The sequence below is a fragment of the Streptomyces sp. NPDC051018 genome, from assembly GCF_044456085.1.
GTDB lineage: Bacteria > Actinomycetota > Actinomycetes > Streptomycetales > Streptomycetaceae > Streptomyces.
The window spans coordinates 1-57,671 of record NZ_JBITFN010000022.1 but is presented as its reverse complement, the minus strand read 5'-3'; the positions used below and the strand labels follow the sequence as shown (position 1 = coordinate 57,671).

Genomic DNA, 57,671 nt, shown 5'->3' with positions numbered 1-57,671 from the left:
TCGCGATGGGCTTCGGGTTCTCCACCCAGACCACCGAGGTCGCGGGCGTCCAGCAGTGCGTCATCGCCCAGAGCGCCGACCGCGACACCTGCGCCAAGGGCGACCCGGTCTCGCCCGCCCAGGCCGCGGGGCTGAAGACCGGCGACCGGATCGTCGCCTTCAACGGCAAGCCCGTGGACGACTGGGGCACCCTGTCGGACCGCATCCGCGAGACGATCGGCCCGGCGACCATCACGGTCGAGCGCGGCGGTGGCGAGCATGTCCTCCATGCCACGCTCCGCGAGAACATGGTGGCCAAGAAGGACGCGGACGGCGAGGTCGTCCCCGGCGAGTTCGTCCCGGCCGGCTACCTCGGCTTCGCCGCCCAGTCCGAGATCCTGCCGCTCTCCTTCTCCGACTCCGTGGTCCGTATGGGCGACATGATCGAGAACGGCGTCCAGTCGATCATCGCGCTGCCCTCCAAGGTCCCGGATCTGTGGAGCGCGGCCTTCGGCGAGGCCGAGCGCAAGGACGACTCCCCGGTCGGCGTCGTCGGCGCCGCCCGGATCAGCGGTGAGGTGATGACCCTCGACGCACCGGCGCAGAATCTGTTCGCCATGTTCCTGATGCTGCTCGCCGGGTTCAACCTCTCGCTGTTCCTGTTCAACATGCTGCCGCTGCTGCCCCTGGACGGCGGCCATATCGCCGGGGCCCTGTGGGAGTCCGTAAGGCGCAATGTGGCCCGGCTCTTCCGGCGGCCCGACCCCGGCCCGTTCGACGTGGCCAAGCTGATGCCGGTCGCGTACGTCGTGGCGGGCGTCTTCATCTGCTTCACCCTGCTCGTCCTCGTCGCGGACATCGTGAACCCCGTCAAGATCACCTGAACGTCTCCCGTGCGGGCGGCCGGTGCACCCTGTGCCCGGCCGCTCACCTTTGGGAAGGGTTTGGCGCGCGGGATGTGCCCGTCCTGACCCCTGTGCCGTAATCTCGAAGGCTGGAGCCCGCCGATGTCGGGACCTCGATCCACACCATGGGGTTGCACAGCAGATGACCGCGATTTCTCTCGGTATCCCGTCCGTTCCGACCAAGCTCGCAGACCGGCGCGTGAGCCGGAAGATCCAGGTGGGCACCGTGGCCGTGGGTGGCGACGCCCCGGTGTCGGTGCAGTCGATGACGACGACGCGTACGTCGGATGTCGGTGCGACGCTGCAGCAGATCGCGGAGTTGACGGCATCGGGTTGTCAGATCGTGCGGGTGGCGTGTCCGACGCAGGACGACGCCGACGCGCTCGCGGTGATCGCGCGGAAGTCGCAGATCCCGGTGATCGCGGATATCCATTTCCAGCCGAAGTACGTGTTCGCGGCGATCGACGCCGGGTGCGCCGCGGTGCGGGTGAATCCGGGGAACATCAAGCAGTTCGACGACAAGGTGCGGGAGATCGCGGCGGCCGCGGGAGCGGCGGGGACGCCGATCCGTATCGGCGTGAACGCGGGGTCGCTGGACGCGCGGCTGCTGAAGAAGTACGGGAAGGCGACGCCGGAGGCCCTGGTGGAGTCGGCGCTGTGGGAGGCGTCGCTGTTCGAGGAGCACGGGTTCCGGGACATCAAGATCTCGGTGAAGCACAACGACCCGGTGGTGATGGTGAACGCCTACCGTCAGCTCGCCGCGCAGTGCGACTACCCCCTGCATCTCGGGGTGACCGAGGCGGGACCGGCGTTCCAGGGGACGATCAAGTCGGCGGTGGCCTTCGGCGCCCTGCTCGCGGAGGGGATCGGGGACACGATCCGGGTGTCGCTGTCGGCTCCTCCGGCGGAGGAGGTGAAGGTCGGGATCCAGATCCTGGAGTCGCTGAATCTGCGGCAGCGGCGGCTGGAGATCGTGTCGTGCCCGTCGTGCGGTCGTGCGCAGGTCGATGTGTACAAGCTCGCGGACGAGGTCACGGCGGGTCTGGAGGGCATGGAGGTTCCACTGCGGGTCGCGGTGATGGGCTGTGTGGTGAACGGTCCGGGTGAGGCGCGTGAGGCGGATCTCGGTGTGGCCTCCGGCAACGGCAAGGGGCAGATCTTTGTGAAGGGCGAGGTGATCAAGACGGTGCCCGAGTCGAAGATCGTCGAGACCCTCATCGACGAGGCCATGAAGATCGCCGAACAGATGGAGCGGGACGGCATCCCCTCCGGCGAGCCCGAGGTCTCCGTCGGCTGAGCCTCCGCGACGGCCGCCCGTGCCGGCCCCCGCCCGCCCGGCGTGCGGGGGCCCCTGTTCCTCACTCGGCACCCGGCACACCCGCCAGGTACAGTGCGGAGATCAGCAGACCGTACGGTGAGGCCCCCTCGTGTTGACGCAGACCACCACCCGGGTCCTCGAACCCGGTGACCTCGGCGCCGCGCTCGCCGTCCTGGAGAGCGAGCCCGTGGAGAATGCTTTTGTCACGGCCCGGGTCCAGGTCGCGGGTCTCGATCCCTGGCGGCTCGGCGGCGAGATGTGGGGCTGGTACACGGAAGGGCGGCTGCGCTCGCTCTGCTACTCGGGCGCCAATCTCGTCCCCATCTGCGCCACCCCCGACGCCGTCCGCGCCTTCGCCGACCGCGCCCGCAGAACCGGCCGCAGATGCTCCTCGATCGTCGGCCCCGCCGTGCCCACCGCCCAGCTCTGGCGGCTTCTCGAACCGAGCTGGGGCCCCGCCAGGGACGTACGCCACCGGCAGCCGCTCATGGTGACCGAGAGCGTCCCCGACGGCATCGAGCCCGACCCCCTCGTCCGCCGGGTCCGCAAGGACGAGATGGAGGTGATCATGCCCGCGTGCGTGGCCATGTTCACCGAGGAGGTCGGCGTCTCGCCCATGGCGGGGGACGGCGGACTGCTCTACCAGGCCCGGGTCGCCGAACTCGTCGGCTCGGGCCGCTCGTTCGCCCGCGTCGACGACGGCCGGGTCGTCTTCAAGGCCGAGATCGGCGCGGCCACCACCCAGGCGTGCCAGATCCAGGGAGTCTGGGTGGACCCGGAGTTCCGCGGCCGGGGACTGTCCGAGACCGGGATGGCGGCCGTACTGCGGTACGCGCTCGCGGATGTCGCCCCCGTCGTCAGCCTCTATGTCAACGACTACAACACCGCCGCCAGGGCCGCGTACCGGCGCGTCGGCTTCCGTGAGGTCGGCGCCTTTATGAGCGTCCTCTTCTGACGTGCTCTTCCGATGTGCTCCTCCGGGCATCCCGCCCCCGGCGGGCGCGCCGTCGGCGGCCCCGGCCACGGCCAGTAGGGTTCGCGCATGGCAGTGCATCCCGGTGGCGGTCCCCGGATCCCCGATGTCCAGGTCCAGCCGGTCGATCTCTCCACCCGGATCGACGAAGCCCTCCGGGTCCAGGCGGTCGCCTTCGGACTCGGCAGGGACGAGATCGAGGTACGGCGCCATATCGTCCACCGCCATCTCCTCCAGCCCGGCGCCCGCGCACTCGGCGCACTGACCGGCGACGGAGATCTCGTCGGCTTCGTCTACGGGATGCCCAACGACCGCCGCCACTGGTGGTCCACCGTCGTCGAACCGTATCTGCGCCGCACCGGCAGCGACGGCTGGCTCGACGACTCCTTCGTCATCACCGAACTCCATGTCCACCCCGTGTACCAGGGCCGGGGCATCGGCCGCTCGCTGATCACCACCATCACCGACACCGCGGACCAGCCGCGCTCGATCCTCTCCGCGATCGACATCGAATCCCCGGCCCGCGCCCTGTACCGGCGGCTCGGCTACCGGGACCTCGCCCTCCAGGTCCACTTCCCCAGCGCGCCCAGCCCCTACGCCGTGATGGGAGCACCGCTGCCGCTGCTCCGCGGCAATTGATTTCCGCCCGTCCGCACCCCCCGGCTAACCTCCTGCACATCACTCTTTCGTCCCGCAGGAGACTTCCCATGGCAGCCCAGGTCCAGCGCATGTCCCGTCTGATGGTCAAGACACTGCGCGACGACCCGGCGGACGCGGAGACGCTCAGCCACAAGCTGCTCGTCCGCGCCGGGTACGTACGCCGCAACGCGGCCGGCATCTGGTCCTGGCTGCCGCTGGGCAAGAGGGTCCTGGAGAACGTCGCCCGCGTGGTGCGCGAGGAGATGGACGCGATCGGCGGGCAGGAGGTCCTGCTGCCCGCCGTACTGCCCAAGGAGCCGTACGAGGCGACCGGGCGCTGGGAGGAGTACGGCGCGGAGCTGTTCCGTCTCAAGGACCGCAAGGGCGCGGACTACCTCCTCGGCCCCACGCACGAGGAGATCTTCACCCTGCTCGTCAAGGACCAGTGCACGTCCTACAAGGACCTGCCGGTGATCCTCTACCAGATCCAGTCCAAGTACCGCGACGAGGCCCGCCCCCGCTCGGGCATCCTGCGCAGCCGGGAGTTCCTGATGAAGGACTCCTACTCCTTCGACACCTCCGACGAGGGCCTGGCCCAGGCGTACGCGCTGCACCGCGAGGCCTACATCAGGATCTTCCGGCGGCTCGGCCTGGAACACCACATCGTGTCGGCGGTCTCGGGCGCGATGGGCGGCTCCGCCTCCGAGGAGTTCCTGGCCCCGGCCGCCGCGGGCGAGGACACCTTCGTCCACTGCCCCTCCTGCGGATACGCGGCGAACACCGAGGCCGTGACCTTCACCGCCGGGGCCGCCCCCGCCGGGGAGCACCCCCCGCTGGAGACGCTGGACACCCCCGACACCCCCACGATCGAGACGCTCGCCCAGTTCCTGGACGTAGCCGCGTCCGCGACCCTGAAGAACCTCCTCGTCAAGGTCGACGGCGAGATCATCGCGGTCGGCGTGCCCGGGGACCGCGAGGTCGATCTCGGCAAGCTCGCCAACCACCTCGCCCCCTCCGAGGTCGAACTCGTCACCGCCGAGGACTTCACCGGCCGCCCCGACCTGGTCCGCGGCTATGTCGGCCCCCAGGGACTGGAGAAGGTCCGGTATCTCGCCGACCCCCGGATCACGGCCGGCACCGCCTGGATCACCGGCGCCAACCGGGAGGGCGTGCACGCGAGGAACGTCGTCGCGGGCCGTGACTTCGAGGTCGACGAGTACGTGGACGTCGTCGTGGTCGAGGACGGCGACCCCTGCCCCACCTGCGGGACTGCGCTCCAGCTCGGCCGCGCCATCGAGATCGGCCATATCTTCCAGCTGGGCCGCAAGTACGCGGACGCCTTCCAGCTCGACGTCCTCGGGAGCAACGGCAAGCCCGAGCGCGTCACCATGGGCTCCTACGGCATCGGTGTCTCCCGCGCGGTGGCCGCCCTCGCCGAGCAGACCGCGGACGACAGCGGACTGTGCTGGCCGCGTGAGATCGCCCCCGCCGACGTCCATGTGGTCGCCGCGGGCAAGGCCCTCCAGACCGAGCTGGCCCTCCAGGCCGCGGACCAGCTCGCTGCGGCGGGCCTGCGGGTCCTCGTCGACGAGCGCGCCGGTGTCTCCCCGGGCGTCAAGTTCACGGACGCCGAACTCATCGGCGTTCCGAAGATCCTCGTCGCGGGCCGCCGTGCCGCCGAGGGCGTGGTCGAACTGAAGGACCGCCGCACCGGTGAGCGCGAGGAACTCCCGCTCTCCGAGGCGGTCACCCGCCTCGCGGCCGGCTGACCCCGGGGCCCGGCGGCCCTGGACCCGTCTGTCCGCGGGCCGGAGCCCCCGGTTCCCGCCGCCCACCCCGGCAAGGCACCGGGGGAGTCCGGTCCGGGGGCGCCGCGCCCGCTCGGGCGGGTCCCGCCGACCGGTCGTGCTGTGCGGTGCGCTGTTCCGGCCGTACGAACGGGGTCGGCCACTCCCGCCCAGGAGGGCGTACCGCCAGCGCGGGGCGCCGGAGGGCCGGATCCCGGGTTCCGGTCCGGAGCACCGGCCGGCGTGGGGCCGACCCACGAGGGGGCGGTCCGTTCGGGCGAAGGTGAGCGGTTCGGTCCCTCGGGGCTTGCGTCGACGAAGTCGGCGAGCGCAGTGCCGTGCGCCGTAGCCCGGTCCGGAGCACCGGCCAGGGCCCGGGCCGTCGACAAGCCCGGCCACCAGGGCGCCGGTCCGTTCGGAGCCGGTACGCGACGGGTGCAGTGCCGACCCGTCCGGAGCCGGTGCGCCGGCAGGGCGGGCAGATCGGAGCGTGGGCCGGGCACGGCCCCGCGCCCCTCCCGAGCCCGTACCCCACCGCGCCCGCCCGTCAGAGCCAGGACGCGAACTCCAGGGCCACTTCCGCCTCCCGTACCCGGCCCGCACGCAGGCCCCGCGTCGCCGATTCCACCGCGCGGAAGAGGGTCCAGGCCCGCAGCCGGTCCGGGTCGAGTTCGAGGGAGTCGGCGAGCCGGTTCACCCGGCGGCGGGTTGCGGAGGCACCCGAGGGGGACGCGATCAGGTCCTCCACCCGGTCCCGGACCAGCCGCGCCAGATCGTAGGCGCGCTCGCCGACGACCGGCTCGGGCCCCACCGCGAGCCAGGGCACCCGGTCCGCCCCGAGCACCTTGCCCTGGCGGAAGCTGCCGTGGAGCAGGAGCGCCTCGGCGGGGGCCGCGAGAAGCTCCTCACGGGCGGCCAGCGCGCTGGACACCAGCGGCTCGGCGGTCCCCTGCATCGCCTCGGCCTGCCGTGCCGTCCGCCCGGCCACCGTCTCGAATCCGTGCCCCGGCGGCGGCTCGACCCACAGCCGCCGTACGATCCCTGCCGCCTCCAGCAGCGCCCTGGACTCCGGGAGGGACCTCAGGGACACCTCCGGGTGGAGCCGTTCCAGCACCAGCGCGTCCCCGGGCGAGGACAGCAGCCGGACCGCGCCCCGGCCGTCCCAGTGCTCCAGGGCCGTGCGCTCCGCCTCCGGCCGCGCCGCCGCGGGCGCGAGCTTCAGCGCCGCGGGGGTGCCGTCCTCCAGCCGTACGAGAAGGACCAGGCTGCTCCGGCCGCCGGGCGCCACCACCCGTTCGACGTCGAGACTCTGCCGGGACACGGTCTCCTCGACGATCCCGGGCAGCCGGTCGAGCCAGCCGTCGCCCCCGCTCTCGCCCAGCGCCCGCGCCAGCCGCTGGGGCGCTTCGACGTCCACGGGTGCGCGACGCCCCTTCACCGGCCGTTCACTGCGTTCCGGGCCCGCTCGGTGAGCCCGGGGAAGGCCACGCCGCTGCCGCGCCACCGGGCGCCCCGGACGGCCGCCTCCCGCAGCGCCACCGCCGCCTCCCGCCGCAGCGAGCCTCCGGCGGCCCGTACGAGATCGGAGTAGACGCCCGCGACCCGGTCCTCCAGGAACGCCGCGAGCCGCACGGCCGCGGCCTCGTCGCCCACGGGGAACGGCAGCGCGTACCCGGGCGCCGCGGCCACCGGGCGGCCGCCCAGATCACGGACCGAGCGCGCGAGCGCGTCCCGGCGGGCCCGGTGCGCTCCGTGCGCGGCCGCCGCCTCGGCCTCCCGCGCTCCGCCGACCCGGGCGCCGGCGACCCCGTACCCGTACACCGCCGCGTGCTCCGCGGCGAGCGCGGCCTGGACGGCGTCGAGGACCCGGTCCGCGCTCATCGCGCACCCCCGTTCGCGGGCCCGGCGCCCGGCTCGGCCAGCAGATAGGCGTGTACGGCGCCGGCCGCCGCGACCGACGCGAGCAGCCGCGCCAGTTCCGGCTCGGCGTCGGCGAGGGCGGTGGTGTGGGCGTCGGACACCCGGCGCTCGGCCGCCGCCAGCGCCCTGAGCGCGGCGGCGGGCTCGGCCGGGACCCGGCCCGTGCCACCGGGGCCGGCGGTCCGCGCCGTCCCGCCGAGCGCGGTGACATGGGCCGCCACCGAGCTCCGCAGCGGGGTGAGCCGTCCGGCCAGCGCCGGATGCGCCGCGATGACGGCGTCGTACTGGTCCCGCAGCGCGCCGCTCGCCCCGGCCAGCGCCCGGCGCGCGGCCGCGGTGGTGGTGCCGGAGGCGCCGCCCGTACGCGGTCCGTCCCCGTCCCGGCCACCCGACGGCCCGTCCGCGCAGCCGGTCAGGGCTCCCGCGGCGAGCGCGCCCGTCACCACGAGAGCATGTCTTCGCGTCGTCCCGGTGTGCCCCACGCGTGTCTCCCTCGGCCTCTCGGTGATCATCGCCGCAGGCGAGCGTACCTGCGGGTGCCCGGGTGGTGGACGGCAACACCCTTCGGGACCGGATACCCTTTGATCTGACACGCGACGATCCCACAACAGCACACGCGGCCGAGGAGTCACCCGGATGAGCACCACCCAGAGCGAGAGGCTGCGCGGGCTGCTGGAACCGCTCGTCAGCGCCGCGGGCCTGGATCTGGAGGAGATCGAGGTCTCCCGCACCGGGCGCCGCCGCCAGCTGAGGATCGTGGTGGACTCCGACGAGGGCGCCACCCTGGACGCCTGTGCCGAGCTGAGCCGTGCGATCTCCGGCAGGCTCGACGAGACCGATGTGATGGGAGAGGGCGAGTACGTCCTCGAAGTCGGCTCGCCCGGAGCCGACCGCCCCCTGACCGAGCACCGCCACTACGCACGGGCGGCCGGCAGGCTGGTGAAGTTCCGGCTCCGGGAGGGCGGGGACCTCGTGGCCCGCGTGCTGACCGTCGACGACGAGGGGCTCGGCCTCGAAGTGCCCGGTGTGAAGGGCCGCCGGCCCACCGCCCGCCGTATCGCCTTCGACGAGATCGCCGGGGCCCGCGTGGAGATCGAGTTCAACCGCAAGGACACACCACTCCAGCAGAAGGAAGAGGAGGCGTAGCCGTGGACATCGACGTAAAACTCCTGAGGGGCTTGGCACAGGAGAAGGAGATCCCCTTCGACCTGCTGGTCGAGGCGATCGAGTCGGCCCTCCTCATCGCGTACCACCGCACCGAGGGAAGCCGCCGCCACGCCCGGGTGGTGCTCAGCCGTGACACCGGCCATGTGACCGTCTGGGCCAAGGAGGACCCCTCCGACGTGGAGGAGGGCCAGGAGCCCAAGGAGTTCGACGACACGCCGACCGACTTCGGCCGTATCGCCGCCACCACCGCACGCCAGGTCATCCAGCAGCGGCTGCGGGACGCGGAGAACGACGTCACCTTCGGCGAGTACGCGCGCCGGGAGGGCGATGTCGTCGCCGGCCAGGTGCAGCAGGGCAAGGACCCCAAGAACGTCCTGGTCAGGCTGGACGACAAGCTGGAGGCCATCCTGCCGGTGCAGGAGCAGGTCCCCGGCGAGGAGTACACCCACGGCCTGCGGCTGCGCACCTATGTCGTCCGGGTGGCCAAGGGGGTGCGCGGCCCGTCCGTGACCCTCTCGCGCACCCACCCCAATCTGGTGAAGAAGCTCTTCGCGCTGGAGGTCCCGGAGATCGCGGACGGCAGCGTCGAGATCGCGGCCATCGCCCGGGAGGCCGGGCACCGCACCAAGATCGCGGTCCGGTCCACCCGCTCGGGACTCAACGCCAAGGGCGCCTGCATCGGCCCGATGGGCGGCCGGGTCCGCAATGTGATGGCCGAGCTGCACGGTGAGAAGATCGACATCGTGGACTGGTCGGACGACCCGGCCGACATGGTGGCGAACGCGCTCTCCCCGGCCCGGGTGAGCAAGGTCGAGATCGTCGACCTGGGGGCGCGCTCCGCCCGGGTGACCGTACCCGACTACCAGCTGTCGCTGGCGATCGGCAAGGAGGGCCAGAACGCCCGTCTGGCCGCCCGGCTGACCGGCTGGCGCATCGACATCCGCCCGGACACCGAGCAGAGCGCGGACCAGGGCCCGGAGCAGGGCACGGAGCAGGGCCCCGAGAGGCGCTGACGGCCCCGGTCCGGAGCCCCGCCGGTTTCCGGCCGTGATCCGGCCGGAAACCGGACCGTGATGAGGACACAGGAGACAACCAGGGGGCAACAGGTGTTCGATTTCTGCCCCCAACGGGTGAGGTCGCTACGGGGAGGTAGACTTAACCATGTCTGGCCGGACGCGCCTCGGCGCATGCCCTGAACGCATGTGTGTGGGCTGCCGGGAGCGAGCGGCCAAGAGCGATCTGCTGCGCATCGTGATGATCGGGGACGAGTGTGTCCCCGATGATCGCGGTACGCTGCCCGGCCGGGGTGCGTATATACACCCCGCCGTGGTCTGTCTCGATCTGGCTGTACGACGCCGGGCGTTTCCCCGGGCCTTCCGGGCCCAGGGACCGCTCGACACGGCCGGAGTGCTGCACCACGTGCGGCGGACGGCGCAGACGGCACCGTAAGAAGAAGTACGGCACGGATTCCCGTGCGGTCAGGTACCTCGCGAGTTGGAAGTAGGTCGAGATTGCGATGAGCACTCGATGAGTACGCGATGAGTACGCCCATGAAGTAGCGACGGTCCGGCGGTAACCGGACCTAAAAGGAGCGAAGTGGCTAAGGTCCGGGTATACGAACTCGCCAAGGAGTTCGGCGTCGAGAGCAAGGTCGTCATGGCCAAGCTCCAAGAACTCGGTGAATTCGTCCGTTCGGCGTCCTCGACGATCGAGGCGCCGGTTGTGCGCAAGTTGACTGACGCTTTGCAGGGTTCCGGCTCAGGTGCCGGCAAGTCCGCTGCCAAGCCCGGCGCGCCCCGCAAGGCGGCGCCGTCCCCCGCCGCCCCCCGTGCGGGCGGCCCCACCCCCGGCGCGCCGACTCCGGCCGCGCCCCGTCCGGCTGCCCCCAAGCCCGGCGCCCCGGCCCCCAGGCCGGCTGCCGCCGAGGCCCCCGGCAGCGCCCCCTCCGGCGCACCGGCTCCGGGCCCCCGTCCGGGTCCCAAGCCGGCTCCCGCGCGGCCCGCGCCCGCGAACCCGGTCCCCGCGGCGGAGTTCTCCGCCCCGGCTCCGGCACAGCCCGCGGCTCCGCAGTCCCCGCGTCCCGGCGCGCCCGGTCCGCGTCCCGCCCGTCCGGCCCCGTCCGGCGGCCAGCGTGACGGCGGCCGCGGCGGCGACCGCCAGGGCCGTCCCGCACCCGGCCAGGGCGGTCCCCGCCCCGGCGGCAACCGTCCGGCCGGTCCCCGTCCGGGCAACAACCCCTTCACCTCCGGCGGCTCCACCGGAATGGCGCGCCCGCAGGCGCCCCGTCCCGGCGGCGCTCCCCGTCCCGGTGGACACGGCGGCGCCCCCGGCGCCCCCCGTCCGCAGGGCGGTCCCGGCGGAGCTCCCCGGCCCCAGGGCCAGGGCGGCGCCCGTCCGACCCCCGGTGGTATGCCCCGGCCGCAGGCGCCCCGCGCCGCCGGTCCGGGTGGCGGCGGCCCCGCGGGCAACCGCCCCAACCCGGGCATGATGCCGCAGCGTCCGGCCGCCGGTCCCCGTCCCGGGGGCGGCCCCGGCGGCGGTGGCGGCCGCGGTCCCGGCGGCGGCGGTCGTCCCGGCGGTGCCGGTGCGGGCCGTCCCGGTGGCGGCGGCGGCTTCGCCGGCCGTCCGGGTGGCGGCGGTGGCGGTCGTCCCGGTGGCGGCGGCGGCTTCGCCGGCCGTCCCGGCGGCGGTGGCCCCGGCGGTGGTGGCGGCTTCGGCGGCGGCCGTCCCGGCTTCGGCGGTCGTCCCGGCGGCCCCGGTGGCCGTGGTGGCACACAGGGCGCGTTCGGCCGTCCCGGCGGGCCGGCCCGTCGTGGCCGTAAGTCGAAGCGGCAGAGGCGCCAGGAGTACGAGGCCATGCAGGCCCCGTCGGTCGGCGGTGTGATGCTGCCCCGTGGCAACGGCGAGACCATTCGTCTGTCGCGCGGCGCGTCCCTCACCGACTTCGCGGAGAAGATCAACGCCAACCCGGCGTCGCTCGTCGCGGTCATGATGAACCTCGGCGAGATGGTCACCGCGACCCAGTCCGTCACCGACGACACGCTGGTCGTGCTCGCCCAGGAGATGAACTACAAGGTCCAGATCGTCAGCCCGGAGGAGGAGGACCGCGAGCTTCTCGAGTCCTTCGACATCGAGTTCGGCGAGGACGAGGGCGGCGACGAGGCCCTGGTCTCCCGTCCGCCGGTCGTGACCGTCATGGGTCACGTCGACCACGGAAAGACCCGTCTCCTCGACGCCATCCGCAAGACGAACGTCGTCGCGGGCGAGGCCGGTGGCATCACCCAGCACATCGGTGCCTACCAGGTCGCGACCGAGGTCAACGACGAAGAGCGCCGCATCACCTTCATCGACACCCCGGGCCACGAGGCGTTCACCGCCATGCGTGCCCGTGGTGCGAAGTCGACCGACATCGCGATCCTCGTGGTGGCGGCCAACGACGGTGTGATGCCCCAGACGATCGAGGCCCTGAACCACGCCAAGGCGGCCGATGTGCCGATCGTGGTCGCGGTCAACAAGATCGACGTCGAGGGCGCCGACCCGACGAAGGTGCGCGGACAGCTCACCGAGTTCGGTCTGGTGGCCGAGGAGTACGGCGGCGACACCATGTTCGTCGACATCTCCGCCAAGCAGGGTCTGAACATCGACTCCCTGCTGGAGGCCGTCGTCCTCACCGCCGACGCCTCGCTCGACCTGCGGGCCAACCCGGAGCAGGACGCGCAGGGCATCGCGATCGAGGCCCATCTCGACCGCGGCCGCGGCGCCGTCGCGACCGTCCTGGTCCAGCGCGGCACGCTGCGCGTCGGTGACACGATGGTCGCCGGTGACGCGTACGGCCGGGTCCGGGCCATGCTCGACGACAAGGGCGAGAACGTGGAGGAGGCGGGTCCCTCGACCCCGGTCCTCGTCCTCGGTCTCACCAACGTCCCGGGCGCGGGCGACAACTTCCTGGTGGTCGACGAGGACCGTACGGCCCGTCAGATCGCCGAGAAGCGCGCGGCCCGCGAGCGCAACGCCGCGTTCGCCAAGCGGGTGCGCAGGGTGTCGCTGGAGGACCTGGACAAGGTGCTCAAGGCCGGCGAGATCCAGCAGCTCAACCTCATCATCAAGGGCGACGCGTCCGGTTCGGTCGAGGCGCTCGAATCGTCGCTGCTCCAGCTCGATGTCGGCGAAGAGGTCGACATCCGTGTGCTGCACCGCGGTGTGGGTGCGGTCACCGAGTCGGACATCGACCTGGCCATGGGCTCCGACGCCATCGTCATCGGCTTCAATGTCCGCGCGGCCGGCCGTGCCTCGCAGATGGCGGAGCGCGAGGGCGTCGACGTCCGGTACTACTCGGTGATCTACCAGGCCATCGAGGAGATCGAGGCGGCCCTCAAGGGCATGCTCAAGCCGGAGTACGAAGAGGTCGAGCTGGGCACGGCGGAGATCCGCGAGGTCTTCCGCTCGTCCAAGCTGGGCAATATCGCCGGTGTGCTCATCCGCTCCGGCGAGGTCAAGCGGAACACGAAGGCCCGCCTCCTGCGCGACGGCAAGGTCATCGCGGAGAACCTCAACATCGAGGGTCTGCGCCGCTTCAAGGACGACGTCACCGAGATCCGCGAAGGCTTCGAGGGCGGTATCAACCTCGGAAACTTCAACGACATCAAGATCGACGACGTCATCGCCACCTACGAGATGCGCGAGAAGCCTCGCGGCTGACCGGGCACGGGCCGGGGCCGGTCGGCGGAGATATATCCGTCGATCGGCCCCGGCCGCTGCGTGTACGGTTCTCGGTGTCCCTGCCAATCACCGGCAGGTGCTCCTGAACCCGAACCGGCGGGACATCCGGATACATCCATGTATGTGGGGACTCTGTCCTTCGATCTGCTTCTCGGCGACGTACGGTCGCTGAAGGAGAAGCGTTCCGTGGTCCGCCCGATCATCGCCGAACTCCAGCGGAAATTCATGGTGAGCGTGGCGGAGACCGGGGCGCAGGACCTCTATCGCAGGACCGAGATCGGGCTCGCGGTGGTGTCCGGGGACACCGGACATCTCACCGAAGTACTGGACCGGTGCGAGCGCTTTGTCGCCGGCCGGCCGGAAGTGGAACTGCTGTCCGTTCGACGCAGGCTCCACAGCGACGAAGACTGATGGCAAGGCAAGCAGGTAAGAAGGAGAAGGACCAGTGGCCGACAACGCGCGGGCGAAGAAACTGGCGGACCTCATCCGGGAAGTGGTCGCCGAGAAGCTACAGCGCGGTATCAAGGACCCGCGGCTCGGCACACATGTCACCATCACCGACACCCGGGTCACCGGCGATCTGCGGGAGGCCACGGTCTTCTACACGGTCTACGGCGACGACGAGGACCGGGCGAGCGCCGCTGCCGGGCTCCAGAGCGCCAAGGGCGTACTGCGCAGCGCGGTCGGTGCCGCGGCGGGTACCAAGTTCACCCCCACCCTGACATTCGTGGCGGACGCCCTCCCGGAGAACGCCAAGACGATCGAATCGCTGCTGGACCGGGCACGGGCCTCGGACGCCAAGGTGCGCGAGGCGTCCTCGGGCGCGGCCTACGCCGGCGAGGCGGACCCGTACCGCAAGCCGGAGGACGAGGACGACACCTCCGCATGACAACACCAGCAGTCACGCCGGACGGCCTTGTCATCGTCGACAAGCCGTCCGGCTTCACTTCGCACGACGTCGTCGCCAAGATGCGCGGTATCGCGAGGACCCGCCGGGTCGGTCACGCGGGCACACTCGACCCCATGGCCACGGGTGTCCTGGTCCTCGGCGTCGAGCGGGCCACCAAACTCCTCGGCCATCTCGCGCTGACGGAGAAGGAGTACCTCGGCACGATCCGGCTCGGGCAGACGACCGTCACCGACGACGCCGAGGGCGAGATCACGGCCGGCGTCGATGCCTCCGGGGTCACCCGTGAAGCCATCGACGCGGGTGTGGCCGCCCTGACCGGCGACATCATGCAGGTGCCGTCCAAGGTCAGCGCCATCAAGATCGACGGCAAGCGCTCCTACGCACGGGTGCGCGGCGGCGAGGACTTCGAGATCCCGGCCCGGCCGGTGACCGTCTCCTCGTTCCGGGTCTACGACGTCGGGCAGGCCGTCGCCGAGGACGGGACGGCCGTGGTGGACCTGGTCGTCTCGGTGGTCTGCTCCTCCGGTACGTATATCCGCGCCCTGGCCCGTGATCTGGGTGCCGGGCTCGGTGTCGGGGGGCATCTCACCGCGCTGCGGCGGACCAGGGTGGGCCCCTACGGGCTGGACGCGGCACGGACGCTCGACCAGCACCAGGAGGAGCTGACCGTCATGCCCATCGCGCAGGCCGCCGCCGCGGCGTTCCCGCGCTGGGATGTGGACGAGCGGCGGGCCCGGCTGCTGGCGAACGGCGTACGCCTGGACATGCCGCCGTACGACCGCTCACCGGTCGCGGTCTTCGGTCCCGGCGGACGCTTTCTGGCGCTGGTGGAGGAGCAGAAGGGCAGGGCGAAGAGCCTCGCCGTCTTCGTCTGAGGGTCCGGCGGGCGGTCCGGGGGCCCTGTAGGCGGTCCGGGGCCGGTGCGCGGGTCTGAGGGCGCGTGCGCTCCGGTGGTGCCGGGGTCCGAGCCGGGAGCCCGGTCCGCGCCACAGGGGCTTCGCAGGGCGATCTCTATCGTGGAACGGGCAGGTGAACTGCCCGTTCCACGATCCCCCTCCGGGGGAGACCTATCCATCCCGCCCCGGTGATTCACCCCCATGGGTGGGCGCGCGGAGTGAACAGGGGGAGCACAAGGGGGCGCGTCCGATAAACGGACGCGCTGAGGCCGATGCGAACCCACCGTCCCGGGCATGGCACTCTTAGAGCTGCAAAAAGAGCAGTCTTTTCCGGGTAGCCGAGGTTCGGGCGAGGAGCGGTCACAGTGCAACGCTGGCGTGGCTTGGAGGACATCCCTGAGGGCTGGGGACGCAGCGTCGTCACCATCGGCTCCTACGACGGGGTCCACCGCGGGCACCAGCTGATCATCGGGCGCGCGGTGGAGCGCGCCCGGGAACTGTCCGTGCCCTCCGTGGTCGTCACCTTCGACCCCCACCCGAGCGAGGTCGTCCGCCCCGGCAGCCACCCGCCCCTGCTGGCCCCGCACCACCGGCGCGCCGAGCTGATGGCCGAGCTGGGCGTGGACGCGCTGCTCATCCTTCCCTTCACCGCGGAGTTCTCGCAGCTCTCACCCGCCGATTTCATCGTCAAGGTGCTGGTCGACAAGCTGCACGCCGCCCTGGTCGTGGAGGGCCCGAACTTCCGCTTCGGCCACCGGGCCGCCGGTGATGTCGCCTTCCTGGCGGAGCTGGGCGCGACCTACGACTACCGGGTCGAGGTCATCGAGCTGTACGTCACCGGAGAGGCGGGCGGCGGTGAACCGTTCTCCTCCACCCTCACCCGCCGGCTGATCGCCTCCGGTGACGTCGGGGGCGCCCTGGAGATCCTCGGCCGCCCCCACCGGGTCGAGGGCGTTGTTGTGCGCGGTGCCCAGCGGGGCCGTGAGCTGGGCTTTCCCACGGCGAACGTCGAGACCCTGCCCCATACCGCCGTGCCCGCGGACGGTGTCTACGCGGGCTGGCTCGTCGCCGACGGGGAACGTATGCCCGCGGCCATCTCCGTCGGTACGAACGTCCAGTTCAACGCCACGGACCGCACGGTCGAGGCCTATGCGATCGACCGTGTGGACCTCGATCTGTACGGGCTGCACGTGGCGGTGGACTTCCTGGCGTATCTGCGCGGTATGCAGAAGTTCGACACGGTGGACGACCTGCTGGCGCAGATGGCCGAGGACGTCAAGAAGTGCCGGGAGCTGACGGCGGCCGGGTAGACGTCACCGTACCGTCCCGGCCGGCGGGCGCCCGCTGAGGAGCGGCCCGCTCATGGTCCCGGTGACGGCCAGGTCCGGTGCCGTGCCCCCTGCTCCCTGTGGTTCAGCGAGCCCTTCCCGCCGCCTGCCACGCTGCTTCCCGCCCTCCGCCGTGCTCCTCACTCGCCCGCTCCCCGCAGTGCCGAGCGCCCGGAGCGGGCTTGTGCGGGCCGCCCGCCGTGCGTACTGCCGACGCATCCGGCCCGCTGTCTCCTGGGTGCCGGCGAGGTGCGCCGACCTGATCGTGGCCGCGGCCGGCCGACCCGCCCGGAGGTAGCCTCCGGTACCCTCACCCGCAGTATCTCTTACAGCTTGTCAAAATTATCGGAACGTGCATATCTTACATCGTGTAAGAGATCGCAGGGGGGGGACCTCGGCACACTCCCCGCCGCGCCGTGCGCGTCCCCCTGCCGCACCCGCCCGAAGCCCGGCAGGAGCCGTATGAGCATCCTCAGCGTCAACGATCCGAAGCAGTTCATCGCCGACTTCTTCACCGGATTCACCGCGGACCTCCTGCGTGACGAAGAGGACCCGGCGGTGATCGTCGACCGCTACCACACCCCGGACATCATCCAGGTCGCCGACGGTCATGCGATGGACCGGGGGAAGCTGATCGCCCACACCCGTCCGGTGCGCAAGAACCGGCCCGACAGCAGGGTGGAGGTGCACGAGGCGCATCTGACGGGTGACCGGCTCGCCGCCCGGTACACCCTGCATGTGCGCAACCGCGGGACGGACCTCACCATCGAGGTCTGCTTCTTCGGGCAGTTCGCCTCCGACGGGCGGATGCGCAGCTCGCACATGCTCACCCGTACCGTGTCCGCCCCCAACCCGCAGGAGGCCGCGCCGGGAGCGCCCGCCCTCCAGGAGGAGCCGTCGTGACCGAGGGCCCCGGCACCGTGAACAGCTACCGGGTGGAGGGCATGGCCTGTGGGCACTGCGCGAACTTCGTCACCGCGGAAGTGGAACGCATCCCCGGGGTCACCGCCGTGTCCGTGGACGTCGACGCCGGCACCGTCACGGTGACGGGTGAGGGCTCCTTCGGCCTCGCGGAGGTACGCGCGGCGGTGGAGGAGGCGGGTTACGAACTCACCGCCGCGCTCCCCGGGCCGCCCGGCACCGGCACGTCAGCATCGTAGGGGCGGGCCGCGACGTTCCGGCCCGCCACCCGTACCTCCGAACCGGAGGGCGTCGGTCGCGTTCCGGCCCGGCACCGGTCCTCGTACCTCCGGACCTTGGGCTCCGGCCCGGCGGGGTCCCGTCCCGCCTCCCTCGTGGCCCCCGGGCCCGGGGGAGTACACCCGGCGGCGTACAGGGGCAGGACCCAAGGGCGCCGGATTCAGCCGCCCCCGGGGGCGACGGCCAGATGGCACGCCACCCCCGCTCCCGTCAGCACCTCCATCGCCCGGGTACGGCAGCTCTCCGCGACGCCCGCCCGGTCCGCCTCGCCCGAGGCGAGCGCCTGGCACCGCTCGTGGAAGCGGCAGCCCCCGGGAATGCGGGTGGGGTCCGGGGGCTCGCCCGAGAGGACGACCGGCGGGGTCCCTGACTCCGGGAGCACGGACAGCAGGGCCTGGGTGTACGGGTGACGGGGCGCCGTCAGCACCGACTCCACCGGGCCCGACTCCACGATCCGCCCCAGATACATGACCGCGACCCGGTCCGCGATGTTCCAGGCGAGCCCCAGATCGTGCGTCACCACCAGCGCGGACAGCCCCAGCTCATCACGCAGCCGCAGCACCAGCGCGAGGATCTCCCCGCGTACGGACGCGTCCAGCGAGGCCACCGGCTCGTCCGCGACGATGAGTTCGGGCTCCAGGGCGAGCGCCCCCGCGATGACGACACGCTGGCGCTGACCGCCCGACAGCTCATGCGGATAGCGGAGGAAGAAGCGCTCCGGGGGACGCAGCCCCGCCCGCGCGAGAGCCCGGGAGACCAGCTCGCGCTCATCACCGGGCAGCCCGTGGATCCGGGGGCCCTCCGCCACCGCGTCGTACACCGTGTGCCGGGGATTGAGCGAACCGCTCGGGTCCTGAAGCACCAGCTGGACCCGTCTGCGGTACGCGGTCAGGGCGCGGGAGGTGTACTCCAGCGGCCGGCCCCCGAAGACGACCCGCCCCGACTCCGGCGGCACCAGCCCGAGCAGGGCCCGCGCCAGTGTCGTCTTGCCGCAGCCCGACTCACCGACCAGGGCCACGATCTCCCCGCCGCCGATCTCCAGGTCCACCCCGTCCACGGCGCGCACGGGCCGCGCCGATGACCCGCGCCGCCGCCCGGGGAAGGTGACCCGCAGACCGGTGGCCGACAACAGAGCCGTCATCAGGGCTGCCTCCCGATACTCGCGGACACGGAACCGTCCGCGTGGACACACGCGGCCCGGTGCGCACCGGCCGCTCCCGCCAGTTCCTGTGGCTCCTCGGCGCACGCGTCGAGTGCCACGGGGCAGCGCGGATGGAACGTACAGCCGGACGGCAGGGCCGAGGGATCGGGCGGATCGCCCGGCAGACCCCGGGGCGCGCGGCGGGAGGACACATCGCCGACCCGGGGGAAGGCGGCGGACAGCGCCTGCCCGTAGGGGTGGCGCGCGGCCGTGTACACCTCGCGCGCCGGGCCCTCCTCGACCACCCGGCCCGCGTACATCACCGCCAGCCGGTCGCAGGTGTCCGCGAGGACCGCCAGATCGTGGCTGATCATCAGCAGGCTGATCTCCTGCTCCGCGACCAGCTGTTCGATCAGCCGCAGGATCTGCGCCTGGATCATCACATCGAGCGCGGTGGTCGGCTCGTCGGCGATGATCAGCCGGGGGTCGCAGGCCAGTGCCATCGCGATCATCACCCGCTGGCGCTGGCCGCCCGACAGCTCATGGGGGTACGCGTCCGCGCGAGCGGCCGGCAGCCCCACCTGCCGCAGCAGAGAGGCGACGCGCCTGCCCGCCTCGGCGGGGGTGGCCCCCTGGTGCAGTACGACGGGTTCGGCGATCTGGTCGCCGATCCTCCGTACCGCGTTGAGCGAGTGCATCGCGCCCTGGAAGACAATGGATGCGCCCGCCCAGCGCACCGCCCGCAGCCGGCCCCACCGCATGGTGAGAACGTCCTCGCCGTCGATGAGGATCTCCCCGCTCAGCGAGGCGGAAGCGGGCAGCAGACGCAGCAGCGCCAGCGCGAGGGTCGACTTACCGCAGCCCGACTCCCCGGCGATGCCCACCTTCTGCCCGGCGGCCACCGTCAGATCGACGCCCCGGACGGCGGGGACCGCCCGCGTACCGGAGCCGTAGGTCACCCGCAGATCCCGTACGTCCAGCATCACGCGCGGACCCCCAGCTTCGGATTGAGCACCGTCTCGATCGCCCGCCCGCACAGGGTGAACGCGAGCGCCACCAGCGCGATCGCGAGACCGGGCGGCGCGAGATACCACCAGTGGCCCGAGGACACCGCCCCCGCCTGCCGGGCGTCCTGGAGCATCCCGCCCCAGGACACCACCGACGGATCGCCCAGCCCCAGAAAGGCGAGCGTCGCCTCGGTGAGGATCGCCGTGGAGATCCCGAGCGTGGTCTGCGCGAGCACCAGCGGCATCACATTCGGCAGCACATGGCGGTTCATGATGTGCCGGTGGCCGCCCCCGAGCGCCTTCGCGCGCTCGATGTAAGGCCGGGACTCGATCGCGATCGTCTGCGCCCGCACCAGCCGGGCCGTCGTCGGCCAGCTGGTCACCCCGATCGCGATGACCACCGTCCACACGCTCCGGGACATCACCGTCGCCAGCACGATCGCCAGCACCAGCGCCGGCATCACCAGGAACCAGTCGGTGATCCGCATCAGCACGGTCGAGAACCAGCCCCCGTAGTGCCCGGCGACGATCCCCACGAGCGTACCGATGGCCACCGACAGCGCCGCCGCCAGCAGACCCACGGTCAGCGAGATCCGCGCGCCCCACACCAGCAGCCCCAGCAGGGAACGCCCGAACTGGTCCGTGCCCAGGGGGAACTCTCCGCTCGGCGACTCCAGCGGCCCGCCCGGCGCCTCGGTCACGCTCTGGACGTCCTCCCCGGTCAGCAGCGGCGCCGCCAGCGCCACCAGGGCGATCAGGGCGAGGGCACCGAGACCGAAGAGCCCCGCCCGGTGCGTACGGTACGAACGCCAGAACCGGGCCGCCGACTCACGGCGGCGGGCCCGGGCGAGAGAGGTCGTCATCGGCCCACCCGGGGATCGAGGATCGGATAGAGCAGATCGGCCAGCAGATTCATCAGGATCATCGCCCCGGCGAAGACCACGAACAGCCCCTGTACCAGCGGCAGATCGGGCACGCTCAGCGCCTGGTAGAACAGCCCGCCGAGCCCCGGCCAGGAGAACACCGTCTCCACCAGGATCGAACCGGCTGCCACATGGCCCAGATTGATGAACACCATCGTCACGGTCGGCAGCAGCGCGTTGGGCACGGCATGGCGGCGCCGTACGGCATCGTCCCGCAGCCCCTTCGCCCGCGCGGTCGTCAGATAGTCCCCGCCCATCTCGTCGAGCAGCGACGACCGCATCACCAGCAGCGTCTGCGCGTATCCGACCGCGACCAGGGTGAGGACCGGCAGCACCATATGGTGCGCCACATCGGCGATATGGGCGAGGCCGGTCTCGTCGCCGGACTCCATGCCGCCCGTGGGGAAGAGCCCGGGGACGGGTCCGGCGCCCACCGCGAAGGTGATGATCAGCAGCAGGCCGAGCCAGAACGACGGGACCGACCACAGGGTGAGGGCGACGCCCGTGTTGAGCCGGTCGCCGAGGCCGCCGTGCCGCCAGGCGGAGCGGGTGCCCAGCCAGAGGCCGAGCGCCGAGTAGATCACCACGGCGACACCGGTCAGCAGCAGGGTCGCGGGCACCTTCTGGGCGATCAGCTCACCGACCGGCGCATGGAACTGGTACGACATGCCCAGATCGCCGGTCAGTGCCTTGGCACAGTAATCCGTGAACTGCTGCCACAGTGGCTGGTCGAGACCGAACTGCCGGCGCAGGGCCGCCAGCTGCTCGGCGGACGTCGGCATCCCGTGCGTCATCGCCTTGACCGGATCGCCGGGGATGATCCGGAACAGGAAGAAGCTGGTGACGAGCACGGCGAGCAGGGAGATCGCCGCCCCGCCCAGCTTGCCCGCCGTGTACACCAGATAGGCGCGGGCGCCGGTGCCGCGGCTCGGTTCCTCCTCCGCCGCCGCCACGGCGCTCGTGTCGGTGTCCGTGGTCGTGGTCATCGACGTCATCGGCTACTCACGGTCTTCCACGGTCGAACGGCGGCGCACCACGACGAAGACCCCGAGCGCGGCGGCGAGCACCCCGGCCGCGACCGCCCCGATCACCACCCCGGTGGCGGAGCCGCCGCCGGAGCCGCCGTCACCCGCGGCGGGCACGGCCGACCACCAGCTCCAGTACCCGTCCTGGCCCCAGATGTTGCCAGCGGCCTCGGGCATCGTCGTGATCGACTTGATCTGGTCCGTACGGTACGCCTCGACCGCGTTCGGATACACGAGGACATTCATGAAGCCCGTGTCGTACAGCCGGGACTGCATCTGTTTCACCAGTTCGGCCCGCTTCGCCGGGTCGTACTCGCCGGACTGGCGCGCGTACAGCTCGTCGAACCGCCTGTCGCAGATGAAGTTGTCCGTCGAGCCGGTGTCCCTGGGGGTCGCGGGCAGGGCGGCACAGGTGTGGATGGAGAGGACGAAGTCCGGGTCGGGATTGACGGACCAGCCGTCGAAGGCGAGGTCGTAGTCGCCCTTGAGCCAGGGGTCGGAGACATTGTCGAGGCAGTCGATCGTCAGCCCGATGCCGAGCTCGCCCCACCACTCCTGGAGGTACTTGCCCACCGCCTTGTCGTTCGGATCGGTGGCATGGCACAGGATCCGGAAGTCCAGCGGCCTGCCGTCCTTGCCGACCCGCTTGCCGGAACCGTTCTTCCGGTATCCGGCCCGGTCCAGCAGCGCCGCAGCCTGTGCGGGGTCGTAGTCGATCACCTGATTGGCACCGGGCTTGAAGAAGTACGAGGAGAAGCGCGGCGGGATATACCCCTCGCCCTCGGCGGCATGGCCCCGGAAGACCTTCTCGACGATGGTCCTCCGGTCGGTGGCGTGGAAGAGCGCCTTGCGTACGGCGGGGTCGAGCAGGGCCTTGTGACCGCTGCCGAAGGTCTTGCCGTCCTTTGACCTCGCGCCCGGATTGACCGCGAGGGCGAAGAAACGACGGCCGGGAGCGTCGTTCACCTTGATGTTCTCGGCGCTCTTCAGGGAGGACGCCTGAGCCGGGGTCAGCCCCTGGACGAAGGAGACCTCGCCCTTGCGCAGTGCGGCGACGGCCGCGTCACCGTCCTTGTAGTACTTGAGCACCAGCTCGTCGAACTTGGGCGCACCGCGCCAGAAGTTCTTGTTCGGCCGGAGTCTGACGTACTGGTCGACCTTGAAGTCGGTGACGACGTACGGGCCGTTGCCGACGACGGGGAACCGCTTGTCGTTGTTGAAGGTGGAGAAGTCCCCGACCTTCTCCCACAGATGCCGGGGCACTATCGGCACATCGAGCGCGGTCATCGTGGCCTGGGGCTTCTTCAGCTCGATGACCAGGGTCCGGGGATCGGGCGCGGTGACCCTTCTGAAGTTGGCGGTGAAGCTGCCGTTGGCGGTCGCGGCCTTCTCGTCCGTCATCATCTTGTTGAACGTCCAGGAGGCGTCGGCCGCCGTCACCGGCCGTCCGTCGGACCAGGTCGAGTTCTCGCGAATGGTGTACGTCCAGGTCAGCTTGTCCGGCGACGACTTCCAGGCGGTGGCGAGCCCGGGGATCGCGCGACCGTCCCTGACGTCGTAGTTCGTCAGATACTCGTAGGTCAGACGGTGCACGGTGGTGGAGACCAGACGCTGTGCCAGGAACGGACTCAGCGAGTCCACGCTCTGCGACACCGCGACCGTGAGGACCTTCCGGCCCTCGCCGCCGCCCTCCTTCGCCAGGGCGGTCCCCTGCGCCGGTACGGCGAGCAGGGAGGCCGTGGCGCAGAGCGTCAGCAGGAGCCGGGCCCGACGCCGGGCCGGGGGCCGGGGCCGGTGGTGGACCGGGGACGGGGTCGCTGTGACTGAGGAGGTGTGTGGGGTGGGTGGGATCTCTGTGACCATAGGACGGTGACCTCGCGTCAGCGCTGGGGGGAAGCGGACGGGCTGATGGGTGGTGACCTACTGGTGATGCGGGTTGTATCAGCGGTGGTCCAGTGCCGTCAACGGTGTGTGAAACCCCTTCTGGTCTGCGGGAATGCGACAAGGGCCCGCATCGTGGAGTCGATGCGGGCCCTCATTGGTACAGACCTCTGCTGCCTTACTGTTGAGAGGCTGGCGGTGCCTGGGGAGGCTCCTGTCGGGGCGGTCCGGCGGGCGGCACCGGCCCCTGTGTTCCGGGTTGCCCGTTATCACCCGACTGGGCGTGATGGCCGGGTCCCGGAGTCCCCGGCTGCTGTGGTGCCCCGGCCGGATGCGGTGGCTGCTGGGCCTGCCCATGAGGCCCCTGGGGCCAGGCGCCCGGCTGGGCCGGGGGCTGCCCCTGGGGCGGGTAGGGCGCCTGGGGTTGGGGAGCGTGGGGTTGGGGAGAGTGGGGAGCACCGGGAGCATGGGGCCCGGCGGCACCCGGGAAGGGCTGAGGGTTTCCGGGGGCCTGCCCGTGTGCGGGTGCTCCGGCCGGGCCGGGCTGTCCCGGGTATCCGGGCGCGGGCTGTGCGTGGTGGCCGGGAACGGGCGCGGGCTGTCCCGGGTGCCCGGGTCCGGGCTGTCCGGGGATCTGCTGGGCGGGTGCCTGCGGTGCCTGCGCCCCGGGCGCGGGGTAGTCGGTGGGGGCGGGTCCGCCGGGGCCGGGCTGTCCCGGGATATGCGGTCCCGGCGCCTGCTGTCCCTGGCCGTGGCCGTGCTGTCCCGGCTGTCCGGGTTGGCCGTAAAGCCCCTGGCCGCCGTGCGGATCCGGCTGTCCGGGCTGGCCGTGCCGACCGGGCTGCCCCGGGACCGGCTGTCCGCCGCCGGGTGTCTGCTGTCCCGGCATCGGCGGGGCCATGGTCGGCGGAGGGTTGCCGTCCGCGATCCACAGCCCCTGCTGCTGCTGGGCGCGTACGAAGTCCTCGGCGATCATCGCGGACAGATTGAAGTACGCCTCACGGGTCTTCGGCCGCATCATGTCCAGATCGACCTCGGCGCCGGCCGCCAGATGCTCGTCGAACGGCACCACGACGACACCGCGGCAACGCGTCTGGAAATGCGCCACGATGTCGTCCACCTTGATCATCTTTCCGGTCTCGCGCACCCCGGAGATGACCGTGACCGAACGCTGCACCAGCTCCGCGTACCCGTGCGCGGAGAGCCAGTCGAGTGTGGTCGACGCGCTGCTCGCGCCGTCCACCGACGGCGTCGAGATGATGATCAGCTGATCGGCCAGATCCAGCACCCCGCGCATCGCGCTGTACAGGAGCCCGGTGCCGGAGTCGGTGAGGATGATCGGGTACTGCCTGCCCAGGACGTCGATCGCCCGGCGATAGTCCTCGTCGTTGAACGTCGTCGAGACGGCCGGGTCCACATCGTTGGCGATGATCTCCAGACCGGAGGGCGCCTGCGAGGTGAACCGGCGGATGTCCATATACGAGTTGAGATACGGGATGGCCTGCACCAGATCCCGGATGGTGGCCCCGGTCTCGCGCCGCACCCGGCGGCCGAGCGTGCCGGCGTCCGGGTTGGCGTCGATCGCCAGGATCTTGTCCTGGCGCTCGGTCGCCAGGGTCGAGCCCAGCGCGGTGGTCGTGGTCGTCTTGCCGACACCGCCCTTGAGGCTGATGACCGCGATCCGGTAGCAGGACAGCACCGGTGTACGGATCAGCTCCAGCTTGCGCAGCCGCTCGGCCTCCTCCTTCTTTCCGCCGAGCTTGAAGCGGGAGGCGCCGGAGGGGTTACGGCTGGACTTGGGCTTCTGCTTGTTGTTGCGCAGCAGCCGGTCGGAGGACAGTTCCACCGCGGCGGTGTACCCGAGCGGGGCGCCCGGTACGGAGCGCTCACGCTGATCGTGCGTCACCGGCGTCGGCCAGGCGTTGCCCGCCCGGGGGTCGGGCGGCGACGCGGGCGCGGGCGGCTGCTGGTCGGTCGACTGCGGCACGGGCGGGTGGGCGCCGTGCTGCTGGTGCTGCGGGTGGGGCTGATGCGGCTGGGGTCCTGCCTGTGGCTGGGTCCCCGGCTGGGGAAACCCGTAACCGGGCTGGGGTGGCTGGGCCGGAGCGGGCTGCCCGTGCTGACCGGCCGGCCCGGGCTGGGGGCCCGGGAACCCGTAGCCGGGCTGAGCAGCCCCCGGACCCGTGGCGGCGGGCGCCGACGGGATCTGCCCTTGCGGTACCTGAGGTGCGCCGGGGGCCTGAGGGTCCTGAGGGGGCTGAGGTGCTTGTGGGGGCAGGGGTGCCGCAGGGGCCGCGCCCTGCTGGGGCTGGGGCGGTGGAACCGGCTGCCCCTGCTGCGGGAATCCGTAACCCCCCTGGGGCGCGGCCTGCCCGTGCGCGGACTGCGGCTGCGGGAATCCGTAACCCGGCTGGGGCGCTCCGTCAGGAGCCTGAGTCTGCCCCTGCGGTCCGGGCACGGCCTGGTGGGGGAACCCGTACCCCGGCTGCGCGGCGGCGGGCGCCGGCTGCGGTGCGTCCGGTACGGGCGCCGTCGGCGGCGGGGCCGACTGCTCGGCCGTCTGCGGCGACACCGGCCACTGCGGCGCCGACGCGGGCGCGGCGGGCTGGAAGGCGGGGGGCAGGGGCGGGAGCCCGGCATCGGGCGCGGGCGGCGCGGGGGACCAGGTCCCCGCGGGGGCCGGGACCGCGTCCTGGGGCTCAGTGGGGGAGGGGGCGGTTCCCTGCGGCACCGAGTCCTCGGGCGTTCCGGCCGGAGCCGGAGGTTCACCGGCTCCCGAGGCGTCCGGCTGCTCCGGCGTACCGGCTGTCACTGCGTCCGCCGGGCCGTTCCCTTCCTCGGAGGAAGGGCCGGCTGCGGTGGCCCCCGCATCCCCGGATCCCTCGGCGATCTGTTCTCCCTCGGCGTCATCGGCGTACCGGGGCGGTTCGGCCGCCCGGGCCTCCGGTTCCGCGCCGGGGGCCGGGGCCGCGGACTCGGCGGACGGGTCCCCGGCGTCCGCCGGAGGCTCGCCCCCGCCGTCGGCGCCGGTCGCGGCCGGGTCCCCGGCCTCCTCCGACTTCGCGGCCTCCTCCGCGGCGCGGGCGGCCGCCGCGTCCCGCTCCTCGATCTCACGCCTCAGGGCCACGGGGGAGAAGCGCATGGTCGCGCCGCTCTCCAGCCGACCGCCGCCGAAGGGCTCCGACGAGGGCTCGGCGGGAGGCGCAGCCTCGGGTCCGGGCCCCGGGACGGCCGGTGCCGGATCGGCGGGCGCTACGGGCGCGGGCACCTGCGGCTCCGAAACCTGGGCTTCCGGACTCCGGCCCTCCGAGACCTGGGCCTCCGGAACTCGGCCCTCCGAAACCTGGCCCTCCGGAACCCGGGTGGCCTCCGCATCCCGGCCGCCGTCCGGCCCTCGGGCGGCCTCCGGACCCTGGGCCGCCTCCGGCCCCTCGGGCGCGGTCGTCCCCGGCTTCTCACCACCAGCCACCCGCGCGCCGGACCCGCCCTGCGCATCAGGCCCGCCCTGCACGCCGGGCCCACCCTGCACGTCCGGCCCCTGGGTCCAGTTCGGCTGGAAACCGCTCCCCGTCGGCAGCCCGGGCACCGCCACGGGCGCTCCGTTCGGCGGCGGGGGCGGCGGTGCCCCTCCTGCATTCCCGCCGGAGGAGTCCCCGGACGCGTTCTGCGTGTACCAGGCAGGCGGGGTGTAGTCGATGGTGAACTCACCCGTCATCTCTGCGGGCTCCGCGTCGGACTCGTCGGCGGGAAGGTCCCAACCCCCGCGGATCTCGTCCCGATCGCTGTTCACTGTGCCTCCTGGTGTGGTCGAGCACCCTTGTGCCGTCGTGGGTGGGGGCGACCGCTGACGTCCGATCGGCCCGGCTCTCCCCCTGGGGACGCGGCGGGCATCCCCGCAGGTTCCTGTGCCGTTGTCCGTCCCAGCCTAATCGTCAACCGGGGCGGCCCGTCAGGGCCGACGGGCCCCGGCTACCGTCCCGTACGTCCTGTGCGATCCCCAAGTGAACCCGGGGTGAAGCAAGAAAGGACAACCGATGGGGCAAACCGGTACAACTGACCGGCGAACGTGGGGGAATGGTGCCGGACTGCCCCTATGGGGTCCGCGGCCCAACAATCCGGTCTCGGTCGTCCACGGCCGGCGGCACCCGGCGGCCGGGCGGCCCCGGGGCCGCCCGGCCGGACCACCGCGCCCCGCGCGGGCACCGGCGGCACGCCCGCGCGGCAAAGACCGTACCGACGTTCGTCACCGGCGTCCGTCACGGGGTCCCGCCGGACCGCGCCCTGGCGGACGTACAGGACCGCACGTCCGCCAGGAGGACGTACAGGACCGCACGTACGGGACCGGTCCTGTGGCGGAACGTCCCTGTCAGCGCAGGTCGAACTCCCCGTCCCGCGCGCCGAGGACGAACGCCCGCCACTCGGCCTCCGTGTACCGCAGTACCGTGTCGGGATCCAGGGACGACCGCATCGCGACACCGCCACCGGGCAGATGCGCGATCTCGACCCGCTCCTCGTCCTCGCTCGTGCCGGGCGCGCTGAGCCACTCGACGCCAGAGATGTCGAGGGCGTACAGCTCGTCCTTCTCCTGTGCGCTCCCCATCAGTCAAGCTCCCCTTCGGTCGAACGGCCGGGTCGGCGGACACACACCCCTTGTGAGCGGGTCCACGCCACTGAGGAGTTTAGGCCGAACGGGGGCCGGCACCGGTCGGAGATCCGCCGAAGATCCCAGCGTACGAACGGGTTTGGACACCCTCGAACGGAGCCGGTCAGTCCATGCGGCGGGCCGTGCCCAGCAGACCCGTCTCCGCGTCCGTACCGCTGGTCATCACCCAGTGGCGCTCCCGCCCGGCACACCACAGCGTGACCCCGTCCGCCAGCGTCGGCAGCGCGCCGCTCTCCGCCGCGGACAGACCCAGGATCCGCCCGATCTGCTCCGCCTCCTGCGGGGACACCCGCTGGACACCGACCAGGGTGGCGTCCCGCAGCAGCCGGGGCGCCACCGGGCTCAGATACGGCAGCAGGGTCAGCACCGACTGCCAGGGCGCCGAGACCACCCGGCCGCGCGGGGGCCGCATCCCGCAGTCCCGTACGACCACCACCGGGCCGCCGACCGACGCGCCCATCGGCGGGACACGCCCCACCTCATGGAGGGTGATGCAGTCCAGACCCGCGCCCGCCGCCCGCGCCAGCCCCGTCCACGCCTGGGCCCGCCCGGTCTCCACCGCGACCCGCGCGCCCGTCCCGGCCGCGCGCAGCGCCAGGACCTGCGCCGTCCACAGACCGCCGATCAGCAGCACATCGTACGGAGTCGACCGGTGGAAGCCGACCATCAGCGGGCGGCCCTCGGCGTCGTCGCCGATCACGACACCGTCGTCGCCGACCGGCAGGGACAGCGCCCCCAGATCGGTCGCGGCCAGCGTGTGCCCCGCGTGGCGCGGGCCGAGCAGCCGCCGTGCGGCCCCGACCCCGGCCATCACCGGGCACCGCCCAGCGGAAGCGTCGCCAGCGCGCCGGGCAACTGCTCGCGGTCGAGACGTACGAGAGCGACCTTGGCGGTACGGGCGGCCAGCTCCAGGGTCCGCCGTACCCCGATGAGTTCGGTGTCGGAGCCGCCCGTCACCCGCACATGACCGGCCATGGACATCGCCCCCTGGTGCGCGCCCCGCCGCAGGGTGAGGCTGAACGTCGTCGCGTACGCGGGCGCCGAGGTGAGCAGGGAGACCACCTTGGGCAGCGGAGCCGCCCCGCGCCCCAGCTCGGGCCAGCGGCCCACCGCGTACGTCGTGTGCCAGCGGTCGTCGCAGCGCCAGACGCGCGCGGTCTCGCTGGTGCGCCGCTGCGGCGCCGAGTCCGGCCGGCCGGCGCGGGCGGCCAGCCGGGGGCTGGCGCAGGCGGCCGTCGCGACCGTGGAGTTGAGATCCTGCTGATCGAGCACGACGGCCTGGAACCCGGCCCCCGTGACCCGGCTCGCCACATGGTCCGCGACCCGGACGAGACAGCGCTGCGCCCCCTCGACCCCGCCGCCCCGCGCGTCGACGGCCTCCCGGCACAGCTCGGGATTGAGCTTCACCGCCACCCAGGTCAGCCGGAGCGCGGGGGCGCCGGTCCGCTCCTGGAGCGGTGCGTACGAGAGCCTCGCCACCGACTGCTGCGGGAGGTGCGGCGCGGGCGCGGAACGCACCTGCTGCACCAACTGGACCGACTCCAGGACGATGTCGTCGACCTCCAGGGCGCCGCCGAGGAGGGAGAGCGGGAGCGCCCGGGCGCCGAACGCGGGCCGCAGTGCGGCGCCGCTCGCCTCGATCCGTACCACCGCAGTGAGGAACGTCCCGTCGCCGAGCATCCCGACCGTGCGCCGGTTGCGGTCGACGAAAGGGTACGGGCGCAGTCCGGACACCCCCTCCACCACCGGGGCGAGCGAGGGATCGGTGCCGGCCGCGGAGGCGCCCGCCGACTTTCTGCGGGCGCGCAGGGACATCGCCGTCGCCAGCCAGTCCTGGACGGCGTGTCCCCGCCGCCGGATGAAGGCGAGCAGCAGCAGAACGGCGGCGACGGCGACCGTGGGAACCAGCCACAGTCCGCCGAGTACGGCTCCCACCGTGGCGAGGGCGAGGGCGATCTCCACCAGCGCGAGCTGCCGCAGGGGGAACGGCCCGAAACCGCCGCCGGTGCGGGACAGGGGCCGCAGTGTGGTGGTCGCGGGGGCGGGTGCCCGTCCGGACGGCGTTCGTCCGGAGCGTCCGTTCCGTCCGCTGCCGCGCTGTCCGTCCGGCGTGCTGCGGCCCCCCGTCGAACTCCGCCCGTTTCGCGCGCGCGTCGCCGAACCCATCGCCGCGTTGCCCCCTCGTGTCCGTATTCACCGATTCCCGCTGGGCGTTGACCGGGCGATCACCCTACCTGAGCAGGAAGGAGAGACCGTCAGCAGGCATAGTAGGGGCCGTTACCACGGCAGGCGGATTCGGTGAACAAGGGGAGCCTGGCCGCCCAGCGGGGAGAGGGACAGCGGACAGATGGCATCACGTCGGGACGAACTCAACGCCTACACCTTCGCGAAACGACGCCTGATCGCGCAGTTCCTCCAGCCCAACGCGACCGGCTCGGAGGAAGGCGCCCCCCGTCCCCTGCGCGCGGTGGTGCCCGGGGCGATCGTCGGCGTGGTGATTCTCGCGGGGTTCGGTGCCTGGGGAATGTTCAAGCCGGTCGCCCCCAAGGGCTGGGACAAGCCCGGTGAGAACGTGATTATCGCCAGCAAATCCACCACACGATATGTGGTGCTGGAGACCGACGGTAAAAAGCAGCTCCATCCCGTTCTCAACATGTCCTCCGCGAAACTTCTCCTGAATCCCGACAAGGGGAAAGTCATCAACGTCGACGAGTCCGTCCTCGACAAGGGGAAGATCCCGCACGGCGCGACTCTCGGAATTCCCTACGCCCCCGACCGGCTGCCCGCCGCCAAGGAGGCCGGGAAGGCCAAGCGGTGGGCCGTCTGCGAGCGGCCCGGCGAGGGCGGCCGGGCCATCCAGAAGGCCGCCTTCGTGCTCGCCGAGCGCGACGAGAGGAAGACCGAGGGCGCGAGCAGGCTGCGCGGCGGCGATCTGATGTACGTCGAGGGCCCGGACAAGGTCCGTTACATCGTCGACGCCGACGGCACCGCGTACCCGGTGGAGGACGACGAACTGCTGCTGCGTCAGCTGGTCGGCCAGGGGCGGGTGGCCCAGCGGGTCTCCGCCGCCTGGCTCGACACCCTCCACCGGGGCGACCGCGTCACCTTCCCCACCATCACCGGGACGCCCGGCGAGCCCGCCGGTGTTCCCGGGAGCCTGGAGGACGGGGTGAACAAGGTCGGCATGATCCTCACGGCCACGGACGCCACCAGGAACCAGCAGTACGTGGTCCTCAAGGGCCGGGTGGCCCCCGTCTCCGACTTCACGGCGAAGCTGCTGCTCAACAGCCGGGAGCTGATCGACCTCGGCCAGGCGGGCCGGGCGACGTCCGTGAGCGCGGCGGCCTTCCGGCCCGGTGAGGCGTTCGGACAGGACAGGAAGTGGCCCACCGACGCTCCCCGGCCCGTCAACACGGCCGGTACGGGGGAGGGAAGCCGCAACACCGTGTGCAACGTCCTGCGCGAGGTGGACGAGGACAGCGGCGCCACCACACTCAGCACCTGGGCGGGCACCGACTTCCCCGCGGTCCTGCCGACCGGGTCCAGCAGCGCGTACGTCACCCCCGGCTCCGGCCAGCTGTTCCGCCAGTTCAAGGGCTCCACGACGAGGTCGGGCTTTCTCTTCCTGGTCACCGACACCGGGCTGCGGTACGCGATGCAGTCCAACAGCGACAGCGCCACGGACGATTCCGGTATCGGCTCCTCCGGTTCGGAGCGCGAGAAGCAGGAACGGGTGCAGGAGGCCCAGCAGGCGCAGAACCGGCTCGGCTACAAGGACGTCGACCCGCTGCCGGTCCCGGCCGCCTGGTCCGCCTTCCTGCCGACCGGGCCCCGGCTGTCGACCGGTTCGGCCAACCAGCCGCAGGGCTCGTGAGGGCGGTCCCGATGACGACGTACATCTCACGCGAGGGTTCCGGCGGGGCGCGCGAGGGTTCCGGCGCCGTGCGCGAGCGGTCGGGCGGAGGCGTACCCCGTACCCCGGGCGGTCCGCTGTCGGGCGGTCCGTTGCCGTCCGGCGGTTCCGGTGGTTCCTCGCGGCCGGGGGCGCGTACCGTCCGGCGGTCGTTCGCGGTGGCCGCGGCAACGGCGCTCACCCTCATCGGGCTGCCGGCGGCTCCCGCAGCCGCGGATACGACCCAGTGCACCTTCCCCGGAAAGACGTACAAGGGCCGTCCATGGGCGCTTCAGCGCGTACTCCTGGACGAGCTGTGGAAGCAGTCCACCGGAAAAGGGGTGAGGGTCGCGGTCATCGACACCGGGGTCGACATCCGGAATCCGCAGCTCAAGCCCGCTGTCGATGCCAAGAGCGGCATCAATCTGCTGCCGAAGAACCTCAAGGACGACAACGGCAACAAGCTGGAGCGCGGGGCCGAGAACGGCACCACCGACCTCGTCGGCCACGGCACCAAGGTCGCCGGCATCATCGCCGCCCGCCCCGCGGAGGGCACCGGCTTCGTCGGCCTCGCCCCGGACGCGACGATCATTCCCATCCAGCAGAACGACGCCGAGGGAAGAGGTACCGCCGCCACGCTCGCGAAGGCCATCGGCCAGGCCGTCCGCCAGGGCGCGGGAGTCATCAACATCTCCCAGGACACCGCCAACGCCGTCGAGCCCGCGCCCGCGCTGCGGACCGCCGTGGTCGACGCGCTGGAGAGCGGTGTCGTGGTCGTCGCATCGGCGGGCAACGACGGCCTCGGGGGCAACGTCAAGAAGACCTACCCCGCCTCCTACGAGGGCGTCCTCGCCGTCGCCTCCTCGGACCGCAACAACGAACGCGCCGCCTTCTCCCAGTCCGGCGACTTCGTCGGCGTCGCCGCCCCGGGCGTCGACATGGTCACCACCGTGCCCGGCGGCGGCCACTGCGCCGACAACGGCACCAGCTTCTCCGCCCCGTACGTCGCGGCCGTCGCCGCACTCATCAAGGCCAAGCACAAGGACTGGACCCCCCGGCAGATCGTGGCCCAGATCCAGCAGACGGCCGAGCGCTCGACCCCGGGCCACGACCGTCTCGTCGGCTGGGGTGTCGTGGACCCCGTACGCGCCCTCACGGAGGACGACAAGCCCATCGAACGCCCCGTCCCCGACGAGGGCGTCACCCGGGCCGAGGCGCCCACCCCCGCCGAACTCGACCTCGGTGAGACCGCGGAGGAGCGTGACGCCCGGCTCGCGACCTATGTCGTCATCGGCGGCGGCGTCCTGGTCGCCGCGATCGCGGGCAGCGCGGTGGCGCTGCGGGACTCCAGGCGGCGGTCCGGCCGGATCGCCGGGAGCTGAAGGGGTGTTGTGGTCCCGTGAAGAAGCCGGGCGTCAGCGGGCTCACACGGCGAGCACATGATGGGATGGCGATGGCAACCACACGGGGGTCGGAAGGCGTCGTTCAGTACGTAGTTCATTACGTCGCTCAGTACGTCTTCAGTACGTCTTCAGTACGTCGCACCAGGGAAGTCGCGTGGCGGATAAGACACTTGGGACCGTATCAGCCGGTGGTTACAGTGGTGTGAGGCCAGTTTGATGATGGCCGATTCACCACGATTGCAACGTGGCACAGCTGGACCAACGGGGAGGAACGGGCATCGTGCTCGACGCAGAGGGTGGCGGAGTCGGCGCCTCGACCGGCGCGAGTGACCTGGAGAAGGGCGTCGGTGCGCTGAAGCGGTTCCAGCAGCGCGTCAACACCCTGCTGGCGGACTTCGAGAACGGCGCGGCGGGAAAGACGAAGGTGGCCGCACAGACGGTCTCCCGTACGTCCCTGAGCGGGGCCAGCACTCCCTTCGCGGAGGCGGACGGACTCTTCGGCCAGTACAACCGTGTGCACACCGCCCTCGTCTCGCTCTCCCGCACCCTGAGCGACCAGATCGAATGCCTCAGCATCGCCGTACACGCCGCGGAGGTCGGCCTCGACAACGTGGACGAGGAGAGACGCCAGAGGTTCGCGCAGATCCGTGCCCGTCTGGACCAGGAGCGCGAGGCGGCGCAGGAGCGCGAGCGCAAGGCGACGGCCAAGCCCGCGCCGCAGAACACCGACGACAAGACCGTTGACTCCGGGTGGTGACGGATGACTGAGAACGAGCCCCAGGAACTGAGCCCCGAGGCACAGCGCGAGCAGGACCTGGCGCGCGTCCAGACGCAGTTGGGGGTGACCGACCTCACCCAGAAGGTCAGCTCGATCTTCAGCGGCATCTTCGGCAACTCCGGCCCGGGCCCCTACGCCCGGACCAGCTTCGAGGCCCATGAGCTCAACGCGATGATCGACCTCGTCGAGAACTCCGACCCAGCCGATCTGGAGACGGCGGGCACCGCCCTGTGGAAGGCGAGGGACGCCCTCAGGACCGCCGCCAAGGAGCTCCAGGACTATGTCGACAAGGTCGAGTGGAAGGGCGAGTCGGGCAACGAGTTCCGCTCCTTCGGCCGCGCCCTCGCCGACCACGCCCGGACCCTGGGCTCCTTCGCCGATGTCGCCGGCACCCAGATCACGGTGGCCGGGACGGGCCTGGCGTCGGTGCGCAAGGCCATGCCTCCGCGTGACACCCGGGTGAACAAGCAGAACGTCAACATGATCGAGGCGCCGAAGCGCGTCGAAGGCAATCCCGAATACGACGAAGCCGTGAAGGTGGAGAAGAACCGCCAGGAGGCCATCAACCAGATGACCCGGCTGGCGTCTTTCTACGCGGTGTCGGAGGAGACGCTGGCGGGGCAGGAGGCGCCGCGGTTCGACAGGATTCTGAAGGCGGACGTTCCGCCGCCGATGGGGAGGGTCGAGGAAACACCGCGATCGGCTCCGAGGAACGCGGATGTGCTGGGTAAGCGAGCCACGTACTCTGCGGCGGAACGACGCCCGGACTCAAAGTCCACCGGTGAAGTTCCCCGTACGGAAATCACCGGCACGGCCCCGACCGCGCCGGACCGCAACACCTCGATGGAGATCGACAGTGTCGCGGCACCTCCCGCCGTGCCCACTGCTCCGAACGCGGCACCGACCGTGCCCGCGGCCACCGGGCCGGGAGGCTCGCCCCCGGGCCCGGTACCGCCGATGGGCGGCACGACCAACCCCGTACCCAACGCGGGACCCGCCGGGTGGGCCCCGGGGGTGGCCAGGGCCAGTGGCGGTCCTGGGATCGGCGCTGCGGGGCGCTCGGGTGCGGGAGGCGGTGGCTTCCCGGCAGCCGGGCACGCGAGTGCTGCCGGCCGGGCCGGAGTTGCGGGCAGTGGATCGGGAGCGGCGGGCGGTACGGGCGCTGCCGGGCGAGCGACGGGACCCATGGGCGCGGGCTCCGCCGCCGCTGGCGGCCGTGCCGGTGGCGTCACCGGAGGAACCGCAGGCGCCCCCATGGCCGGTCGCGCGGGCATGGCCGGACAGCCGATGGCAGGGCGTGCCGGAGGGGGTACGTCATCAGGACCTCGTACGGGCCGTGCCGACGGGATCGTCGGCGGCACGCCCCAGCGCGCCACCGGTGGCTCGACCGGCTCCCGCATTCCGCGGGGAACGGTCGTCGGCGGAGAGGGTACGGGCTCGGGCCGTCCGTCCGCGGCCAGGCCGAGCCAGGCCGGAGTCGTCGGAGCCAACCCCTCGGGTGCGCCACAGCGCCCCGCGGGCAGGGGCACTCCCAGTGCCCACGGAGTGGTCGGCACACCCCGCACCGGTGGCAGCGGCTCCCGTCCGGGTGCGGGAGGCTTCACGGCCGGCGGCGCCGGTCTCGCGGGGGGCCGCCCCCGTCAGAATCAGACCGGTGACGGAGAAGACGACGACACCCGTTCGGCACGACCGGATTACCTGACGGAAGACGAAGAGACATGGGCGGCTCGGCGGAGTGGTGCCGTTCCGCCGGTCATCGAGTAGGCGCACAGGGAAGGTTCGGAAGCCAGGATGACGGCAGGAATGCGCCAGACGCGGAAGCACAGCACGTCTCGTTTCACCCGGGGCATGCTGTGCACGCTGGCCGCGGTTGGCGTTTGTGCGGCCGGCACGGTCCACGCGGCTCCGGTCGCGGTGGCCGCGCCCGGACAGCCGCAGCAGTGGTACCTGGATGCGATGCGCGCCGAGGAGATGTGGAAGGTCACCACCGGTGAAGGCATCAAGGTCGCCGTCATCGACACCGGTGTCAACTCCTCCACGCCTTCGCTGAAGGGCCAGGTACTGAAGGGCTTTGACGCGACGGAAGCCAAGGGCGAGGAGACGGACGACTACGAGGGCCATGGGACGACCATGGCCGAGTTGATCGCGGGTACGGGCAAGGGCGGCGGCCTCCGGGGTCTCGCCCCCGGTGCGAAGATCATTCCGATGCGGATCTCCGACACGGAATTCCAGAACAAGAACAAGGTGAATGCTCAGGACGCAGCGGATGCCATCCGCAAGGCTGCCGACAGCGATGCCCAGATCATCAGCATGTCGATGGCCACAGAGTACTCAAGTCCTGAAACGCGAGCTGCGGCGGAGTACGTACGGTCCAAAGGGAAGTTGTTCTTCGCGGGAGCCGGTAACAACGCCGAAGAAGGCAACAAACCCCAGTACCCCGCTGCCTACCCCGACGTGGTCGGCGTCGCCTCGGCCGACAGAAAGGGCAAGGTGGCCGAGTACTCCCAGCACGGGGACAACGTCGATCTCGCCGCGCCGGGAAACGACATTCCCGCCTGGTGCGACACCACGTTCAAGAGCTACTGCGACAGCGGTGGCACCAGCCCGGCGACCGCCATCGCCTCCGCCTCCGCGGCTCTCATCTGGTCCGCCCACCCGGACTGGACCGCGAATCAAGTCCTTCACGCGCTCATCGACACCGCCGCCCGGGACTGGGCCAAAGGCACCCGCAGCAACTACCTCGGCCATGGCCTGATCCGCCCGCGTCAGATCATTCTCGACGGTAAGGGTGCCCCCGGCCCGGCCGATGTCAGCCCTCTCACCCATGAGAAGACGGGCGGCTCTCCCGCGTCGACCGCGCCATCTGCACCAGCCTCGTCACAGCCCCCGACGGACCAGCCCGCCGACGACGCCGTCGTGGCAGGCTCCAGCAAAGAAGCCGAGGACGACAGCTCGCTGGGTCTCATTCTCGGCGGAGTCGCCGCGGTCGTCGTACTCGCGGGCGCAGCCTTCCTCGTCATCCGGCGCCGCAGCGCCTGATCGCGACCGGTGGATGCCGGCCGTATGAATCACTCCACAGTGGAATCAGGGAAAGGAAGACCGGGATATGTCATCTGTCCAGAAGGTCGGCGATCAGAGTCTCAAGGATTTCCAGGACGAGATCACCCGGCAGTTCGAGGACGTCAAGGGGCAGCTCCAGAACCTCCAGGGCGTCATCGACAGCCTCGAAGGTGCCTGGAAGGGCATCGGCGCGGGCGCCTTCGATGTGAAGCAGGCCGAGATCAACCAGGGGATGGTGCGTATCGCGAAGCTCCTCCTCAACTTCCAGGAAGCCATCCAGGTCACCCGCACCACCGCCGGCAACACGGAGGACGAGGTTCGTGCCGCGCTCCAGGGTGTCGACGTCACCGCCGGGTTCTCGGGTGACGCCGGTGCGACCAAGGCCGCGAACTCGAACATCGCCAGCTACTGAGCAGCGCTTCGGTATTCCGCACCACGGCAGACCACCAAACACAGAAAGCAGTTGGAGGACCCATGGCACAGGCGAACGACGGCCTCATGCTCGTCACCTATTCCTCACTGGACCAGGCGGCGGCGACCATCGAGAAGCAGGCCCAGCGTCTGGACCGGACGCTCGAAGACCTTCAGAACAAGATCCGCAGCGTCTCCGCCACCTTCGAAGGTGAGGCCAAGACGGCGGCGGACGCGGCCCACAAGAAGTGGGACCAGGAGACCCGTCAGATCCACACCGCCCTGAAGGGCATCGCCAAGGCCGTCCGCGAGGCGGGCCCGGCGTACCAGGCGGGCGACAAGAAGGCCGCCGGCTACTTCTAGCGGAGCCGTCCACAAGCCGAGGACGGAGAGACAGCAGGGTGGGCATGCGCGGGAGATGCCCACCCTGCTTCTTTCTCTGCCTCGGCACGAACAAGTCTTTGACGGCGTTCGCGGCTGTGTCGCGATCCCGGTAGTTCGCGTCGGAGAACCCGTATTCGCTCTGATCGACCAGGGCCTTGAGAACCTGGGCCGCCGAACTGTCGCTCTCGGTGGCTCCGTCGAGAACGGCCTGAATCTCGTCACGGAGAGCGGTGGTGTCCTCCGGAGTGTGGTCGGGCACCGAGCCGCCCTTGGCCACCCGGTCGGGGTGGACGATCATCGTGGCGGTGAAGCCTCCACCACTCGTTCAGGTGACGGTGAGATTCCAGCCGCGCCCGCGCTCGATCGCGTCACTGAGTTTGCGGTGCAATTCCTTCAGCTCGTCGCGGGTGTCCCGGAGGATGTTCCGGATGGATGTCGCCGGGGCTGGGCGTCGGTGAACTCACCGGCCGTCCTGCCGATGAACTCCCGCGAAACCGTGGCGTTCGCACCCGCCCGGTCCGCCTTTTTCGCCTGCCCTCTGAGCCCCTCCCGGGCGCCCTTCTCCAAGTCCTCGAGATGGGTGATCATCCTCGACCAGTCGGAGACCGCCTCGTCGAGCGCGTTGAACCGGGCGGAACGCAGTGCCTCGAGATCCATCAGTTCCCCTTCGGCTTCGAGTCGCCCCGGCCGCCGTACGACTCGTCAAACCCCTTGTCCAGCGTCTCGATGCCGCTCATGTTCCGCCGGATGAACTGATCGTCGTCCTGATGCGTCCTGCTGCTGAAGTCCATGTGGTTCGAGATGTGCGCGCACGCGTCCATGAGCGACTTGAGCTGCTTCTCCCAGCGGTTCCCGACGTGCCTGAGCGCGCCGCCGAACGCGAAGCCCTGGGTTGCGAGGCTGTCGCCGGCCTTCTCGCTGGTGGGGAGGGCTACGCGGGCCTCCGTCCACAGGCGGTTGCAGAGCTTGAACGCCTTGTCGCCGATCGCCGCCAGGTCGGTCTGCGAGACCTTGAGGTCACCGGCTCCGGCACCGGCCGATGGGCCTCTGTCGTCCGGCGGCAGGCCGTTCAGCCGCATCCGGGCCGGAGTCTTCTCGGCCGCCGAAGCCTTCAGCCGCTCCCACTCGTCCCATGCCATCAGCGGGCTCCATCCCCGTGCGTACACGATTGGACTGCACCATTCCGGTACTGCCCCGGATGAATCTGCTGACGTCCCGTCGCCGTCCGCAAGGGCCGTCCTCCCCGGACTCCGTTGCCGTGGACCCCGAGCCGGTGGCCGCCCGGACCTGTCCCGGGCGGCTTACGGAAGGCAGCGCGCCGAGCAGCGCGGGCACGGGTGGGAGCGGGCACGGGTGGCGCGGGCTTCCCGCCCCGCCACCCCGGCACATCGCACGCGACGGACGGACCCGAAGCCCTCACAGGCCCCTGAGGACCCATGGAGTCAGCGCGGGCCCCGATGGCCACCGCCGATACCGCAATACCGCAACCCTCAGCTCTGCTCATCAGGTGCCATGAGTCCCGACTGCACCAGAGGATTGCCCCGCTGCCGGGAGACGAAGATGCCCCGGCCCGGCGGCATCGGCCTCAGCCGTACTCCGCCGAGGACATCGCCCTCCTGCGGGTCCCCCGAAAGGAGCAGCCCCTGCGCGCCCAGCTCCATCATCCGCTGCATGAACGCCTCGTACGACGCCCGGCTCGCGCCCGCCGAGCTGCGGGCGATGATGAAGCGGACTCCCACGTCCCGTGCGAACGGCAGCAGCTCCGTGAGCTTGCTCAGCGGGTTGCCGCTCGACGTCGAGACCAGGTCGTAATCGTCGACGACGACGTACACCGACGGCCCGCGCCACCAGCTGCGGTCACGCAGCTGCCGGGCCGTCACATCGGCCGACGGTGTCCGCCGCTGCATCAGATCGGCCAGGGCGTCCACATGGTGCTCCATGTTGTTGGACATGGGGACGTACTCGGCCAGATGGGACGGCGGGCAGACATCCAGCAGCGCGCGCCGGTTGTCGATCACGAAGAACTTCGCGGAGTCGCCGTCGTACCGCTCGGTCAGCTGCTTGATGAGCAGCCGCAGCAGATTCGACTTCCCGGACTCGCTCTCGCCGAACACCAGGAAGAACGGATCGCGCTCGAAGTTGAGGAAGACCGGTTCCAGGTTGTTCTCGTCGATGCCGAAGGCGACACCGCGCTGCGGATCGGCGAGCCCCGGCGGCAGGCTGTCCGCGGCGAGCTCGCGGGGGAGCAGCCGTACGGAAGGGGCACCCGGCGCCGTCCAGTGGCGGGTGACCTCCTGGGTCATCGCGGCCGTCGCCTCCGACAGATCACTGGCGGAGTTGATGGCGTCGATGCGCGGCACGGCCCCCATGAAGTGCAGTTTCTCCGGCGTCAGACCCCGCCCGGGCACCCCCGTGGGCACATTCGCGGCGGCCCTGCGGTCCAGCTCGGAATCCATCGTGTCGCCGAGACGCAGCTCCAGCCGGTTCATCAGCAGGTCCTTGAGGTTGGCGCGGACCTCCATCGAGCGCGACGCGGTGATGACGATGTGGATGCCGTAGCCGAGGCCGCGCGCGGCGATGTCCAGGACCGCGGGCTCCAGGGCCTCGTAGTCCGTACGGAAGTTGCCCCAGCCGTCGATGACGAGGAACACATCGCCCCACGGCTGCTCCGCCACGGAGATGTCACCGCGGGCCCGCAGCGCCCGGAAGGTGGCGATCGAGTCGATGCCCGCGCTGCGGAAGTACTCCTCGCGCCGGGTGAGGATGCCGTACACCTCGGCGACCGTCCGCCGGACCCGCTCGGGGTCGAGCCGGGACGCGATCCCGCCGACATGCGGCAGCCCGGAGACCGCCGACAGACCGCCGCCACCGAAGTCGAGGCCGTAGAACTGCACCTCCTGCGGTGTGTGCGTCAGCGCGAAGGCCGAGATCAGCGTCCGCAGCAGCGTCGACTTGCCGGACTGCGGACCGCCGATGATCTGCATATGGCCGGCCGCGCCGGAGAAGTCCCGGTACAGGGTGTCACGGCGCTGCTCGAACGGTTTGTCGACCACGCCCAGCGGTACGACGAGCCGCCCGGCGCCCTCGTAACCCGGCTGGGTGAGCCCGCGTCCCTCGACGTTCGTCAGTCCGGGCACGATCTCGTCGAGCGGCGGCGGGTTGTCCAGCGGCGGCAGCCACACCCGGTGCGCCTCCGCGCCCCGCCCTTCGAGCCGCCGCACGATCACATCGAGCACCGAGTCCGCGAGCGCGTCGTCCTCGGAGGTGCGCGGCTCCGGTACGGCGGTGCCGGCGGCGGGCTCGACATAGCGGACCGGCACGGGCGCCGCGGTGAACGGCACCGGCCTGCGGTCGACCGGCAGCGGCCCGCCCGCGGTGGCCGTACGGTGGCCGCTCTCGCGGTACACACCGGAGACGTACGCCGCCTTGAAGCGCACCATCTCGTCGGTGCCGTACTTCAGATAGCCGGAGCCGGGGACGTTCGGGAGGGTGTACGCGTCGGGGACCCCGAGCGCGGCACGCGACTCGGCCGCCGAGAACGTCCGCAGACCGACGCGGTACGACAGATACGTCTCCAGCCCGCGCAGCCGCCCCTCCTCCAGCCGCTGCGAGGCGAGCAGCAGATGCACACCGAGCGAACGGCCGATCCGGCCGATCTGCACGAACATCTCGATGAAGTCCGGCATCGCGGTCAGCAGTTCGCTGAACTCGTCGATGACCAGCACGAGCGAGGGAATGGGCTGGAGCGGAGCGCCCGCGGCACGTGCCTTCTCGTAGTCGTGGATATTGGCGTAGTTGCCCGCGTCCCGGAGCATCTCCTGGCGGCGATTCAGCTCACCGCGGATGGAGTCGCCCATGCGGTCCACCAGCGTCAGATCGTCCGCGAGGTTGGTGATCACCGCGGCGACATGCGGCATCTGGGACATTCCGGCGAAGGTGGCGCCGCCCTTGAAGTCCGCGAGAACGAAGTTGAGGGTCTCCGAGGAGTGTGTGACGGCCAGTCCGAGGACGAGCGTCCGCAGCAGCTCGGACTTGCCGGAGCCGGTCGCGCCGACGCACAGGCCGTGCGGACCCATGCCCTCCTGCGCCGCCTCCTTGAGGTCCAGCATCACCGGAACGCCGTCCTCGCCGACCCCGATGGGCACCCGCAGCCGCTCCGACTGGGAGCGCGGCCGCCAGGTCCGGCTGACGTCGACCGACGCGGCGTCGCCGAGGTTCAGCAGATCGGTGAAGTCCAGATTGGCGAGCAGCGGCTCGTCGTCGTCACCGCCGGAGGCGACCCTCAGCGGGGCCAGCTGGCGGGCGAGCGCCTGAGCGGCCTCAAGGCTCAGCCGGTCGGGCACCCCGTCGTACACCAGCCCGTGCCCCGACTCCAGCTGCAACGCGTCGGGGTGGACGACCACGGACAGCCCGCCGCGCGGACCGGTGACCTCACCCGGTACGACCTCGATCACCGTCACCCCCTGAAGGCCCTCCGGCGCGGCCAGCGGCGAGGTGGCGGGCACCGACTGTCCGTCGAGCACGACGACCAGATGCGGCTGGTCGAGCAGCGGATGGCCGCCGCCCTGGAACCGGGGGCGGCCGTCCAGCCGTCCGGCGAGCATCTCCTCCAGATCCCGCGCGTCGGTGGTGATCAGCCGGCGGCTGCCCGCGCCGTCGCCCGGCCCGGGTGCCTGGACGTGCGGCAGCCACTTCGCCCACTCCCAGTGGCCGGCCGCCTCCCGCCCGGCGGCGACGGCGACGACCAGGTCCTCGGGGGAGTGCAGCGAGGTGAGCGCGCCGACCATCGCCCGGGCCGTCGACCGTACGGACTCCGGCTCACCGCTGACCGTCACGTGGTAGAAGGCGCGCAGGGACACGGCCATGGGCAGACCGTCGACGGTGCCGTGCGCCGACAGGAACTGCCGCATCGCCCCCGCGGTCAGCGGCTCCAGCTCGTCGACCGGCGCGGTGTCGGGCGCGACCAGAGGGGTGGCGAGCTGCTGGCTGCCCAGCCCGATCCGTACCTGTCCGAAGTCGGCGTCGCCGCTCCGGCGCTCCCAGACCCGGCTGCCCTCGGCGACCAGCGCCCACAGCTGCTCGGGGGAGGGGTGCAGATAGTACTGGGCGTCGCGCTGGAGGCGCGCGGTCCGCAGGACGGTCCGCCGGGTCTGTGTGAGGTACTTCAGATAGTCGCGCCTCAGGTCGGCCAGTTCGCCCTGGGTGCCGCGCCGGTAGCGGACGAGCATCGCGATGGCCATGGCGATCGTCGAGGCGATCATCACCATGCCCATGATCCTCATGATCGGGTTCGGGGTCATGAAGAAGAACACGACACTGCCGCCCATGCCCAGCATCGGCAGCAACTGCATCAGCGCGCCCTCCTGCTGACCGCGCGGCAGCTCGGGAGGGGGCTGGAGCTGGAGATGCTCGCCCGGTACCTCGGAGGGCAGGGCCCGTGGGGGGCGCTTGACGACGATCTGACTCACACGCTCACCCATTCCCTCGCCGGACGGAAATGCGCCGGTGCCCCCGTGGCGACCGGTTCCGTCCGCGGGGACGGATCCTACTTGCGCCGCGGTCGAGGAGGTGGCGGTAGGGTGGCGCGATGTGTTTCCGTGGCCGTGAACTGCCGCTAAAAGCTTGTCAAGATGAAAAGCCCCGGAGCGCAATGCCGGACCGGATCAAAAGGCTTGGACGAAATGAATGCGGACCGAGCGTAAGGATTCGGGCTGTTCGGGCCATAAGCAAAGCCCGGACCAAGGTGCGTGGGTGCTCCACGCAAGCCGGGGGACGGCGAAGTGTGAAGCCTCTGTGGAAAGTCGGTGTACGGGGCCTGAATTGCGGCGCCGGTAAGCACCGGGGAGCCGCGGTACGGGAACTCGACGACAAACGCGTGAAGCCGGTGCACAGGAAGAACACGAAGAACACGAAGAACACGAGGGGATGCAGCAGGTGAGTATGACGGCCTCAGCGGCGGCGAACGGAACCGGTCACCCCGGCCCCGTGACCCCGTCCGGCAGCGGAACCGGCTTCTGCCGGGTGACGGTCGTCGCCCCGGACGGCCGCGTCGACGTGGCATTGCCCGAGGACATCGCGATCGCGGATCTCTACCCCGAGATCCTGCGGCTGTCCGGACAGAGCCCCGAACCGGGCGCCCCCGTCGGCTACCACCTCGTACGGCGCGACGGCACCGTCCTCGACAGCGCGCGCTCCCTCGGAGCCCAGCGCATTCTGGACGGCGAACTGCTCTCCCTGCGCCCCTTCGCCGAATCCCTCCCCCCGGCCGTCTTCGACGACGTCTCCGACGCGGTCGCCTCCTCCGTCGCCCGCGACCGCACGCTCTGGAGCGACGCCCTCATGCGGGGCGCCGGGCTGCTCGGCGGATCCGTACTGCTGCTTCTGCTCGCCTTCGTGCTGTGGACCTCCGACCCCCGCCACGACATGCACGGACTGCCGGGAGTCCTCGCCGGGGTCACCGGAGTGCTCCTGCTCGCGCTCGCCTGCGTACGCGCCCGGGTCTACGACGACCGGGGCTCGGCCATCGCCCTCGGCATCGGGGCCATGGCGAACGCGGCCATCGGCGGCACCGGACTGCTGCCTCCCGCCGACGGCGAGGGCATCGGCAGGCTCCAGTTCCTGCTCGCCTGCGCGGCCGTCCTCGTCTTCGCGGTGATCCTCACGATCGTCGCCCCCGGCGGGGACGGGCCCTTCGTCGCGTTCGTCTTCGCCTCCGCCGTCGGACTGCTGGCGACCTTCGTGGCCATCCTCCGCGAACTGGAGCCCATCGAGACGGCCGCGATGTGCGCCCCCTTCGCGGTGGGGGCGCTCGCCTTCCTGCCCGGTCTCTCCACCCGCTTCGCCCGCCTGCCCATCGGCTTCGACCCGCCCCGCACCACCGTCGGTGACTACGGCTCCGACCCGGAGCCCCAGGGGCCGGTCGACGGCGAGCGCATCGCCGCCCAGGCCCGCCGGGGCCATGAACTACTCGTCGGCCTCGTCGGTGGCTGCGCCCTGGTCACCATGGGCTCCGCCGCCGTCCTCGGCTTCTCCGACAACATCTGGGCACAGCTCCTGGCCCTCGCCACCGGTGTCGCCATGCTGATGCGGGCCCACCTCTTCCGCTACACCGCCCAGGTCGGCTGCGCCCTCGCGGCGGGACTCGGCGCCCTGGTCCTCCTGGGGCTCGGTCTCAGCCTCAATCCGCCGGCCGAGCTGGTGCGCGACGCGCTGCGGGGCGACGGCGCGGCCCTGGACATCCGTACGGTCTGGCTCACCGCTGCCGTCGCCGGCGTCGCCGCACTGATCACCGCCATCGGTCTGATCGTCCCGCGCAAGGGCGTCACCCCCTTCTGGGGCCGTTTCCTGGAGATCGCCGAGACCTTCGTCCTGCTGACGCTGCTGCCGCTGTGCCTGGCGGTCTTCGACGTCTACCACTCGATCCGGGCGCTGACCTCCTAGCGAGGATTCGCGCCGGATCCCGCCCGTCGCCACCCGCCCTGCCCGGCCCGTCCCGTCGCCACCCGCGACCGGGCCCCCGCCCCGCCCGTCGCCACCCGTCACGCCGGCAGGACCGCCGGCCGTCACCCGAGCCCCGCCCCCACCCGCCCTGCGCCCCGGCTTCACCGTCGCGCGGACCCCCGCCCGCGGGCAGCGCCGCCGCCCCGGACTGGTACTCTGGGTGACGGCCGTTTGTGTACGCGTTCCCGGACTCCCTGGGGACAGCGCCCATCGGACCTTCGCCTCCGAGTCACGGAAGCTCCCCTGAGACCAAGACCAGGGGCACTCGCGGGCGCATCGAACACCACCGAGGAGTACCGAGTGTCTCTCGACGCCGCTACGAAGAAGCAGATCATGGCCGAGTTCGGCACCAAGGAGGGCGACACCGGCTCCCCCGAGGTCCAGGTCGCGCTGCTGTCCCGCCGTATCTCGGACCTGACCGAGCACCTCAAGACGCACAAGCACGACCACCACTCCCGCCGCGGTCTGCTGATCCTGGTCGGCCAGCGCCGCCGGCTGCTGCAGTACCTGGCGAAGAAGGACATCCAGCGCTTCCGCGCGCTCGTCGACCGCCTCGGCATCCGCCGCGGCGCGGCCGGCGGCGCCAAGTAGCACGCCGTGGAGGGAGCGGTTCCCACTGAAGAGGGGGCCGCTCCCTTTTGCTGTACGTGTTTGCCGTACGTGCTCGCCGTACGTGACGGTCACCGCACGTCATGGCCGTAGGTGATCGCTGTACGTGCGCGACGTACCGCACGGCAATTAGTCTGGTCGCACAGCACCACACGCAACGACACGCGGCGCCGAACCCGGTACCGCACGACAGAGCACCACAGAAACGCAACAGTGTACGAGCGGAAAGCAGACTCGCCGCCGCCGGTCCTCGGTAGTGGCTCCCGGAGCCTTCGAACCCCGGGTGCTTCGATCGAAGACCGGCCCAGTACGAGAGCTTCTCCGCCTGTCTCCCCGCCACACGGGCGAGGGGACCAAAGACGAACAACGTAACGAAACGTAACGGAGAAAACGCTAGTGGAGAACGAGACCCACTACGCCGAGGCTGTCATCGACAACGGCACCTTCGGCACCCGCACCATCCGCTTCGAGACGGGACGGCTGGCCAGGCAGGCCGCCGGTTCCGCCGTGGCGTACCTGGACGACGACACCATGGTGCTGTCGGCCACCACCGCTTCCAAGAAGCCCAAGGACCAGCTCGACTTCTTCCCCCTCACGGTCGACGTCGAGGAGCGGATGTACGCGGCCGGGAAGATCCCCGGCTCCTTCTTCCGCCGTGAGGGCCGGCCCTCCGAGGACGCGATCCTCACCTGCCGCCTGATCGACCGCCCGCTGCGTCCCTCCTTCAAGAAGGGCCTGCGCAACGAGATCCAGATCGTCGAGACGATCATGGCGCTCAACCCCGACCACCTCTACGACGTGGTCGCCATCAACGCCGCCTCCTGCTCCACCCAGCTCGCCGGCCTGCCGTTCTCCGGCCCCATCGGCGGCACCCGGGTCGCGCTGATCAAGGGCCAGTGGGTCGCCTTCCCGACCCACACCGAGCTGGAGGACGCCGTCTTCGACATGGTCGTCGCCGGCCGGGTCCTCGACGACGGCGATGTCGCGATCATGATGGTCGAGGCCGAGGCCACCGAGAAGACGATCCAGCTGGTCAAGGACGGCGCCGAGGCCCCCACCGAGGAGATCGTCGCCGCCGGCCTCGAAGCCGCGAAGCCCTTCATCAAGGTCCTGTGCAAGGCCCAGTCGGACCTCGCCGCCAAGGCCGCCAAGCCCGAGGGCGAGTTCCCGGTCTTCCTGGACTACCAGGACGACGTGTACGAGGCGCTCACCGCCGCCGTCAAGGACGAGCTGTCCCAGGCGCTCACCATCGCGGGCAAGCAGGAGCGCGAGGGCGAGCTGGACCGCGTCAAGGAGCTGGCCGCCGAGAAGCTGCTCCCGGCCTTCGAGGGCCGCGAGAAGGAGATCTCCGCCGCCTACCGCTCGCTGACCAAGTCCCTTGTGCGTGAGCGTGTGATCAAGGACAAGGTCCGTATCGACGGACGCGGTGTCACCGACATCCGTACGCTGGCCGCCGAGGTCGAGGCCATCCCGCGGGTCCACGGATCCGCCCTGTTCGAGCGTGGCGAGACCCAGATCCTGGGCGTCACCACCCTGAACATGCTCCGGATGGAGCAGCAGCTGGACACCCTCTCCCCGGTGACCCGCAAGCGGTACATGCACAACTACAACTTCCCGCCCTACTCCGTCGGTGAGACCGGCCGTGTGGGCTCCCCGAAGCGCCGTGAGATCGGCCACGGCGCGCTCGCCGAGCGCGCGATCACGCCGGTTCTGCCGACGCGCGAGGAGTTCCCCTACGCGATCCGCCAGGTGTCCGAGGCCCTCGGCTCCAACGGCTCCACCTCCATGGGCTCGGTCTGCGCCTCCACCATGTCGCTGCTGAACGCCGGTGTGCCGCTGAAGGCCCCCGTCGCCGGTATCGCCATGGGTCTGATCTCCCAGGAGATCGACGGCAAGACGCACTACGTCGCCCTCACCGACATCCTCGGTGCGGAGGACGCGTTCGGCGACATGGACTTCAAGGTCGCCGGTACGAAGGAGTTCGTCACCGCCCTCCAACTCGACACCAAGCTGGACGGCATCCCGGCCTCCGTCCTGGCCGCGGCCCTCAAGCAGGCCCGCGACGCCCGCCTCCACATCCTCGACGTGATGATGGAAGCGATCGACACGCCGGACGAGATGTCCCCCAACGCCCCGCGGATCATCACCGTCAAGATCCCCGTGGACAAGATCGGCGAGGTCATCGGCCCCAAGGGCAAGATGATCAACCAGATCCAGGAGGACACCGGCGCCGAGATCACGATCGAGGACGACGGCACCATCTACATCGGTGCCGCCGACGGCCCGGCCGCCGAGGCCGCCCGCGCCACGATCAACGGCATCGCCAACCCGACCATGCCGGAGGTCGGCGAGCGCTACCTGGGTACGGTCGTCAAGACCACCACCTTCGGCGCGTTCGTCTCCCTGCTCCCGGGCAAGGACGGCCTGCTGCACATCTCGCAGATCCGCAAGCTCGCCGGCGGCAAGCGCGTGGAGAACGTCGAGGACGTGCTCGGCGTCGGGGCCAAGGTCCAGGTCGAGATCGCCGAGATCGACTCCCGCGGCAAGCTCTCCCTGATCCCCGTGATCGAGGGCGAAGGCGACACCGCCGAGAAGTCCGACAAGTCCGACCAGAAGGACGACACCGCCAAGTGACGTCGCGCAGCCTCAAGGCGACGGCCCGCACCTCTTCCGAGGCGCGGGCCGTCGCCCGTACCCAAACCCTTCTCAAGGGTGAGAACGGCGTCGGCACGGTCCGCCGCACCACCCTCCCCGGTGGCCTGCGCATCGTCACCGAAACCCTGCCGTCCGTCCGCTCCGCCACCTTCGGCATCTGGGCCCATGTCGGCTCCCGCGACGAGACGCCGTCCCTGAACGGCGCCACGCACTATCTGGAGCACCTCCTCTTCAAGGGGACCCGGCGGCGCTCGGCCCTCGACATCTCCTCCGCGATCGACGCGGTCGGCGGCGAGATGAACGCCTTCACGGCGAAGGAGTACACCTGCTACTACGCACGGGTGCTCGACACCGATCTGCCGCTCGCCATCGACGTCGTCTGCGACATGCTCACCGGCTCCCTGATCCTCCAGGAGGACGTGGACGCCGAGCGCGGCGTCATCCTCGAAGAGATCGCGATGACCGAGGACGACCCGGGCGACTGCGTCCACGACCTGTTCGCGCACACCATGCTCGGCGAGACCCCCCTCGGCCGTCCGGTCCTCGGGACCGTCGACACCGTGAACGCGCTGACCGCCGACCGCGTCCGCCGCTTCTACCGCAAGCACTACGACCCGACCCATCTGGTCGTCGCCGCAGCGGGCAACGTCGACCACGCCACCGTCGTACGCCAGGTCCGCCGCGCCTTCGAGAAGGCCGGCGCCCTGACCCGTATCGACGCGGTGCCGCTCGCACCCCGTAACGGCAGCCGCACCGTGCGCACCGCGGGCCGTGTCGAACTGCTCGGCCGCAAGACCGAGCAGGCCCATGTCGTCCTCGGCATGCCCGGCCTCGCCCGGACCGACGACCGCCGCTGGGCGCTCGGCGTGCTGAACACCGCGCTCGGCGGAGGCATGTCCTCCAGGCTCTTCCAGGAGGTACGGGAGAAGCGCGGCCTCGCCTACAGCGTGTACTCGTACACCTCCGGCTTCGCCGACTGCGGCCTCTTCGGCGTCTACGCGGGCTGCCGCCCGAGCCAGGTCCACGACGTCCTCAAGATCTGCCGGGACGAACTGGACCGGGTGGCGTCCGACGGGCTGTCGGACGACGAGATCGGCCGCGCCATCGGCCAGCTCGCGGGCTCCACCGTGCTCGGCCTGGAGGACACCGGCGCGCTGATGAACCGTATCGGCAAGAGCGAGCTGTGCTGGGGCGCCCAGATGTCCGTCGACGAGATGCTCGCGCGGATATCGGAGGTCACCCCCGACGAGGTACGCGAGGTGGCCGGACAGGTCCTCGGACACCGCCCCTCGCTCGCGGTGATCGGTCCGCTCAAGGACCGGCAGGCCGACCGGCTGCACGAGTCGGTCTCCTAGATCTAAGGAATGAACTGATGAGCAAGCTCCGTGTGGCCGTTCTCGGCGCCAAGGGCCGTATCGGCTCGGAAGCGGTACGGGCCGTCGAGTCCGCCGACGACATGGAACTGGTGGCCGCCCACGACCAGGGCGACAGGCTGGAGGGCCTGGTGGAAGCCCGTGCCCAGGTCGCGATCGAGCTGACCACCCCCGCATCGGTGATGGGCAACCTCGACTTCTGTGTGCGCCACGGCATCCACGCGGTCGTCGGCACCACGGGCTGGACCGACGAACGCCTCGCGCAGCTCGGCACCTCGCTCGCCGCGTCCCCTCGCACCGGTGTGTTCATCGCACCGAACTTCTCCATCGGCGCGGTCCTCACCATGAAGTTCGCCCAGCAGGCGGCGCGGTACTTCGAGTCCGCCGAGGTCATCGAGCTGCACCACCCGAACAAGGTCGACGCCCCCAGCGGTACCGCCACCCGCACCGCCCAGCTCATCGCCGCCGCCCGCGCCGAGGTGCACCTCGGCCCGCAGCCCGACGCGACCACCACCGCGCTCGACGGCGCCCGTGGCGCGGACGTCGACGGAGTCCCGGTCCACGCCGTACGCCTCCGGGGCCTCCTCGCCCACCAGGAGGTGCTGCTCGGCGGCGAGGGGGAGACCCTGACCATCCGCCACGACTCGCTCCACCACAGCAGCTTTATGCCGGGCATCCTGCTCGCCGTGCGGCGGGTCGGGTCCGCGCCCGGTCTCACCTACGGGCTGGAACACTTCCTCGATCTCGGCTGAGCGGGCCCGAACGACATGAGCGCAAAGATCACGTACTTCGTCACCGCGGCCGCCCTGGTCGTCTATCTGGCCCTGGTCGGCAGCCGCGGTGTCATGCTCATCCAGCAGGGCAGCCTGCTCACCGTCACTTTCGGCCTCGCGGTGCTGGTGCTCCCGGGGGTCGGCGTCTGGTTCCTCTGGAAGAACACCCGGTTCGTCACCAAGGCCAACCGTCTCGCCGCCGAACTGGACGCGGAGGGCGGTCTTCCCGTGGACGATCTCGCCCGCACCCCCAGCGGCCGTATCGACCGCGACGCGGCCGACGAGGTCTTCGCCCGCCGCCGCGCCGAAACCGAGGACTCCCCGAACGACTGGCGCTGCTGGTTCCGCCTGGCCATCGCCTACCGCGACGCCCGCGACACCCCGCGCGCCCGCAAAGCGATGCAGCGCGCGATCACACTCCACGACCGCACCTGATACGGCCCCACGGTTGAGCGCCGTCTCCGGCCCAGGGTTTCCGGCGTTCGGTCCTGGGGCCGGAGGCTCAGCCTCTCCGCCCAGAGGGGCCGACACTCGCGCCCGTCGTTCAAGCCTCGCCGAGCCGGCAGTACGCGTCCGGGTCGGGGCCGAATGCTCAGCTTCTCCGCCGAGCGGGGCCGACACTCACGTCCGTCGTTTCCAGCCATTCTGGGCCGACGCCTCCGGTCCGGCTTCTCCAGACGCCCGGGGTGGGCCGGAGCTTCAGCCTCTCCCCGCGAGTGGGTCCGGAACCTCCGGCCCTGATTTTCCAGTCCCTCCGGCCTTCTCGGCCTTCTCGGCCTCTCCGGCTCAAGCCTCTCCGCCGGGCGGGGCCGATGTTCTCGCCCGTCGTTTCCACCGTTACCGGGCCGGGCCGATGTCTCCGGTCCGGCATCCCTGGCATCTCCGGGTCGGGGGCCGGATGCTCAGCACCTTCGCCGGGAGGCTCCGGAACCTCCGGGCCTGCTCTCAGTTCCTTGGGTTGCTCCGGCTTGTCCGGGCCCGGTGTGACACCTCGGGCTCCGCGTTTCCAGCCCTCCGGGCCGACACCTCCGGCCCAGGGTTTCCGGCGTCTCCGGGGTTGGGAGGCGGAGGCTCAGCCTCTCCGCCGAGCGGGCCCGGCACCTCCGGGCCTCGCCGCACCCGCCCTTCGAGCCGGGCCGGTGCTCGGGCCCGTATTTCCAGCCCTTCCGGCGTTTGAGGAGCGAGGTCCGGGGCAGAGCCCCGGCCGGGTCAGGGGCGGAGCCCCGCACCGTCCCGGTTCACGCCCCGCGCGGCCGATACTCCGCCCCCCACGCCTCAATCGTGTCCGCCGCCCGGTCGAACGCCTCCACCCGCCCCAGAAAATCCGCGTTGTGATCGGTCAGCAGCGCCATCGGCTCGCTCCGCCCCCGCCGTACCCCCGCCAGCGCCTGACCCTGCACCGTCCGCGGCAGCCCCAGCCATCTCACCGGCTGCTGCACGGTCCGTACCTCGGTCACCTCGGCCCACGTCAGCGTGGCCGTCAGGAAGAAGCCGACCTTGCGCAGCCCGTGCCGGCTGACCCACACCCCCATGCGAAGCAGCCGCAGCGCCGTACCGATCACCGCGAGCCCCAGGACCAGACAGGCCATCGCCCCGGACACCGCTCCCGCGAACGCGATGATCATCGCGGCGAGCATGACAAAGGAGGCAAGCAGCAGCAGAACCGCCGCCGAGCCGACTCTCCAGGGCCCCGGCCGGTACGGACGTCGCCACAGGTCGTGGTCGTCGAAGGGCAGCGCGGTGTCATCCTCGGTCGCGTCAAACGCGCGATCGGCCGTCAGGAAAGGCAGGGGCACGACTGATCCTCACTCACCAGCACGCTCGATTGGGGGCTGTGACGGGTGAGGCTACCGAGGCGCCCACGGGTCGACCACCCCAGGGGGTCCGTACGAGTCAGCGTCGCTCGGACGCCTCGGAATGCTGGGTCCGGCCCGGTGTCTCGCCCGATTCCAGCGCGGGCACGCCGAACAGCAGGGACCCGGCCAGCCCGGCCACTATCGTCAGACCGATCAGGGCACGCCCCATCAGCTGGGAGGCACTCGGACGTTCGCGCGGCGGCGGAGTGACGTTACTGCGGAAGCTGTCGGACTCGGCGACGAACGAGAACGGGACGGCTTCCCGCCGGCGGAACATCAGGGCACTCTCCTTGATCCGGGTGGCACGACGACCGACGACTCGGGTGGCGCGGCACCACCACCGGTGCGGCTGTTACCCGTAGAGACGAACGGAACGCCGATTCGGTGCCCCTTTTCGGCGAATCGGTGGAAAACGGGGGTGGGGGGACGTGGACTACAGTGGTCGCCGCCCAGCTCAGCCCCTGGAAGGACCCTCCTGGTGACCGACACCCCCGCAGAGACCCCGACCCCCGGCTTCCGGGGCGATGTCACCGTCGAACTGGTGAAGCACTCCGCCGGCGACTCCGACGTCCTGTGGGCCGCCCGGGTCTCCACGGCGGGTGAGCAGTCCCTGGAGGAGCTGCAGAAGGACCCGGAGCGCTCGAAGGGGCTCATCAACTATCTGATGAGGGACCGCCACGGCAGCCCCTTCGAGCACAACTCGATGACGTTCTTCATCAGCGCCCCCATCTTCGTCTTCCGTGAGTTCATGCGGCACCGCGTCGGCTGGTCGTACAACGAGGAGTCCGGCCGCTACCGGGAGCTCCAGCCGGTCTTCTACGTCCCCGCCCAGGACCGCAAGCTCGTCCAGGAGGGCCGTCCCGGAAAGTACGTCTTCATCGACGGCAGCCCGGAGCAGCACAAGATCGTCAGCGAGGCCATGGAGGACTCGTACCGTCGTTCGTACGAGACGTACCGGGAGATGCTGGACGCGGGCATCGCCCGGGAGATCGCCCGCGCCGTCCTTCCCGTCGGCCTCTTCTCCTCGATGTACGCCACCTGCAACGCGCGGTCGCTGATGCACTTCCTCGGGTTGCGCACTCAGCACGAGCAGGCGAAGGTCCCCTCCTTCCCGCAGCGGGAGATCGAGATGGTCGGGGAGAAGATGGAGGAGCACTGGGCCCGGCTCATGCCTCTGACACACGCGGCATTCAACACGAATGGCCGAATCGCACCCTGAGCCGTCCGGCGGCCGGAAATCGTCGGTCCGCGATGGCCTCAGTCGGCCGTGTGGCGCCCATCGCATCGGCCGAAAAGGTCCCTCTCCCGAGGCACCCTCCGGTACAGATGTACGGATCCGTCGAGCGAAGTGTCCACATTGCGGTGTTTCGTGAAGTTCATCTAGGCTGATCAAACGGACCCGGTACTGCCTGAACCCCCGAGCAGGCAGTGCCGGGCTCCTCATGCCACGTCGTACGTCACGTCCCCTGAAGGGCCACACCGTACTGAGCAGCGAGTAGCGTGTTACCCATGGCTCCGATCCACACTCCGCAGACCCCGTTCGGGCGGGTCCTCACTGCCATGGTCACGCCGTTCACGGCGGACGGCGCACTCGACATCGACGGTGCTCAGCGCCTGGCGGCCCATCTGGTGGACGCAGGCAACGACGGCCTGATCATCAACGGCACCACCGGCGAGTCACCCACCACCACCGACGCGGAGAAAGACCGGATCGTACGAGCCGTCCTGGAAGCGGTCGGAAGCAGGGCCCACATCGTTGCCGGTATCGGCACCAACGACACCCGCCACAGCATCGAACTCGCCCGCGCAGCCGAACGCGCCGGCGCACACGGCCTGCTCGCGGTCACGCCGTACTACAACAAGCCCCCGCAGGAGGGCCTGTACCGCCACTTCTCGGCCATCGCCGACGCGACCGAGCTGCCGGTCATGCTCTACGACATCCCCGGCCGCAGCGGCGTCCCGATCGACACCGAGACGCTCGTACGCCTCGCCCAGCACCCCAGGATCGTTGCCAACAAGGACGCCAAGGGCGACCTCGGCCGCGCGAGCTGGGCCATCGCCCGCTCCGGCCTCGCCTGGTACTCCGGCGACGACATGCTCAACCTCCCGCTGCTGTCGGTCGGTGCGATCGGTTTCGTCTCCGTCGTCGGCCATGTCGTCACCCCGGAGCTGCGGGCCCTGCTCGACGCCCATGTCAGCGGCGACGTCCAGAAGGCCACCGAGATCCACCAGCGACTTCTCCCGGTGTTCACGGGTATGTTCCGCACACAGGGCGTCATCACCACCAAGGCCGCGCTGACCCTCCAGGGCCTCCCCGCGGGTCCCCTCCGGCTCCCCCTCGTCGAGCTGACCCCGCAGGAGACCGCGCAGCTGAAGGCCGACCTCGCGGCCGGTGGAGTACAGCTCTGACCACGGACTTGGCAAGACCACACAACTGAAGAGCAAGAGGAGATCCGGCCGACCACCGCGGCCGACCGGACCCAGTCATCGGCAAGTGCACGAATGTCACGTACGCCACGTGCCTCAGCGGCACGTGGCGTACGTGGTGAGGAGAGTCTTTTGAGTCATCCGCATCCCGAACTCGGCGCCCCGCCGAAGCTTCCCAAGGGAGGCTTGCGCGTCACCCCGCTCGGTGGCCTCGGTGAAATCGGCCGGAACATGACGGTCTTCGAGTACGCGGGCCGCCTGCTCATCGTCGACTGCGGCGTTCTCTTCCCCGAAGAGGAGCAGCCCGGAATCGACCTGATCCTGCCGGACTTCACCACGATCCGGGACCGCCTCGACGACATCGACGGCATCGTGCTCACGCACGGCCACGAGGACCACATCGGCGGAGTCCCCTACCTTCTGCGGCTGAAGCCCGACATCCCGCTGATCGGCTCCAAGCTGACCCTCGCCCTGATCGAGGCGAAGCTCCAGGAGCACCGCATCCGCCCCTACACCCTTGAGGTCACGGAGGGGCACCGCGAGCGCATCGGCCCCTTCGACTGCGAGTTCATCGCCGTCAACCATTCCATCCCGGACGCCCTGGCCGTGGCCATCCGCACCCCCGCAGGTATGGCGGTCCACACCGGCGACTTCAAGATGGACCAGCTCCCGCTGGACCGCCGGCTCACCGATCTGCACGCCTTCGCCCGGCTCAGTGAGGAGGGCATCGACCTCCTGCTGTCCGACTCCACGAACGCCGAGGTCCCCGGGTTCGTCCCGCCCGAGCGCGACATCTCCAATGTCCTGCGGCAGGTCTTCGCCGGCGCCCAGAAGCGCATCATCGTCGCCAGCTTCGCCAGCCATGTGCACCGTATCCAGCAGATCCTGGACGCGGCCCATGAGTACGGCAGACGCGTCGCCTTCGTCGGCCGCTCGATGGTCCGCAATATGGGCATCGCCCGGGACCTCGGATATCTGCGCGTTCCCGCCGGCCTCGTCGTCGACGTCAAGACCCTGGACGACCTGCCGGACCACGAGATCGTTCTCGTCTGTACAGGCTCCCAGGGCGAACCGATGGCCGCACTGTCCCGGATGGCCAACCGCGACCACCAGATCCGGATCGTCCAGGGCGACACCGTGATCCTGGCCTCGTCCCTCATCCCGGGCAATGAGAACGCGGTGTACCGCGTGATCAACGGCCTGAGCCGCTGGGGCGCGAACGTCGTCCACAAGGGCAACGCCAAGGTCCATGTCTCAGGACATGCCTCCGCCGGCGAGCTGCTGTACTTCTACAACATCTGCAAGCCCAGGAACCTCATGCCCGTCCACGGCGAATGGCGCCACCTCCGCGCCAACGCCGAACTGGGCGCCCTGACCGGCGTCCCCAAGGACCACATCGTGATCGCGGAGGACGGCGTCGTCGTCGACCTCGTCGAGGGCAAGGCCAAGATCGTCGGCAAGGTCCAGGCCGGCTATGTGTACGTCGACGGCCTCTCCGTCGGCGATGTCACCGAGACCTCGCTCAAGGACCGCCGCATCCTCGGAGACGAGGGCATCATCTCGGTCTTCGTTGTGGTCGACTCCACCACAGGCAAGGTCGTCGGCGGCCCGCACATGCAGGCCCGGGGCTCCGGGATTGAGGACGCCGCGTTCAGCTCGGTGATCCCGAAGATCGAGGAAGCGATCGCCAGGTCCGGCGCCGACGGCGTCGTCGAGCCCCACCAGCTTCAGCAGTTGGTCCGCCGCACAGTCGGCAAGTGGGTGTCGGACACGTACCGCCGCCGCCCGATGATCCTCCCCGTCGTCGTCGAGGTCTGACGGCCTAACGTCGCACTTCATGGAGCGGGGCGCCTCGATTTGCATCAAGGAGCCCCGCTCCAGTAGGTTTACGGCTCCGACCGAACGGGAACCGGGAGCGCCCATGCGCGCACACCGTCACTCCGGAGGGGCCGGGAAAACCGACTCAGAATCTTCTGATAATGTCGGCACCGCCGAAAGGCAAAGGCTTATCCAATCAGCCGCCTGATCGAATTCGAAGTCCGGAAACGGAATGCGGAAAAGGTCTGGTAAGGTTGGAAACGCAAGACCGAAGGGAAATGCCCGGAGGGCCTGGTGAGGGTCTGATGGAAGCGTCCGTTCCTTGAGAACTCAACAGCGTGCTAAAAGTCA

General features: G+C 70.9%; 48 protein-coding genes (1 of these 48 running past the window's edge). 31 read left to right on the top strand and 17 right to left on the bottom strand.

Features of this window, described 5'->3' with window-relative positions; all coding sequences use genetic code 11:
- The 5 genes from ACIBCM_RS29200 to ACIBCM_RS29180 all read left to right on the top strand — a co-directional run.
- A protein-coding gene (locus tag ACIBCM_RS29200; protein ID WP_399248341.1) for a M50 family metallopeptidase crosses the window boundary here: on the top strand, positions 1 to 863 show its 3' portion. The gene continues 439 nt to the left of window position 1, outside the view; the window shows 863 of its 1,302 coding nt (coding positions 440–1,302); the start codon falls outside the window, past its left edge; it ends in the stop codon at positions 861 to 863.
- Between the two features lie 163 nt (positions 864 to 1,026).
- Positions 1,027 to 2,181 carry a flavodoxin-dependent (E)-4-hydroxy-3-methylbut-2-enyl-diphosphate synthase gene (gene ispG / locus ACIBCM_RS29195; protein WP_399248339.1) on the top strand — a complete coding sequence of 385 codons (1,155 nt, stop codon included), beginning with the start codon at positions 1,027 to 1,029 and terminating at the stop codon, positions 2,179 to 2,181.
- Positions 2,182 to 2,311: 130 nt separating this feature from the next.
- Positions 2,312 to 3,157: a GNAT family N-acetyltransferase gene (locus tag ACIBCM_RS29190; protein WP_399248337.1), complete on the top strand. Its 846-nt coding sequence runs from the start codon at positions 2,312 to 2,314 to the stop codon at positions 3,155 to 3,157.
- 87 nt (positions 3,158 to 3,244) lie between these two features.
- A complete protein-coding gene (locus tag ACIBCM_RS29185; protein ID WP_399248335.1) occupies positions 3,245 to 3,814 on the top strand; it encodes a GNAT family N-acetyltransferase in 570 nt (189 codons plus the stop codon).
- 68 nt (positions 3,815 to 3,882) lie between these two features.
- Complete coding sequence (locus ACIBCM_RS29180) at positions 3,883 to 5,583, top strand: proline--tRNA ligase (RefSeq protein ID WP_399248333.1); 1,701 nt, start codon at positions 3,883 to 3,885, stop codon at positions 5,581 to 5,583.
- Between the two features lie 565 nt (positions 5,584 to 6,148).
- Here the strand turns inward: ACIBCM_RS29180 and ACIBCM_RS29175 are convergent.
- Genes ACIBCM_RS29175 through ACIBCM_RS29165 form a run of 3 tightly spaced genes read right to left on the bottom strand, consistent with a single transcriptional unit; the run spans position 6,149 to position 8,003 of the window.
- Complete coding sequence (locus ACIBCM_RS29175; protein ID WP_399248331.1) at positions 6,149 to 7,018, bottom strand: aminoglycoside phosphotransferase family protein; 870 nt, start codon at positions 7,016 to 7,018, stop codon at positions 6,149 to 6,151.
- A gap of 17 nt (positions 7,019 to 7,035) precedes the next feature.
- A complete protein-coding gene (locus ACIBCM_RS29170; protein ID WP_399248329.1) occupies positions 7,036 to 7,482 on the bottom strand; it encodes a ferritin-like domain-containing protein in 447 nt (148 codons plus the stop codon).
- Entirely contained in the window at positions 7,479 to 8,003 is a 525-nt protein-coding gene (locus tag ACIBCM_RS29165; protein ID WP_399248457.1) for a hypothetical protein, read from the bottom strand. The genes ACIBCM_RS29170 and ACIBCM_RS29165 overlap by 4 nt, the downstream gene beginning before the upstream one ends.
- 154 nt (positions 8,004 to 8,157) lie before the next feature.
- Between ACIBCM_RS29165 and rimP the strand changes: the two genes are divergently transcribed.
- The 10 genes from rimP (at position 8,158) to ACIBCM_RS29115 (ending at position 17,701) form a co-directional block, all read left to right on the top strand.
- Positions 8,158 to 8,667 (top strand): ribosome maturation factor RimP, encoded by a 510-nt coding sequence (gene rimP / locus ACIBCM_RS29160; RefSeq protein WP_399248327.1) that lies wholly within the window; start codon positions 8,158 to 8,160, stop codon positions 8,665 to 8,667.
- A 2-nt stretch (positions 8,668 to 8,669) separates the two neighbouring features.
- A complete protein-coding gene (nusA, locus tag ACIBCM_RS29155; protein ID WP_399248325.1) occupies positions 8,670 to 9,701 on the top strand; it encodes a transcription termination factor NusA in 1,032 nt (343 codons plus the stop codon).
- A 148-nt stretch (positions 9,702 to 9,849) separates the two neighbouring features.
- Positions 9,850 to 10,137 (top strand): YlxR family protein, encoded by a 288-nt coding sequence (locus tag ACIBCM_RS29150; protein ID WP_399248323.1) that lies wholly within the window; start codon positions 9,850 to 9,852, stop codon positions 10,135 to 10,137.
- 147 nt (positions 10,138 to 10,284) lie between these two features.
- A complete protein-coding gene (gene infB, locus ACIBCM_RS29145) occupies positions 10,285 to 13,386 on the top strand; it encodes a translation initiation factor IF-2 (protein ID WP_399248321.1) in 3,102 nt (1,033 codons plus the stop codon).
- Positions 13,387 to 13,524: 138 nt separating this feature from the next.
- Positions 13,525 to 13,818 (top strand): DUF503 domain-containing protein, encoded by a 294-nt coding sequence (locus tag ACIBCM_RS29140; protein WP_399248319.1) that lies wholly within the window; start codon positions 13,525 to 13,527, stop codon positions 13,816 to 13,818.
- A gap of 34 nt (positions 13,819 to 13,852) precedes the next feature.
- The gene (gene rbfA, locus ACIBCM_RS29135; protein ID WP_389276998.1) at positions 13,853 to 14,296 is read left to right on the top strand and encodes a 30S ribosome-binding factor RbfA; all 444 of its coding nucleotides are present in this window, start codon (positions 13,853 to 13,855) and stop codon (positions 14,294 to 14,296) included.
- Complete coding sequence (gene truB / locus ACIBCM_RS29130; RefSeq protein ID WP_399248317.1) at positions 14,293 to 15,192, top strand: tRNA pseudouridine(55) synthase TruB; 900 nt, start codon at positions 14,293 to 14,295, stop codon at positions 15,190 to 15,192. The genes rbfA and truB overlap by 4 nt, the downstream gene beginning before the upstream one ends.
- Before the next feature lie 386 nt (positions 15,193 to 15,578).
- A complete protein-coding gene (locus ACIBCM_RS29125; RefSeq protein ID WP_399248315.1) occupies positions 15,579 to 16,523 on the top strand; it encodes a bifunctional riboflavin kinase/FAD synthetase in 945 nt (314 codons plus the stop codon).
- A gap of 480 nt (positions 16,524 to 17,003) precedes the next feature.
- Positions 17,004 to 17,444 (top strand): nuclear transport factor 2 family protein, encoded by a 441-nt coding sequence (locus ACIBCM_RS29120; protein WP_399248314.1) that lies wholly within the window; start codon positions 17,004 to 17,006, stop codon positions 17,442 to 17,444.
- Complete coding sequence (locus tag ACIBCM_RS29115; RefSeq protein ID WP_399248313.1) at positions 17,441 to 17,701, top strand: heavy-metal-associated domain-containing protein; 261 nt, start codon at positions 17,441 to 17,443, stop codon at positions 17,699 to 17,701. The genes ACIBCM_RS29120 and ACIBCM_RS29115 overlap by 4 nt, the downstream gene beginning before the upstream one ends.
- A gap of 200 nt (positions 17,702 to 17,901) precedes the next feature.
- Here ACIBCM_RS29115 and ACIBCM_RS29110 read toward each other — a convergent pair whose 3' ends face one another.
- The 9 genes from ACIBCM_RS29110 to eccE form a co-directional block, all read right to left on the bottom strand.
- Positions 17,902 to 18,882 carry an ABC transporter ATP-binding protein gene (locus tag ACIBCM_RS29110; RefSeq protein ID WP_399248311.1) on the bottom strand — a complete coding sequence of 327 codons (981 nt, stop codon included), beginning with the start codon at positions 18,880 to 18,882 and terminating at the stop codon, positions 17,902 to 17,904.
- Complete coding sequence (locus tag ACIBCM_RS29105; protein ID WP_399248309.1) at positions 18,882 to 19,865, bottom strand: ABC transporter ATP-binding protein; 984 nt, start codon at positions 19,863 to 19,865, stop codon at positions 18,882 to 18,884. Before ACIBCM_RS29105 ends, ACIBCM_RS29110 begins: the two co-directional genes overlap by 1 nt.
- On the bottom strand, positions 19,865 to 20,752 hold the full coding sequence (locus tag ACIBCM_RS29100; protein ID WP_399248307.1) for an ABC transporter permease: 888 nt from the start codon (positions 20,750 to 20,752) through the stop codon (positions 19,865 to 19,867). The genes ACIBCM_RS29105 and ACIBCM_RS29100 overlap by 1 nt, the downstream gene beginning before the upstream one ends.
- Positions 20,749 to 21,798, bottom strand: coding sequence for an ABC transporter permease (locus tag ACIBCM_RS29095; protein WP_399248305.1), 1,050 nt, complete (start codon positions 21,796 to 21,798; stop codon positions 20,749 to 20,751). Before ACIBCM_RS29095 ends, ACIBCM_RS29100 begins: the two co-directional genes overlap by 4 nt.
- A gap of 12 nt (positions 21,799 to 21,810) precedes the next feature.
- Positions 21,811 to 23,700, bottom strand: a complete 1,890-nt coding sequence (locus ACIBCM_RS29090) for an ABC transporter substrate-binding protein (protein ID WP_399248303.1) — start codon at positions 23,698 to 23,700, stop codon at positions 21,811 to 21,813.
- Positions 23,701 to 23,896: 196 nt separating this feature from the next.
- Positions 23,897 to 27,508, bottom strand: coding sequence for an SCO5717 family growth-regulating ATPase (locus tag ACIBCM_RS29085; RefSeq protein ID WP_399248301.1), 3,612 nt, complete (start codon positions 27,506 to 27,508; stop codon positions 23,897 to 23,899).
- A 576-nt stretch (positions 27,509 to 28,084) separates the two neighbouring features.
- Complete coding sequence (locus tag ACIBCM_RS29080; protein ID WP_389276965.1) at positions 28,085 to 28,318, bottom strand: DUF397 domain-containing protein; 234 nt, start codon at positions 28,316 to 28,318, stop codon at positions 28,085 to 28,087.
- Between the two features lie 166 nt (positions 28,319 to 28,484).
- A complete protein-coding gene (locus tag ACIBCM_RS29075; RefSeq protein WP_399248298.1) occupies positions 28,485 to 29,192 on the bottom strand; it encodes a hypothetical protein in 708 nt (235 codons plus the stop codon).
- Positions 29,192 to 30,547 carry a type VII secretion protein EccE gene (eccE, locus tag ACIBCM_RS29070; protein WP_399248296.1) on the bottom strand — a complete coding sequence of 452 codons (1,356 nt, stop codon included), beginning with the start codon at positions 30,545 to 30,547 and terminating at the stop codon, positions 29,192 to 29,194. The genes ACIBCM_RS29075 and eccE overlap by 1 nt, the downstream gene beginning before the upstream one ends.
- Before the next feature lie 181 nt (positions 30,548 to 30,728).
- On the opposite strand from eccE, the gene eccB reads away from it, so the two are divergent.
- The 7 genes from eccB to ACIBCM_RS29035 all read left to right on the top strand — a co-directional run bounded on the left by eccB (position 30,729) and on the right by ACIBCM_RS29035 (position 38,288).
- Positions 30,729 to 32,255: a type VII secretion protein EccB gene (eccB, locus tag ACIBCM_RS29065; protein WP_399248294.1), complete on the top strand. Its 1,527-nt coding sequence runs from the start codon at positions 30,729 to 30,731 to the stop codon at positions 32,253 to 32,255.
- Positions 32,256 to 32,266: 11 nt separating this feature from the next.
- On the top strand, positions 32,267 to 33,655 hold the full coding sequence (gene mycP / locus ACIBCM_RS29060; protein ID WP_399248292.1) for a type VII secretion-associated serine protease mycosin: 1,389 nt from the start codon (positions 32,267 to 32,269) through the stop codon (positions 33,653 to 33,655).
- A 265-nt stretch (positions 33,656 to 33,920) separates the two neighbouring features.
- A complete protein-coding gene (locus ACIBCM_RS29055) occupies positions 33,921 to 34,433 on the top strand; it encodes a hypothetical protein (protein ID WP_399248290.1) in 513 nt (170 codons plus the stop codon).
- Between the two features lie 3 nt (positions 34,434 to 34,436).
- A complete protein-coding gene (locus ACIBCM_RS29050; RefSeq protein WP_399248288.1) occupies positions 34,437 to 36,218 on the top strand; it encodes a hypothetical protein in 1,782 nt (593 codons plus the stop codon).
- Between the two features lie 27 nt (positions 36,219 to 36,245).
- The gene (mycP, locus tag ACIBCM_RS29045; RefSeq protein WP_399248286.1) at positions 36,246 to 37,493 is read left to right on the top strand and encodes a type VII secretion-associated serine protease mycosin; all 1,248 of its coding nucleotides are present in this window, start codon (positions 36,246 to 36,248) and stop codon (positions 37,491 to 37,493) included.
- Between the two features lie 67 nt (positions 37,494 to 37,560).
- Positions 37,561 to 37,926, top strand: a complete 366-nt coding sequence (locus ACIBCM_RS29040) for a WXG100 family type VII secretion target (RefSeq protein ID WP_399248284.1) — start codon at positions 37,561 to 37,563, stop codon at positions 37,924 to 37,926.
- A 62-nt stretch (positions 37,927 to 37,988) separates the two neighbouring features.
- Positions 37,989 to 38,288 carry a WXG100 family type VII secretion target gene (locus ACIBCM_RS29035; protein WP_399248282.1) on the top strand — a complete coding sequence of 100 codons (300 nt, stop codon included), beginning with the start codon at positions 37,989 to 37,991 and terminating at the stop codon, positions 38,286 to 38,288.
- Between the two features lie 414 nt (positions 38,289 to 38,702).
- On the opposite strand, the gene ACIBCM_RS29030 is transcribed toward ACIBCM_RS29035, so the two are convergent.
- From ACIBCM_RS29030 to eccCa, 3 genes are all read right to left on the bottom strand, one after another.
- Positions 38,703 to 38,966: a hypothetical protein gene (locus ACIBCM_RS29030; RefSeq protein ID WP_399248280.1), complete on the bottom strand. Its 264-nt coding sequence runs from the start codon at positions 38,964 to 38,966 to the stop codon at positions 38,703 to 38,705.
- Positions 38,966 to 39,448, bottom strand: a complete 483-nt coding sequence (locus ACIBCM_RS29025) for a hypothetical protein (protein ID WP_399248278.1) — start codon at positions 39,446 to 39,448, stop codon at positions 38,966 to 38,968. The genes ACIBCM_RS29030 and ACIBCM_RS29025 overlap by 1 nt, the downstream gene beginning before the upstream one ends.
- 351 nt (positions 39,449 to 39,799) lie before the next feature.
- Positions 39,800 to 43,777, bottom strand: a complete 3,978-nt coding sequence (gene eccCa, locus ACIBCM_RS29020) for a type VII secretion protein EccCa (protein ID WP_399248276.1) — start codon at positions 43,775 to 43,777, stop codon at positions 39,800 to 39,802.
- A gap of 472 nt (positions 43,778 to 44,249) precedes the next feature.
- Here eccCa and eccD point away from each other — a divergent pair, with 472 nt between their 5' ends.
- The 6 genes from eccD (at position 44,250) to ACIBCM_RS28990 (ending at position 51,654) form a co-directional block, all read left to right on the top strand.
- Positions 44,250 to 45,749, top strand: a complete 1,500-nt coding sequence (gene eccD / locus ACIBCM_RS29015; RefSeq protein ID WP_399248454.1) for a type VII secretion integral membrane protein EccD — start codon at positions 44,250 to 44,252, stop codon at positions 45,747 to 45,749.
- Between the two features lie 360 nt (positions 45,750 to 46,109).
- Positions 46,110 to 46,400 (top strand): 30S ribosomal protein S15, encoded by a 291-nt coding sequence (rpsO, locus tag ACIBCM_RS29010; protein WP_023586232.1) that lies wholly within the window; start codon positions 46,110 to 46,112, stop codon positions 46,398 to 46,400.
- A 414-nt stretch (positions 46,401 to 46,814) separates the two neighbouring features.
- Positions 46,815 to 49,052 carry a polyribonucleotide nucleotidyltransferase gene (locus ACIBCM_RS29005; protein WP_399248273.1) on the top strand — a complete coding sequence of 746 codons (2,238 nt, stop codon included), beginning with the start codon at positions 46,815 to 46,817 and terminating at the stop codon, positions 49,050 to 49,052.
- Complete coding sequence (locus tag ACIBCM_RS29000) at positions 49,049 to 50,428, top strand: M16 family metallopeptidase (RefSeq protein ID WP_399248271.1); 1,380 nt, start codon at positions 49,049 to 49,051, stop codon at positions 50,426 to 50,428. The genes ACIBCM_RS29005 and ACIBCM_RS29000 overlap by 4 nt, the downstream gene beginning before the upstream one ends.
- A 17-nt stretch (positions 50,429 to 50,445) precedes the next feature.
- A complete protein-coding gene (dapB, locus tag ACIBCM_RS28995; protein ID WP_399248270.1) occupies positions 50,446 to 51,198 on the top strand; it encodes a 4-hydroxy-tetrahydrodipicolinate reductase in 753 nt (250 codons plus the stop codon).
- 15 nt (positions 51,199 to 51,213) lie between these two features.
- Positions 51,214 to 51,654: a hypothetical protein gene (locus ACIBCM_RS28990; protein ID WP_399248268.1), complete on the top strand. Its 441-nt coding sequence runs from the start codon at positions 51,214 to 51,216 to the stop codon at positions 51,652 to 51,654.
- A gap of 803 nt (positions 51,655 to 52,457) precedes the next feature.
- Here ACIBCM_RS28990 and ACIBCM_RS28985 read toward each other — a convergent pair.
- Complete coding sequence (locus ACIBCM_RS28985; RefSeq protein WP_399248266.1) at positions 52,458 to 53,015, bottom strand: hypothetical protein; 558 nt, start codon at positions 53,013 to 53,015, stop codon at positions 52,458 to 52,460.
- 97 nt (positions 53,016 to 53,112) lie between these two features.
- Complete coding sequence (locus ACIBCM_RS28980) at positions 53,113 to 53,352, bottom strand: hypothetical protein (protein ID WP_399248264.1); 240 nt, start codon at positions 53,350 to 53,352, stop codon at positions 53,113 to 53,115.
- Between the two features lie 201 nt (positions 53,353 to 53,553).
- On the opposite strand from ACIBCM_RS28980, the gene thyX reads away from it, so the two are divergent.
- The 3 genes from thyX (at position 53,554) to ACIBCM_RS28965 (ending at position 57,320) form a co-directional block, all read left to right on the top strand.
- Positions 53,554 to 54,294, top strand: coding sequence for an FAD-dependent thymidylate synthase (gene thyX, locus ACIBCM_RS28975; RefSeq protein WP_399248262.1), 741 nt, complete (start codon positions 53,554 to 53,556; stop codon positions 54,292 to 54,294).
- A gap of 290 nt (positions 54,295 to 54,584) precedes the next feature.
- Entirely contained in the window at positions 54,585 to 55,484 is a 900-nt protein-coding gene (gene dapA, locus ACIBCM_RS28970; protein ID WP_399248260.1) for a 4-hydroxy-tetrahydrodipicolinate synthase, read from the top strand.
- A 150-nt stretch (positions 55,485 to 55,634) separates the two neighbouring features.
- On the top strand, positions 55,635 to 57,320 hold the full coding sequence (locus ACIBCM_RS28965; protein ID WP_399248258.1) for a ribonuclease J: 1,686 nt from the start codon (positions 55,635 to 55,637) through the stop codon (positions 57,318 to 57,320).
- The last annotated feature ends 351 nt before the right edge of the window (positions 57,321 to 57,671 follow it).

What these genes read in the sequence shown, in the direction of transcription:
- ACIBCM_RS29150 (WP_399248323.1), top strand. Translation starts at nt 9,850, where the DNA reads ATGTCTGGCCGGACGCGCCTCGGCGCATGCCCTGAACGCATGTGTGTG.
- ACIBCM_RS29140 (WP_399248319.1), top strand. Translation starts at nt 13,525, where the DNA reads ATGTATGTGGGGACTCTGTCCTTCGATCTGCTTCTCGGCGACGTACGG.
- ACIBCM_RS29025 (WP_399248278.1), bottom strand. Translation starts at nt 39,448, where the DNA reads ATGGCATGGGACGAGTGGGAGCGGCTGAAGGCTTCGGCGGCCGAGAAG.
- mycP (WP_399248292.1), top strand. Translation starts at nt 32,267, where the DNA reads ATGACGACGTACATCTCACGCGAGGGTTCCGGCGGGGCGCGCGAGGGT.
- ACIBCM_RS29100 (WP_399248307.1), bottom strand. Translation starts at nt 20,752, where the DNA reads ATGACGACCTCTCTCGCCCGGGCCCGCCGCCGTGAGTCGGCGGCCCGG.
- truB (WP_399248317.1), top strand. Translation starts at nt 14,293, where the DNA reads ATGACAACACCAGCAGTCACGCCGGACGGCCTTGTCATCGTCGACAAG.
- ACIBCM_RS29110 (WP_399248311.1), bottom strand. Translation starts at nt 18,882, where the DNA reads ATGACGGCTCTGTTGTCGGCCACCGGTCTGCGGGTCACCTTCCCCGGG.
- ispG (WP_399248339.1), top strand. Translation starts at nt 1,027, where the DNA reads ATGACCGCGATTTCTCTCGGTATCCCGTCCGTTCCGACCAAGCTCGCA.
- ACIBCM_RS29095 (WP_399248305.1), bottom strand. Translation starts at nt 21,798, where the DNA reads ATGACCACGACCACGGACACCGACACGAGCGCCGTGGCGGCGGCGGAG.
- mycP (WP_399248286.1), top strand. Translation starts at nt 36,246, where the DNA reads ATGACGGCAGGAATGCGCCAGACGCGGAAGCACAGCACGTCTCGTTTC.
- ACIBCM_RS28990 (WP_399248268.1), top strand. Translation starts at nt 51,214, where the DNA reads ATGAGCGCAAAGATCACGTACTTCGTCACCGCGGCCGCCCTGGTCGTC.
- eccD (WP_399248454.1), top strand. Translation starts at nt 44,250, where the DNA reads ATGACGGCCTCAGCGGCGGCGAACGGAACCGGTCACCCCGGCCCCGTG.
- ACIBCM_RS29040 (WP_399248284.1), top strand. Translation starts at nt 37,561, where the DNA reads ATGTCATCTGTCCAGAAGGTCGGCGATCAGAGTCTCAAGGATTTCCAG.
- dapB (WP_399248270.1), top strand. Translation starts at nt 50,446, where the DNA reads ATGAGCAAGCTCCGTGTGGCCGTTCTCGGCGCCAAGGGCCGTATCGGC.
- ACIBCM_RS29080 (WP_389276965.1), bottom strand. Translation starts at nt 28,318, where the DNA reads ATGGGGAGCGCACAGGAGAAGGACGAGCTGTACGCCCTCGACATCTCT.
- eccB (WP_399248294.1), top strand. Translation starts at nt 30,729, where the DNA reads ATGGCATCACGTCGGGACGAACTCAACGCCTACACCTTCGCGAAACGA.
- ACIBCM_RS28980 (WP_399248264.1), bottom strand. Translation starts at nt 53,352, where the DNA reads ATGTTCCGCCGGCGGGAAGCCGTCCCGTTCTCGTTCGTCGCCGAGTCC.
- ACIBCM_RS29185 (WP_399248335.1), top strand. Translation starts at nt 3,245, where the DNA reads ATGGCAGTGCATCCCGGTGGCGGTCCCCGGATCCCCGATGTCCAGGTC.
- ACIBCM_RS29050 (WP_399248288.1), top strand. Translation starts at nt 34,437, where the DNA reads ATGACTGAGAACGAGCCCCAGGAACTGAGCCCCGAGGCACAGCGCGAG.
- ACIBCM_RS29075 (WP_399248298.1), bottom strand. Translation starts at nt 29,192, where the DNA reads ATGGCCGGGGTCGGGGCCGCACGGCGGCTGCTCGGCCCGCGCCACGCG.
- eccE (WP_399248296.1), bottom strand. Translation starts at nt 30,547, where the DNA reads ATGGGTTCGGCGACGCGCGCGCGAAACGGGCGGAGTTCGACGGGGGGC.
- ACIBCM_RS29035 (WP_399248282.1), top strand. Translation starts at nt 37,989, where the DNA reads ATGGCACAGGCGAACGACGGCCTCATGCTCGTCACCTATTCCTCACTG.
- ACIBCM_RS29170 (WP_399248329.1), bottom strand. Translation starts at nt 7,482, where the DNA reads ATGAGCGCGGACCGGGTCCTCGACGCCGTCCAGGCCGCGCTCGCCGCG.
- rimP (WP_399248327.1), top strand. Translation starts at nt 8,158, where the DNA reads ATGAGCACCACCCAGAGCGAGAGGCTGCGCGGGCTGCTGGAACCGCTC.
- dapA (WP_399248260.1), top strand. Translation starts at nt 54,585, where the DNA reads ATGGCTCCGATCCACACTCCGCAGACCCCGTTCGGGCGGGTCCTCACT.
- ACIBCM_RS29090 (WP_399248303.1), bottom strand. Translation starts at nt 23,700, where the DNA reads ATGGTCACAGAGATCCCACCCACCCCACACACCTCCTCAGTCACAGCG.
- ACIBCM_RS29180 (WP_399248333.1), top strand. Translation starts at nt 3,883, where the DNA reads ATGGCAGCCCAGGTCCAGCGCATGTCCCGTCTGATGGTCAAGACACTG.
- ACIBCM_RS29105 (WP_399248309.1), bottom strand. Translation starts at nt 19,865, where the DNA reads ATGCTGGACGTACGGGATCTGCGGGTGACCTACGGCTCCGGTACGCGG.
- ACIBCM_RS29030 (WP_399248280.1), bottom strand. Translation starts at nt 38,966, where the DNA reads ATGGATCTCGAGGCACTGCGTTCCGCCCGGTTCAACGCGCTCGACGAG.
- ACIBCM_RS29120 (WP_399248314.1), top strand. Translation starts at nt 17,004, where the DNA reads ATGAGCATCCTCAGCGTCAACGATCCGAAGCAGTTCATCGCCGACTTC.